Below are 57,671 nucleotides of genomic sequence, written 5' to 3'. Positions count from 1 at the left end.
TAGTTTCTGTTGGCAATGAAAAAGGAAATTCAACTTTAATGAAATGATCAGATATATGGAAAATATTTTTGTCGTATGCTTTTAAAATTCTGCTCATCCCTGAACCTAACTGTTCTACAAGACCAACATCTTTGAATACGCGCATTAATTCACGATTCCGCGGCATACTGCTGCAACTGAAAAAGTCATCTTCACTTTGACCGGCTATTAGTCCGCCATAAGATGTAAAAACCATTTTGTCATTGAAAATTTCAAAAACAGGTGGTATTTCTTTCGAAAAATCTGAATGTACAATTGTATTTATCACAGCTTCACGTAGTGGAATAGGTTCAACCAAATTTTTCTCTATTCTTTTGGTATTTGTTACTTTGGCTCGCGTAATATTTTCGACTTTCAATTTTTCCAGCACTTGATGTGTGGCTTTAATTAAAGAACAGTATCCATATTCTTCGTTTTCAACTAAATCAACTTTATCAGTTCCAGCATATTTTGCTACCTTAATGGATACACCATTTTCATCAGCTAACAGATATGCGACATAATTGTATTTGCCATCAGGTGTCAATAGCTCAAGTGAATTTGCAAACTTTTCATTCAGCTCCAACCCCCGTTCTTGATAATATATTTTTAACTGTGCAAAAGTAAGATCTTGTCGAGGAGAAATAATATTTCTTAGAGTATTGTGAATTCGTTTGCTGTACAAGTCATCAATCATTGCAGTTGACATGGGCTGTGAGGAAGTTCCCATTCGTGTGAAGCACCCGTTTGGGGACATTCCTTGTTTCCTTACATAATAAGGTTTTTCCAGACCACTGGAAATTAGAATTTTTATTACGGGAATATTATCTATTTCTTCAATTACAATGTCGAATAAGCCTAAAGTTGAGGGAAGAATATTATTTTTGATGCGGTCGGCAATTTTTAACTGCGTAGAATCAATATCGGACAACATGAGTGGTTTTCCATTATCGTCGATACCAATGTATAAAATACCGCCTTCTCTATTGTTTAAAAAGGCTACCACCTCTTTTTCAAGTTTGTCATTTAACTCAGCCTTAAATTCTATACGATTGCTTTCTTGGAGCATAATATGTTCCTTTCATTAAAATATCATAAAAGATTATTTACATAAGTTTTTTAGTTCGTCTATAGACTCCCTTAGGGATTGCAGCTTAGTGATAATTTCAGGATTATTATTTAAATCCCAGATGCTAATTGAGCCAGTTGCATTTAGAAAGATATTTTCCATTTCATTTAAGGCGGTATAAAGTTCTTTTTTTAAACGATTAGAGGTATCACTATTGGTTATATTCGCTTTGACTTTTGTGATATAATTTGTATCGTTTGAGTATAAGCCTCTTTCGACACGTATAATATCTTTAGAATCTACTAATTGATTGATGGCCCCTGTTATTTGATTCCGTGTAACGTCTTTGTCACTCTTTTGGGTTATATAATCTTTAAAGTCAGATGGAGTATACATTCCAGGTTTCTTTACACAATCTTTAATTAAAAATTTTATTTCAGCCGTTGACATTTTCATTTTGTAATTTCTCCAATTTCATTATTTACGTTAATTCATTAAAAACATTAATTAGCTTTCAATACTATAGCATGATTTTATACGTTTCTCAAGATGTTTATTTCAAAAGGGTAAAGTGTTATTTAGACACAGTGCGCCCCACCCAACCCGCCGGTTCGGGTATTCGGTTTCGGAGGCGATGGGTTTGGCGCCTGCGATGAGATACGCTTTTAATTTTTCTCCATATAAAAAAGGATCATTCCCGCGGAGGATGCCCCATTCCATCATAAGAGCTGCGCTTCCGGAAACGAACGGGGTGGCGAACGATGTTCCGGTGAAGGAGGCGTAGCCGCCGCCAGTGCGCGGAGCGGGAATGTTGACGCCGGGGGCGGCAAGGTCGGGTTTGATTTCGTGGAGGAGGCGGGTGTAGCCGCGGCCGGAGAAGCTGGCGTAGGAAGAGAGGCGGGGGTCGTAGGCACCGACGGTGATGCAGGAGCGGGCGGTGGAGGGGATGGTGAGCGTGGTGTCGGTGGAAGGAGAGAAGAAGCGGGTCTGCGTACCGAGGGCATTGCCGCCGGGGAGCCAGAGGTCGAAAGAACCCGAGATGAGGCGGCCGGGGGTGAGGAGTAAGGTCCAGATGCCGCTTTCGACGGAAAGCTGGTTTCCTGCGCCCTGAAACGTCAGATAGATTTCCTGTGCCTGGCTGTAGGGGGAGGGCATGCCATAAAATAGAAGAAGTTCCGTCGGGCCGAGCGTCAGACGGGCGGTGCCGAGGACGGGAGAGAGCGCGCCGGAGCGGATGCCGCCGGGGGAAATCAGTTCGATGGAAATTTCATCCCCGTAAACTTTCCAGATCTGAAGACTGAACGAAGATTCATAAGCGCCGACTTGAAATTCAATAGAAACGGCATTATGGTTTGTTTTTAAATTCCCTGCATAATGTCGTCCCGCGTCCCCTTCATTTCCAGCCCCAACACAGATCACGTTCTGCCCCAGATTCGATACCGCATTGAGATACGTTTCGATCAGCGATCCCCCGCTGTGCGACCCGTAATTATTTCCGAAACTCAGGTTAATGACAAGCGGCCGCTCCACCAGCAGTGCATACCGTACACAGAAATCCACCGCCTGTAAAAGCTGCGATGTCCGCGGCAGATCTGCAGGGTCAGGATTCCCAAGTTTCACAACAACGAGCGTCGCCTCTGGTGCCACACCCCGCATCGCCCCATCCGCCGAGGAACGTCCATTTCCCGCCGCAATCCCGAGCACTGCCGTCCCGTGCCCCGTCACATCGCGGGACGGTACGAGCGAAAACCGTTCCTCAGGCGTAGAAGATGCGAGGGCCTCGTTGATCTGCCGCCGTGTATATACCGACCCAAGCGCATATCCCATCGGCGGATTCCCGGGAATTGTCTGGTCCCACAAAAGAGCAATTCTGCTTGTCCCGTCGGCCGAGCGGAAATCCGGGTGCGCATAATCTACGCCTGAATCAATACAAGCGAGCAGCACCCCGTCCCCGTACAATCCCGAAATTCCTTCCTGCACCGGCGTAATACACGAAACACTCCGCGCAAACGCATCCGCAAAAAACAGGAGCTTCGGTTTTTCCAGATATGTAATCTGCGGCAGCCCCGTCACATAATCCATCAGAGACTCCGGCACCAGCAGAATCGCATACTGGAACAGCAGCAGTGTCACGCGTACCCCCTGCTCTTCCAGAAATGCCAGATTCCCCTGATACTGCACAATTACTTCCCATGTCCGCTCGGCCGCGTTGTAGCCTGCCGCAAGCTCCGGCACGCGCCGTCGTTCGACTTCCGTCGCAGCAAGCGCAAGGTTTAACAGGTTTTCCCTTTTTTGGTCAATCATCACAAAAACTCCGCGCAAAATGTTGTTAAAATCTATTCCGCTTTTCCGGGAAATATGATATAATCGCCATCGTACAATAGGGTACAGATCTGCTTTTTGGAGTGCGTCGAAAAACGGTTTTGCGATGCCGCCTGGCGGGTCTTTACTATTTTACGCGAAATGCTTTTTTTGCATTGAAGGGAGAGAACATGAAAATAATCATTGTGGGATGCGGAAAAGTCGGAACCGCACTGACCGCCCAGTTGAGTCGTGAGGACAACAACGTGACGATCATCGACACAGACAGTATTGTCGTCCGCAACGTCTCCAATACTTACGACGTTATGGGAATCGTAGGAAACGGAGCAAGTTACCAGGTGCTTCAGGAAGCCGACATCGAGCATGCGGACCTGATGATCGCGGTAACGAAAAGTGATGAAATGAACCTGCTTTGCTGTGTCATTGCCAAACAGGCGGCAGACTGCCACACCATCGCAAGAGTTCGAAACCCGATGTATCGGGAGGAGAGAGAATTTATCCGTCGGAAACTGGGTCTGTCCATGATCATCAACCCGGAGCACGCGGCCGCCATGGAGATGGCAAGACTGCTGCGTTTCCCGTCTGCGATCGAGATCGACAGCTTTTCCCGAGGAAGAATCGAAATGCTGCGCTTCAAAGTGCCGGAGACATCGAAAATTGTCCGCATGTCACTGCGCGAACTTGCCGGAGCACTTCAGTACAGCATGCTGGTCTGCGCGGTTGAGCGGAACGGAGAGGTTCACATTCCGGATGGAAATTTTGTGATTCAGGCGAAGGACAGCCTTTCGATTATCACCACACCGCAGAACGCAGAGAACCTGTTCAAGAAAATCGGCGTTCATACGAACAAGGTACGCAACACGATGATCGTCGGCGGCGGCGAGATTACGTATTATCTTGCAAAATCACTGGCGAATATGAATGTGGATGTCAAGATTATCGAGAAGAACAAAGACCGCTGCGAAGTTTTAAGCGAGACGCTGCCGGATGCCACCGTTATTTACGGAGACGGAAGCGACCAGGAGCTCTTAAAAGAGGAGCGCATCCAGGATATGGATTCCTTTGTGGCCTGCACCGATATGGATGAGGAGAACATTATCCTGTCGCTGTACGCAAAAGAGAAAGTATCTTCAAAAGTTGTAACAAAGATCAACCATCTGGAGTTCAACGATGTCATCCACAGTCTGAACCTGGACAGCCTGATCTATCCGAAACATATTACTGCCGAATACATTCTGCAGTACGTCCGCGCGATGAAAAATTCCATCGGAAGCAACGTCGAGACGCTGTATAAGCTGATGGAGGATCGTGTCGAGGCCCTTGAATTTATCGTGAACCAGAACTGCCGTCTGATCGGCATCCGTCTGCAGGAAATGAAGACGCGGCCGAACCTTCTGGTAGCAGCCATCACCCGCCAGGGAAAAGTCATTATCCCGGGTGGACAGGATTCCTTTGAAGCAGGAGATTCCGTTATCATCGTAACGACGGAGACGGGTCTGCAGGACATCCACGAGATTCTGGCAGAGTAGTGGGGGTCGCAGATTATGAACTATAAGATGATTCGTTTTGTCATCAGCTGGGTGCTGAAAGTCGAAGGACTCCTGATGATGCTGCCAGCGCTGGTGGGTGCGCTGTACCAGGAAAAGGCAGGATTTGCCTATCTTATCTGGGGGGCAATCTGCATTGCGGCAGGCTTTGCACTCTGCTTCAAAAAGCCGGCCAATATGGAAATTTATTCCAGAGACGGCTTTGTGTGCGTTTCCCTAAGCTGGGTTGTCCTTGGTGTTTTCGGCGCAGTACCATTTGTGATAACGAAAGAAATACCGTTTTATATCAATGCTCTGTTTGAAATCGTATCCGGTTTCACAACGACAGGAGCCAGCATTTTAAATGATGTGGAGGCACTTTCCCACGCCAGCCTGTTCTGGAGAAGCTTCTCCCACTGGATCGGCGGTATGGGTGTTCTCGTGTTCATCCTGGCGCTTCTTCCGATGAAGGGCGGCTCTGTCATGAACCTGATGAAGGCGGAGAGCCCGGGACCGACCGTCTCGAAATTCGTGCCGAGAGTGCGCGGAACCGCCAAAATTCTGTATCAGATTTACCTTGGCATGACCATCCTTACCACCGTGGCGCTGCTGATTTCCGGAGCAAAGGTATTTGACTCCGTTACGCTTGCCATGGGTGCTGCCGGAACGGGAGGATTTGCCGTATTAAACAGCGGCTGTGCAGCGTATACCCCGGCACAGCAGTGGATTTTAACCGTTGCCATGATCGCGTTTGGCGTCAACTTTAACTTTTATTACCTGCTGCTCTGTAAAAAAGGAAAGGCAGCCATTGCTTCCCAGGAGGTAAAAGCGTATTTTCTGATCATCCTTCTGGCAGGAGGCGTGATTACCTGGAATACATATCCGATGTATCATTCCCTTGGTGAGACTGTGCGGACCGCCTTTTTCCAGGTCGGCTCCATCATCACCACAACGGGTTACTCCACGACAGACTTTAACCTCTGGCCGGAGCTTTCAAAATGCATTCTGGTCATGCTGATGTTCATCGGAGCGTGTGCCGGTTCGACCGGCGGCGGAATCAAGGTTTCGCGAATCCTGATTCTGCTGAAAACCGTGAAAAAAGAACTCGGTTCGATCGTACATCCGCGGAGCATCAAGCGCATCCGCTTCGATGATCACCCGGTAGAGCACGAGGTTCTGCGGGCGATCAACGTATTTTTGATTGTCTATCTGGTGATCTACTGCTTCTCGATGCTGATCATCAGTGTGGACGGATTTTCCTTCGAGACAAACTTCACGGCAGTTGCCGCGACACTGAACAACATCGGACCTGGTCTCGACCAGGTAGGTCCGACCAGCAACTTTTTCGGATACAGCCCGGTTGCAAAACTGGTGCTGATCTTTGATATGCTGGCAGGCCGTCTTGAGCTGTTCCCGATGCTGATCCTTTTCTATCCTTCTACCTGGAAGAAGAGAGGCTGAAAAAGAGAAACTACTAGAAAAGCCCGGAAATTTTTTCCGGGGGCAAGCAGAAAGGAAGGAACTTATGAGTAACTGGGAAAAGAACGTAAGAAAAGTTGTGCCGTATGTACCGGGCGAGCAGCCGCATGAGGCCGACATGATCAAGCTGAACACGAACGAGAACCCGTATCCGCCGTCACCTGCCGCTGCAGAGGCACTGAAAAAAGTGGCCGAAGAGGATACGCTCCGTCTCTACCCGGACCCGACCGCGGCCGATCTGGTGCAGGCGATCGCGGATGTCTATCACGTAAGCCCGAAGCAGGTGTTCGTCGGTGTCGGTTCGGACGATGTTCTGGCGATGTCTTTTATGACGTATTTTAACTCCGACAAACCGATTCTTTTCCCGGATATCACGTATTCCTTCTATGATGTCTGGGCAGAGGAGTTCCGCATTCCGTACGAGCAGATTCCGCTCGATGAGAATTTCTGCATTGTGCCGGAGCAGTATTTTGCAGAGAACCATCCAAACGGCGGAATCGTATTCCCGAACCCGAATGCGCCGACCGGTGTGGAGCTTTCGCTTTCTGCGATCGAGTCTGTTCTGCAGCACAACCCGGATGTGGTTGTGATCGTGGATGAGGCGTATGTGGATTTCGGAGCTGCCACCGCACAGCCGCTGCTGGAAAAATACGAGAATCTGCTGGTGGTACAGACGACATCCAAATCCCGTTCCCTTGCCGGCATGCGCATCGGCTATGCGATCGGAAATGAGAAGATGATTTCGTATCTGAACGATGTGAAATATTCGTTCAACTCTTACACCATGAACCAGACCACGATTGTCGTCGGAGCCGCAGCGATCCGCGATGAGGAATATTTCCGTGAAACCGTGAAAAAAGTGGTGGAAACGAGAGAGTGGTCGAAAGAGGAGCTGAAAAAACTGGGATTCTCTTTCGAGGATTCCAAATCAAACTTTATTTTTGCGACACACAGAAGCGTACCAGCGAAAGAGCTGTTTGCGGCGCTTCGCGAGCGCCACATTTACGTGCGCTACTTTGACAAACCGCGCATTGATAATTATCTGCGTATCACCATTGGTACGAGAGAAGAAATGCAGACGCTGTTTGATTTCCTGAAAGAGTATTTGAATGGAAGATAACACAGACAGCAATATAGTATAGGCAAAGGGGGACTGCCGTCGTACAAAGGAACTGTACGGCGGCTGTTTTAGAAGGTATTTGGGTATGAAAAAAGTAAATAACGAAGAAGTAAAAGTAAATCAGATTACCGAGGGTGTCATCTGGCAGCAGATTCTGATTTTCTTCCTGCCGATTCTGTTCGGAACGTTTTTCCAGCAGCTCTACAACACGGCAGATGCGATGATCGTCGGTCATTTCCTCGGCAAAGAAGCACTGGCAGCCGTCGGCGGAACGACGGGTACGCTGATTAACCTGCTGGTCGGATTTTTTGTTGGTCTCTCCAGCGGTGCAACCGTTGTTATTTCGCAGCATTACGGTGCAAACAAAGAGGATAAAGTGCAGTGGGCGGTTCATACATCCGTTGCCTTTTCTATCCTCGGCGGTATTGTGCTGACGGTGGTCGGCATCGGCTGTTCCAAGTGGATGCTCGGCATGATGAACACACCGGATGACGTTGTGAACCATGCGCTCATTTACATGCGCATCTATTTCCTCGGAACGGTTGGAAACCTGCTCTACAACATGGGCTCCGGTATCCTGCGTGCGGTCGGCGATTCGAAACGGCCGCTGCTGTATCTGATCATCTGCTGTCTGACGAACATTGTGCTTGACTTTCTGTTCGTTGTCGGCATCAAGATGGGCGTTATGGGTGCGGCGCTGGCGACGATTCTCTCACAGCTTGTCAGTGCACTTCTCGTGCTTGGCTCGCTGATGCGGACGAAAGATATTTACCGTCTCCATCTGCGGAAAATCCGCATTGACTGGATTATGCTGAAGCGGATCATCCGCATCGGTTTTCCGGCAGGTGTACAGTCGATTCTGTATTCCGTATCGAACGTTATTATTCAGTCAGCGGTCAACACCTTAGGAACCAACAACGTGGCTGCGTGGGCGGCTTACGGAAAAGTGGACGGCCTCTTCTGGATGATGATCAACGCGCTCGGTATCGCGGCCACGACCTTTGTCGGACAGAACTACGGCGCGAAAAAGATGGACCGTGTCCACCACGGCGTGCGCACCAGTATGATCATGGCAGTTCTGATGACTGGTGTCATGGTTGTGTTTATGTGGTTTGTCGGCGATATTCTGATTTCGCTCTTTACGACGGACGCAGCCGTGCGTGAAATCTGCCACGGACTGATCCATTTCCTGGTACCGACGTTCTTTACGTATATTTCGATCGAGATCCTCTCCGGCGCACTCCGCGGCGTCGGCGATGCCTGGATTCCGATGTTTATCACCGGCATCGGCATCTGCGGTGTGCGTATCGTGTGGATGACAGCGGTTCTGCCGCATTTCCATTCCTTAAAAGGAGCGGCGTTCTGCTATCCGCTGTCCTGGGTGATCACGACGATTGCATATTTTATTTATTATCTGTGCTTCAGCCAGCTGAGCAAACGCAAAGAATTAAAAAACATCTGATCGTTTTTTCAAATAGTTTTCACAAAGCCGTAGTATAGTGGTATAATGAAACGAAATACGAATGAGAAAACAGGGGGAAACGTAAGATGGTAAGTGAAAAAGTAACGATTGTCAATCCGTCAGGTCTGCATCTTTTAAATGCGGTAAATTTGTCAAACAGCGTAAGCCGGTACAAATCTGCCATTTCGTTTGCCTATGAAAAAAATGGGATGCAGGGAACGGTGAATTTAAAGAGCATTTTAAGCATCGTTGCCGCTGGAATCAAGCAGGGAGAAACGATTGAGATCTGCAGCAGCGGAGAGGATGAGGAAGAAGCACTTCAGGCGGCAGTTACCGCAATTAAGAGCGGACTGGGTGAGCCGCTGGAGTGAGAAAGATAAGAAAATAAAATAGAAATTTATAGAAAGAGAAAGACCTCGCCATGAAAAGCGGGGTCTTTCTCTTTTGGGATGTCTTACTGTCTTGCAGCACACGCAGCGACTGCGTTCTCGAAAATATCAAGTCCTGCGGCGAGCTGCTCATCGGTCATAACGAGCGGAGCCAGGAAACGGATGACGTTGTTGTATGTTCCGGCGCCCTCGACCATCAGGCCGTGCTGTACGCATTCCTGGATGATGGCAGAAGTCAGTGCTGCTGCCGGCTCTTTCGTTGCTTTGCTGGTGACAAACTCGATGCCGACCATACCGCCGAGGCCTCTGACATCGCCGACACACTCATATTTTTCTTTCATGGAGAGATAGCGCTCGGTCACTTTCTTTCCGATCTCAACGGAACGGTCTGCCAGATGATCGCGCTCCATAATTTCGATGGTCTTTAAGGCAGCCGCGCAGGCCAGCGGGTTGCCGCAGAAGGTACCGCCGATCGTTCCAGGAGCCGGAGCTTCCATGATTTCATCTCTTGCAACAATGGCAGAAAGCGGAACACCGGCTGCGATGGATTTTGCGGTTGCGATGATATCCGGCTGTACGCCGACCTCTTTCCAGTATTCCGATGCGAACATTTTTCCGGTCCGGCAGAAGCCTGACTGCACTTCATCGGCGATCAGCAGAATGCCGTTCTCATCGCAGATCTGGCGGACTGCCTTGATCCACTCCAGCGGAGCCGGGATAAATCCGCCCTCGCCCTGCAGCGGCTCAACGATCATGGCTGCGATGGTATTGGCTGGTGCGCACTGCTCAAAGACGGCTTTGATCGAATCAATATAGTAATCGCACTGTGCCTCCTCTGGCATTCCGGCCGGGTTGCGGTAGTAGTACGGGAACTGCGCACGGTAAACGCCGTCCGGGAATGGTCCCATATCAACAGCGTATGCTTTCTTGGAAGTCATCGACATAGTAAGAAGCGTTCTTCCATGGAAAGCGCCGGAAAAAACGATGATGTTCGGACGTTTCGTGAACGCCTTTGCAATTTTAACGGCATTCTCATCGGCCTCAGCGCCGCTGTTTGCAAAATATGCTTTCTTGTGATCACCTTTCACCGGTGCGATGCTGGAAAGCTTTTCGGCCAGAGAAACGTAACCCTCATGTGTGACAACGTTGAACATGCCGTGGAAATATTTATCCGCCTGTGCTTTGACAGCCTCAACAACTTCCGGCTGGGAAAATCCGATATTTAAAACACCGACACCTCCGATCCAGTCAAGGAAACGGTTTCCATCGACATCCTCGATCATGGCTCCCTCGCCTTTTTCAATGACAACCGGGTAAGCGCAGCGGATGGATGAAGGGACAGCGGCAGCACGGCGCTCGATGATTGCTTTGGCTTTCGGACCAGGCAGCGTTTCGGTTTTGATTTCCGGTAAAGATGTTCTTAACATAATAGATTCCTCCTCGTTTATATCAAGTGTGTTTGTTGTCTTTGGTTTTTACAAGCATGATTATGACGGAAAACGGGGGAGGATTCCATAGGTGGAACATACAAGAATTGCTGGAGTGTTTGTGCTGATGGCATAAGAGAAGTGGGACGAACGGTTGACAGGAGGGACAAGAGGGAATTATACTGGAGAAAATTGTGAGATGAGAACAATGCGACAGGAGAAAAACGAGCGATGGCAATTCAATTAAAGAACGTTTACGAGCAGACAAAAACAAAATACCGCCTGGAATTAGCCGCAGGAGAGGATGGGCTGGACGGAATTTTCAACTGGGTCTATATTTCGGAGGATTTGAACACGGCGGATTTCCTGCAGGGCGGTGAGCTGGTGATTACGACGGGAGTCAGCAGCGTTGGGGATCCGGCGTGGCTGTACCGGTTTATCGAGACGATGATCGCGCACCAGACGAGCGGGCTGATTGTCAATACGGGAAAGTACGTCCAGAAAGAGGACATCACCGATGAAATCCGCGCGCTCTGCGGCCGGGAACACTTTCCGCTGTTTCTGATGCCGTGGGAGGTGCACATTTACGACATCACGCGCGATTACTACAACCGCATTTTCGAGGAGACGACGGAGAGCCACGAAATTTCGCAGGCATTTTTGAGCGTGCTGTACCGAGACGGCGATTATGCGAAGAGCATCCACACGCTGGAAAACAACGGATACGAGATCGCCGGGAAATACTGCGTGGCGGTTGCTGAGTTTGCACGCGGCGCGGAGCAGGAGGCCCTTGCGGCAAACGGCATGGCGCGGCTGCGGTATGAGATTGGAAAATACAGAAATGAAAGCGGTCTGGCATTTACAATGCTCGAGACGAAACGGAATCTGCTTTTCATCTGGAAAATGGACGACGCGGAGCGGATCGGGGAGGCAATGGAAGAGCTGCTTGGAAAGGTCCGCCAGGTCGGTGCGCGCTCGTACGGCGGAGAAGTGGCAAAAGATTTCTGCATTGTTGGAATCGGCGGAACGGCCGTTTCGCTCGCCCAGTTAAAAGCCAGCCACGCGCAGGCTGTGGCTGCCGCCGCGATGGCAAAGTATCAGGGGGAAGAGCTGTATCCGTATGAGAAGATGGGATTTTTCAAACTGCTGCTCGCGATCGAGGACAAAAAGATTCTAAAAGACTATGAAAAAGAACAGCTCGGCGAAGTCCTCGCGTACGACAAGGCGCACGGCAGTGACTACACCGAAACCCTGTACCAGTTTCTGCTGCACCAGGGCAGCATCCAGGCCGCGGCCGCCGCAATGTTCTGCCATCGGAATACCGTCAACTACCGCATGAAGGTTCTGCGCGAATTCCTGAACCGCGATCTTGAGGACACGCGGACTCAGTTCGAGCTGATGACAGCATTCCAGATCCGGGAGTATCTGCGGATTATGGGAGAAAAATAAAAGAACAGGAAAAGAAAAACACTTCCACGGATGGATCGGTAAAATCTGTGGAAGTGTTTTTCACGTTAATCAAAAGGACAGAAAATCAGAATAACTCTTTGTAGATGTTCCGAACCGTCTCTTCATCGAGTGTCGTATAGTTATTTGCCATCAGCCGTCCCTGCTTTGTCATGACGGTGTGCGTGAATGCGTCGATATCCGCCTCTGTCATGCCGTATTCATGCAGTGCTTTTTTCGGAATCAGATGATTCAGCAGGTCTTCCAAATTTTCATAAACGCAGTCCGGAGTGCATCCGAGCAGATAGGCGAGGTGGTCGTTCAGCTCGGTGATGGTGCCTTCCGGCTTAAGGCGCAGATATGTCTTGTAGACCCCGGTAAACATTGCATAATTTGCCTCTCCATGCGGTACATGGTACGCGGCGCCGAGCGGATAACTCATCGCGTGGACTGCAGCACAGCCTGCATTACCAAAGGCAATCCCTGCGTAAGTGCTGGCGGTCAGCATATCACCGATCACATCCACGCGGGACTCCGGGCCGTGTTCTACGATGTACTGATAGCATTCCAGAATAATCGTCATCGCTTTTTTCGAATACATGCGGGTGAACGCGCTGGCTTTCGGGGAGGTGAACGACTCGATCGAGTGAATCAGCGCATCAATCGAGCTCGTCGCAAAGAAGCGCAGCGGCAGTCCCTTCAAAAGTTCCGGGATCAGAACAGCTTTATCGGCAAAGAGGGCATCGTCGGCAAGACCGAGTTTTGTGTTTTTTGCAGTCAGTTCCAGAATCGAGATATTTGTGACCTCACTTCCGGTTCCACAGGTCGTTGGGACGAGAATCAGCTCTTTCTCTTTCTGGATTTCCAGCTTGCGGTCATAGAGATCGACGACAGGGGAAATGTTTTTTAATGCAAAGAGTTTGGCAACATCGAGAATGGTGCCGCCGCCGACCGCAATGACACGCTGGTAAGAGACGCCCTGCAGGTCGCGGTAGATGCCTTCCACCATCAGATCCGTCGGTTCGCCGGAGCCGTATTTACGGTAGAAAACAGGAATGGCGCCTTTGTCGTGCTGTCTGAAAAATTTATCATACAGAGATTCGCTGATCAAAAGCAGATCTCCTTTTCCAATATGCAGGTCTGCACAAAATTCCTTTGTGGTATCATATTGCCGGATTTCCGGTACGAGTCGAAAAGAATGCATTGTAAATACCTCCATGTTTTATGAAATGTTCCGCCTGCACAAACGGCAGGGGAGAAAATATCGTGATTCTTCAGTACACAGCCATTATATCAGAACTTCTGGCGGAAGTATCCGTAAAATGAGGACAAAAGCCGGAACGAATTTTAGGCTCCGCGCACAAGCCCTGTTTTCCAAACAGGGGGTATAAAGCCGGAAAAAATGACCACACTCTGAATAAAACAAAAAATGCAAAAAGGAGTGCAGAAAAAATGGCAAAGCAGAAGAAAATTGATCTGGAAAATATGACGGATGAAGAAAAAATGAAATACGAAATCGCAGGAGAACTGGGGCTTTTAGACCGTGTGCTGAACGATGGCTGGCGGTCGCTCACCGCGAAAGAGACGGGACGGATTGGAGGTCTTGTGACACGGCGTAAGCGGAAGATGGCTGCGGAAGAGCAGAAAGAAGCAGGAGAAAAATAACCGGTTCCTTTTTAATCCGTGTCTATTGGAATATCAGAATAAAAGGTTTATACTAAATGTATGGGGCCGCAAAAGGTCAATAAAAATTCCAAAAGACAGGAGAATGGGGAAATGGCAAAACTAGTATGTAACTTTATTTCTTACGCGTTAAAAAGAACCGTGGATATCACGGTGATTCTTCCGAGCGTAACGATTCCGGAAGCAATGCAGCTTCCACTGCCGGGAAAGGAGAACCCGGTGCCGCCGACACATGAGGTGAAAGAAAAATATCCGGTGCTGTACTTGCTGCACGGCATGGGAAACAATCACGCACAGTGGACAGGCTATACGAACGTGGAGCTGTTTGCAGAAGAGAGAAACATGGCAGTTGTGATGATTTCGGGGGAAAACAAATTCTATCATGATTCTCTGGACGGCGAGCCGTTCTTTGATTTCGTATCCAAAGAGGTTCCGGAATTCGTGACCAATTACTTCCCGGTTTCCGCAGAGCCGGAGCACAGCTACATTGCAGGCTTATCGATGGGTGGCTACGGAGCACTGCTGCACGGCCTTTCCAATCCGGAACGGTTCGCAGCGATTGGTGCCTTCTCCGGCGCCGTCATGCCGGTGGGAGATCCGGAAAAAGTGGAAGGCTTGGTCGATGGTCCGCTGGATGTGAAATGGCTCGTGAAAAAAGCCATTGCGGAAGGAAAGAAAATTCCGCCGCTGTATATCACCTGCGGAGAAAACGATATGCTGTATCAGATTAATACAGAATTTAAGGATTATCTGAAAGAAAACGGAGTGGATGTCACCTGGGTATCCGTACCGGGATACACCCATGAGTGGAGATTCTGGAACCTGGCTGTTGAGGAGTTCCTAAAATGGATTCCGAGAACCGACGGCTATGCGGCTGTCGAAAAGCGGCAGATCTGATCCAATCGGATCGGGCAGGAAGTAAAACGGTTTGAAAAGATCCTTGAAAGGACAGGAAAAGGCGCTGCTGTGCGGAAATACACAGCGGCGCCTTTTTAAATGAATGTAACTTTTTTTTCGTACAGCTTTATAATTCTGCCGACAAAAATGGCCGACAGAATGGTGCCGATGCCGATTCCATAAATCGGAGTGTGGTTCAGAAGACACAGCAAAACAGTGATCAGAACCAGAGAAATATCAAATCCATTTTTGGTACTGGAAAAAGGCAGGGAAAAAACTTCGGAAATCGTTTTTACAATGCCGTCCGTCGGTGTTAAAATCAAATCCGTTTTCACGCAGAGAAAGACACCCATTGCGGTTGCGAACATTCCGGCAAAATAGAGAAGCAGCATAATACCGACAGGAAATCCGAGTTCCGGAATGATAAAATCATAGAAGTCCGTCAGCCAGCCAAAAGCAAAGGACAGCGGAATTTCCAGAAGAAACGCAAGGCGGATCTTCCGGGTCAGAATACATTGGGCTGCTACAAAGAGCAGATAGCAGATAATCGAAGCTGTTCCCAGGGAAATATGGTAGATCTGGGAGATGGAATACATCACGGAGCTGAACGCTGCGACACCAAGGCCGAAGCGGATATTCAGAACAACCATAGCGGCAATCAGGTTCAGGCCGGCAAAATATAAAAGATATCGTTTCATGACATTATCCTTTCTTAGGTACATACAAATGGTGCGGAGGCACTCCCTCTCGGGACAGTCTCCACACCATTTTCTGCGGTACGCGGGGAGCGGGATTATGCTTTCTTCTGTGCAGCCATCCACTCCAGAATCGGAGTTTCTTTTCCATCTGTCATGACCGGTTTTCCGTCGTAATCGAGAACACATTCGTCGTTCAGCATCGGAATCCAGGACCAGTGGCCGATGTATTCGAACGGGGTGCCGTCTGCTTTTTTCTGAGTTCCGGTGTGATCGAGCACGTTGTCCCAGAAGGTAAAGTGTGCGTTTGGGTTGACTTTTGCAAGACGCTCGTAGGTCGGAACGACGTAGTCAGCCGGAACGACAACCGGGTCAGTCTTTGCGTGGGTGAACCAGATCGGAAGATCTTTGAGCTTCTGGATATCTTCATCGGAGATGAATGCATCTGCTAAAGCCTCGCAGACCGGATAAGCAGCAGCGTAGCGGGATGGGTTGAAGATGATCTGTTTCATTGTCATAAATCCGCCGTTGGAGCAGCCGCCGATGTAGATGCGGGAGCGGTCGATCTGCGGATGAGCATCCACGAAAGCACCGATCAGAGCATCCAGAACTTCGGTATATTTGGAGGAGCCGTCCTTGGTATATTCGCCGGTTCCGTCATCCATCCACATAGTCGGAGCCTGCGGTGCGAGCAGATAGGTTTTGCCGCCGAAGATGTTCTGTACTTTCGGGGAAATCAGATTGACTACCTTGTTTCCAATCGCCGCGATCGGAGGCTCTGCGCCGCCTTCACCTGCGCCGTGCAGCCAGATGATCAGCGGGATTTTCTCATCCGCATCCATTTCCGGCTCGTAATAAACGTAAGAAAGCGGGATCTGCGGATCTTCATAACGGTCTTCTTTCAGCCATTCACCGTAGATCACGCGGTTGCCGCCGTCCACGTCGAAGGACTGCGGAGCCACAGCGCCGCCGTCTGCCGCGATTTCAGATGTCTGTGTTACATCGTAAGCAACATTGACAAAGACATTAAAATTGCCGTTGAATTTAATGATGGAGCCGATTCCTTCCATAATAAAGCACGGCAGCTCCAGCGTCAGGCAGGTGCCGTCCTCGCACGGTGCGCCGGTTTTGTCGGAAACGTAAACATTCGAAACGCGGCGTGTGCCGTCCATCGAGTCATCCGGCTTGTCGCCCATGAAATTCGGCCAGACAAAATCCTCGCCCTCGGTGGAAGTACGGGTCACATGAACCGTAAACTGTTCCGGTGATGGAGCTGCGCCTTTCATGCTTCTGCCGTAATCGAGAATCACTTTCGAGATATGCGGACCGAAATCGAAAACTTCGGTGATGGTATAGTAAGTTCCATTCATTTGTAAAAACCCTCCTTACGAATTGTATGTACTCTTGAATGGACAGAAAAGGCGGTATTGGGTATGGTAAGTTCTTTTCTGTCCGATAATACCAGTTTACTACAGAGATTCCAAAAGAAAAAGCACAAATCAGAGATAAATTTGCACGGAAGTGCTTTTTCTGCGATTTTATTTTCAGATCAGAAGAAACCTGAACAGAACAGAAAACGCAGAAAAGTGTCAGAAAACAGCAGAATCGTTGTTTTCCACATTTGGACGGTATGGAATAATGAAACCATACAAGCAAAAGGGAGGTTTTACGAAATGATCACAAAACTGGAGGAGATTCCTGTAACAAAAGAGAGCTATCCGTTTGCCAGCGCGGAGCGGTATCTGAAACTGTCGGGGCGCGGCTATGCGGAGAAGGAATATTATATGTATGGAACGGCCAATGTCTATGAGACTGCCGATGAGCGCGGCGGCGTCCGCGTGCGCACTGCCGATGCGCCGTACACAAACCGTATCATCGTCCGCGCGCCGCAGGATGCGGCAAAATGCAGCGGAAACGTTGTGGTCGAAATTATCAACCCAACGAGTTTCATGGAGATCGACCGCATGTGGATTCTTGGCTGGAAAAAATTTGTGCGGGACGGAGATATCTATGTGGGAATCACAAGCAAACCAAATACCATCGCCAAAATGGTCGAGTTTGATGAAAAACGATACGGCCGTCTTTCCTGGGCCAACCCGACGCCGGATGTACCGTTTCCGGAGAAACTGCAGGCAGTCGGCGGACTCGGCGATCTGAATCATGATTATGAGACCGGTCTTTTCTGGGACATGCTGACCGATCTGGCATGGTTGCTGCGCGGTGAGGAAGAGCAGAATCCGATTCGGGAATACAAGAGAGAATATATCTATTTGACAGGCTGGTCACAGTCTGGATCGTATCTGTTCCGCTATTTGAACAGCTTTGCTTACCGCCCGGATGCCGCACGCGGCGCAAACGTATTTGACGGTTATCTTTCCGGCGGCGGGGTTCATTCCCTTGGGATTCCGGTCAATCAGTATGAGTCTATGACTCCGTATCACTACAGCCTGACCCGCGTGGAGAAAGCGCGCGAGCCGTTTATCGCCGTGCAGACCGAGAGTGAAAACGGAAGAATGGAAGCATGGCGCATTGCCCAGGCGGACAGCGATGATCCGGAGTTCCTGTTCCGCCAGTATGAGGTGACGGGTGCAAGCCATGACACTTCCTACAGCTATGTGGACTATTACCAGAACGATCCTGACCTGGTGCGGATCAACCATCTGCCGTTCTACATGGGAAAAAATGAGGAAGGAAACGATTATCCATCCCAGATCCTCTTTGCGGCAGCGTTCCGCAACCTGTTCACCTGGGTGAGAACGGGAGCAGCACCGGCACACTGCGAGAGGATTGCGGTTGACAGTGACGGCGAGAACAAAAAAGATGCATTCGGAAACAGCATCGGCGGACTTCGTACCTGCCTGATCGACTACCCGACCGGACGGTACAGCAGCACGAGTGATATTGAAAAAGGCCAGAGCTTTCTGGATCCGGAATCGGAAAAAGAAGGACTGTTCGGCTATCAGCAGGCATTTTCGGCATCTCTTCTGAAAGAGCTGTACGGCACGCTGGAACATTACCGGAAATTAGCGGAGAGGAATACGAAAGAACAGGTATCAAAAGGCTTTGTATGCCGGGAGGATGCAGAAGAGCTGGTTGAAATTGCAGTAGAACTTGCGAAAAAACGAGGACTGGAATAGAAAAAACAGATTCGCGGAGCGTGCCCGAAAGAAAAGCCGGGCGCGCTCTGCGCAGATAAGGAGAAGATAAAATGGGGATGAAAACAGAACAGTGGAGACAAATTGTTTTATCATGGGAAAGCAGAAAAACATATGACAATCCATTCCTCGACGTTTCAATCCGGGGTGTTTTTACAGGACCGTCGGGAAGAAAAATCAGAAGAGAAGCGTACTGGGACGGCGGAAATACTTATCGGATTGCCTTTGCACCGACGGAAACCGGCATCTGGAAGTACACGCTGGAAGCGCCGGAGGAGACCGGGCTTTCCGGCACAGAGGGAAGCATCGAATGTGTGCCATATGAAGGAGAACTGGAAATTTACCGCCACGGCTTTTTAAAAGTACACCCGTCCGGCCGCTATCTGACGTATGCAGATGGAACGCCGTTTTTCTGGCTCGGCGATACGCACTGGGAATTTGCTTTCGGCGAGCGCTGGGATGAGTCGAACCATCCGCAGATGACGAGTATGTTCCGCGGCATGGCGGACCGCAGGAAGGAACAGGGCTATAACGTCTACCAGACGAACCTTCGAAGCGACAGCTGGCGGGAGCAGAAGAGCCGTTACTGGGAGACAGATGCCGCGGATGATGTGCCGAATGTGACATTTTATCAGAACGAGCTCGACCGGCGCATGCAGTATCTTGCGGATCTCGGCTTCGTCAACGCGCTCGGCTTTGCGTGGTCTGGATCAATTGAACATGGTGTGGAGCATCAGAAACATCTGGCGCGCTACATCATCGCCCGTTACGGTGCACTGCCGATCGTATGGACACTGGCAGGTGAAGTGGCAGGCTACTTCCCGGGCGAGCCGCGCGAGCGTGCGATTAAGGGCTGGCGCGAAGTCGCGAAGTACGTGGAAGAGATGGATGGCTACGGAACACTGCAGACTGCGCACTATACAAACGAGCGCCCGTTTGCAGATTACTATTATGACGAATCCTGGTTTGACTTTGTGTTAAATCAGGCCGGCCACGGCGATTTTCCGATCAATCCGTTCTGGTACCGTTCCTATCGGAAAGAACATGGAACAAAGCCGTTTATCGAGGGAGAGTCTCTGTACGAATATTGCTCCACCCTGGAAGAAAACGGAACCCGTCTCTGTACGGATACCATGCTGCGGCGCGTGGCATACATGGCAGTCCAGACCGGCGGCTGCGGCTACACATACGGCGCACAGGGCATCTGGGATAATATCTGGGAGGTCAGTGACATCAATCCGGACTTTAATGCATTCAACAAATTCGGTATCACCTGGGCCAAAGCTATTGACGGACCGGGCGGCGCACAGATGGGATATCTGAAGCGTTTCTATGAAGAGCATCACTTCGAGGAAATGGTGCCGTACGATCCGGAAACAGCGGAAGAGAGCATCAGTCCGTTTGCCAACAAGCTCGCGGCTGCCACCATCAGCCAGGATAAGACGAGAGCACTGATTTACTACGGAGAGATGGACGGCATGAGTACACCGATCGCAGGCCTCTGTGACGGAATCTATGCAATTTCCTGGTTTGATCCGAGAACCGGGCAGACAGAAAAAGCAGAAAACCAAGTGGAAGTACGTGGGGAATCGTGCGTTATGCCAAAGAAACCGGCGGCTGGCGACTGGATGCTGATAGCAGAATGCATAGAAAAAGCCGAAAAGTGACAAAAAACTATACAAAGTGCGGAGAGAAACCGCAGAAAAGTGCAAATTCATCGCAGAATTGTTCTTTTTTGGAGGTGGGAAAGCCGATATAATAAGATCATCAAATGAGTCACGGCCGAAACTCAAAACGAAACAGAGAAACAAAACAAAAAGATAAAAAAGCGAGGATGAAAAATGAAGAAGAAAGTAGCAGCGATTTTTATGGCGTCCATGATGGCACTTTCCCTGGCTGCCTGCGGAAGCAGCGGTGGAAGCTCTGATTCCGGAAAAACAGATTCTGGAGATAAGAGTGCAGCAAGCACAGCAGATACCGGAAGCGGAGAAGTAGAGAAAATTATCGTAAGCTTCCCGACCTGGACCGGCGCTCCGGCAGATACTGAGAAAGTACAGGAAGCGATCAATGACATCACAAGAGATAAGATCGGCGTTGAAATTGAGCTTTCCATCACCGACTTTGGTTCCTTTAACCAGAACACAACACTGGCACTTTCTGCAAATGAGGAAATTGATGTTCTGGCGTGCGTAGGTTTCCCATATGCAACCGGAATCCAGCAGGGATATCTCTCCGATCTGGAAGAAAATGATCTGCTTGCAACGTACGGACCGGACATTGCAGATGCAGTAGGACAGCAGAATATTGATGCCTGCCGTGTCGGCGGAGTTCTGTACGGACTCCCAAGCAACCGTGATATTGCACAGGGACGTGGATGTGCCGCAATCGCAACTGAGTATCTGGATGGAATCGGATACGAAGTAAATAGTGATGATGAGATTGTAAAAATCAGCCTGGATGAGTTAAATGATATTTATGCAAAACTGCATGAGGCATATCCGGACAAAGAAGTTTATCGTCCAACGACAGGTTCCATGTCACAGTTCTCCAATGTAGACTCTCTTGGCGGCAATGTATTCGGTGTTCTTCTCGACTATGGCCAGAACCTCGACGTTGTCAACCTCTTTGAGAGTGATTTCTACAAAGATTACTGCGCAAGACTGTATGATTATAACCAGAAAGGCTACATCAGTGCTGACGCATCAACAGATACCACAGCAGTCGGCGAGCTGGTAAAAGCCGGAACCCTGATGAGCTATACCACAGGCGGAAAACCTGGCATCAAAGCACAGGAGTCAACCCTGACTGGACGCGATATGACGATTTTCCAGACCCTGGATGACTATATCAGTTCCACTTCCGTGGCAGGTATGCCTTGGACCATTCCGATCTCTGCACAGCACAAAGAAGCAGCCATGAAATTCCTGAACGAGTGCTACACCAATGCCGATGTTGCAAACCTTCTGGCATGGGGCATCGAGGGAACACACTATAAAATTGGCGATGACGGACTTGCTACTTACGCAGACGGCGTAGACGCATCCAGCTCCGGATGGAACCACTCCATGGGATGGATGATGCCGAACCAGTTCCTGACCCACGTATGGGAAGGAAATGATCCGGATCTGTGGACAGAGATGAAGAATTTCAACGACAATGCAAAAGTTTCCAAAGCAAGCGGCTTCTCCTTTGACAGCACGAACGTAGCAAACGAGATCACAGCAGTACAGAACGTATACAATGAGTATCAGACCAGCGTAGAGTACGGCTTTGTAGATCCGGAGACCGGAATTGCCGAGATGAACGATAAGATGATGACAGCAGGACTTCAGAAGATTATCGATGAGAAAAAAGCTCAGCTCGAAGCATGGGAAGCAAACAAATAAAGTTTAAAAATTAGTATGAAAGATGACTGCGCCGTCCGAAAAAAACAGGACGGCGCAGGTTGTAAGAAGAGAAAAATCTGTCGAAACCGGAACGCTTCAGGGCCGGCTGCGGCTGAGAAAAAAAGGAGAATGAAAACATGGCAAGAGTGAAAAGTCAGAAGAGCCAGAAAAGACGAAAAACATTTGTACGCTTTCTGCCGATCTATATTCTGATGCTGCCGGGCCTCATTTATCTGTTTATCAACAATTACATGCCTCTGCCGGGCCTTGTAATTGCATTCAAACAGTACAATGCCGGAAAAGGCATCTATGGAAGTCCATGGGTTGGACTGAAAAACTTTGAATATCTGTTTACAACAAGCGATGCCTTTATTATCACACGAAATACGATTCTCTATAATGTGGCATTCATTGTGATCAACACCACACTGGCAATCGCAGTTGCCATTATCTTAAGTGAGCTGGAAGGCAAACGGAAAAAAGTTTACCAGAGTGCGATTCTTCTTCCGAACCTTCTTTCTACCGTTATCATCGGATATCTCGTTTTCGCCTTCTTCAGTGTAGAAAACGGATTCGTCAACAATACGATTTTAAAAGCACTTGGAAAAGAACCAGTGAGCTGGTACTCAGAGCCGAAATACTGGCCGTTCATCCTGATTTTCGTCAGCGCATGGAAGTCCGTCGGCTACAACTGTATCGTCTATCTGGCAACTTTGATGGGCTTTGACAAGTCCTTCTATGAGTCAGCAAAAATCGACGGTGCGACAAGATGGCAGCAGATCAAATACATTACCCTGCCGCTTCTGCGCCCGACCATCATCATGCTGACCATGATGGCAATCGGAAGAATTTTCTACTCCGATTTCGGTCTGTTCTATCAGGTTCCAATGAACCAGGGAGCTCTGTATTCCACAACCAACACGATTGATACCTACGTATACCGCGGACTGCTTCAGATGGGTAATGTTTCTATGTCTGCCGCAGCCGGTGTTTACCAGTCAATCGTAGGATTTATTCTGGTACTTGGCGCAAACCTGCTGGTACGTAAAATTGACCGCGACAGCGCGCTGATCTAGGAGGAACGGTATGAAAACAAGAGAAGATAAAATTTATAATTTTTTTGGTCATCTGGTTATGACAATCCTGACACTGCTCGCGATCATTCCGATTCTGCTGATGTTCATTTCCTCACTGACCGACAATGCAACCCTTTTACAGAATGGCTACTCCTTCCTGCCGAAAAAATGGAGTACCTACGCTTATGAGTGGGTTTTCACATCCAGCAGTTCCATGGTGCTCAAAGCTTACGGAATGTCCTTTATCCTGACTGCAACCGGTGTTATCTGCAGCCTTGCACTGACGACCTGTCTGGCATACGGACTTTCGAAAAAAGGTCTGCCGGGACGAAATGTTCTGACCTTCCTGGTATTCTTTACGATGCTGTTCAACGGAGGTCTTGTACCAACATACATCAACTATACAACGATCTTCCATGTAAAAGATACCTTCTTCGGACTTCTGGTTCCGTCCCTGATGATGAACGCATTCAACGTTCTTCTGATGAAGAGCTACTTCGTTACCGGCGTGCCGGATGAGATTCTCGAAGCAGCCTACATCGACGGCGCAAATGAGTTCCAGACCATGTGGAAAATCGCGATTCCGCTTTCCAAACCAATTATCACTACAGTTGCCATGTTCTCCGGTATTGCTTATTGGAACGACTGGAACAACGGTTATATTTATCTGACAAAGAGAACGGATCTCTACAGTATCCAGAACCTGCTGAACCGTCTGATGCAGAACATTCAGGCGCTGACTCAGAATGCGAACAGTGTACAGAATGCAGGCGAAGGTCTCTCCCAGATCCCTTCCGGAACGGTTCGTATGGCGATGGCAGCACTTGGTATTCTGCCGATCATCATCATCTATCCGTTCATTCAGAAAAACTTTGTAAAAGGTATTACCCTTGGAGGCGTTAAAGGCTGATTAAAAAGGAAAGGTTTCTGCTGAACAAACAAATAAAGAAGAGAAAAATCCCGGAACAGTGAAGAGCTGCTCCGGGATTTTTTTGGATAGAAAATTTTGATGTAATGAAGGATTTATTTTCGGAATTCTCTCGGTGTCATCCCGGTGGATTTTTTGAATTGGCGGGAAAAATAGGAGATATTCTGGAAGCCGCAGGTAAGTGCAATATCACGAATGCTCATTTCGCCTTTCGCAAGAAGCTCTTTGGAACGGGCAATTCTGCGGTCGATGATATAGTTGATCAGAGAAGTGCCGGTATCTTTCTTGAACAGATGAGACAGATAATCTGCATTCAGATAAACCATAGATGCGAGGCTGTCCCGGTCGAGTTCTTCATCCAGATGGGTTTCAATATATTTTTTGACCGTTTCTACTGCGTTGTCGCGGGAGGTATTCTGTTCCTGAAAAGCAGTAAAAGTGGTAAGACTTTCGGAGATCCAGTCTTTCAAGGCAGAGAAAGAGACAAAAGTCTGTTCCGGGGAAGAAACCGTAATGTTTGCGCGGCAGGCAGCGGCTTCCGGGGAATCGCTCTGCATGTGGCGGAAGAAGAGCTGGAGCAGCTGATAATAAAAATCTGTCAGGGAATCGCGGTTCACAGAATCAGAATTTTTCATCTGATTCAGATAAGCCTGGAATTCAATAAAAAGCTGATCGGTGCGCCCGGAAAGCAGAAGATCGGACCAGCGCTCGGAGGGAATCCTGTGTGTTTCAGAAACGGGCGATGTTCCGAGAGAAAAATCGAAGACATAATTTTCCTTGGATACATTCTTTTTCGCGTAGTTCTGCATGCGCAGGAGAGCCGGGCGGAGCTGTTCTGGAAGACAGGAATCCGCAAAAACATAAAAATTGACAGAAAACGGAAAATGCGGTACGAAATCTGTCTGTGCCTGGCGGCATCGGCCGACAAGCTGATTCTGTGTCCGTCCGACAGAAGGGAGGAGAAGAAGATAAAATCCGGTCGCAATCCGAATCGTCAGAGGCAATTCTTCCGGGAGAAAAAAATATTCCCGTACAATATTTTTTAAAGCAAATTCATAGAGACTCCGGTTGTCCAGCGGAGAAAATGAGTTTCCCTGTCCAAGCTGGATCAGGAGAGGAAAATAGGACTTCAGAATCAGGGTTTCATCAAGGCGGCGCAGATACAATTCCCGGGAAAGTTCCGAAGGCGCAGAACTGATGCTGTCCGAAAGAAGATCCAGGAAAAACTGTTCGGCAAGCGGCAGTTCGCTCTCTTTCCAGTAATGGGCATGCAGCGTGTTTAGGCGGTCGTCTTCCTGCTTCTTTCGCAGCTCCATTCCTTTCTGCAGAGCTTCGACTAAATTCTGATCGTCGATTGGTTTTAAGAGATAATCACTGCTGGAAAGTTTCATAGCACGGGAAATATACTCGAATTTTGCATAGGCAGTCAGAAAGATACAAACCGTATCGAATCCAGACTGTCGGATTTTGTCGAGAAGTTCCAGGCCAGAGCCGCCTGGCATTTCAATATCGCAGATCATCAGATCAATGGTATGGGCGGAAAAGATTTCCAGAGCCTGTTCCTGATTGTAGGCTTTTAAGATCTGATCAAAAGAGGGACAGAGCTTCTGGACTTTGAGAGAGATACTCTCGACGGTATAATATTCATCATCGACAATTAAAAGATTCATGGTAAAAGTCTCCTTGTTGTACAGTAAATATCAACTGCAGTTTTTTACAGCAGTCAGGAAATTGGAAAAAACGGAACGTATGGAAATTCCATATCAATCTGTGCACCGGCATTTTCACGATTGCCAAAGGTAAAGAAGGAATCCGGAAAAATAGGCCGCATCCGCAGGATGACATTGACAATGCCGATGTGCTCTGTTTCTTCTGCAACGTAAGTTTCCAGATCATCCAGAAGAGCCAGCATATCGGGACTGAATCCTTTTCCGGAATCCCAGAGGCAGATGTGCAGATAAGTGCAATTATTTTTGAAAACCGGCAGAACTTCTATATGAATTTCCAATGTTTTCCCCATGACAACTTCATATTTCACAGTGTTTTCCACGAAAGTAAGAAGGAGAAGCGGAACGACGGTGGCATCTTCATACTGTGGATCACAGGCGATAAACAGCTTTAAGGCATCTGGATAACGAATAGAAGAAAGATCTATGTAATTGCGCACAAGCTTCAGCTCTTCCGAAAAGGCAATTGTCTGGCCGGAAGAAAGGGTATAGCGGAGATGGGAGCTTAAGTCACGGATCATTTTCTGTGCCAGTTCCGGCTGATTCATGTCAGTCAGCTGATAAACCGTATTCAGACAGTTGATCATAAAATGCGGTGTAATCTGCTGCTTAAGATAGAGCGCTTCCAGCTTTTGGCGCGCCAGCTGTTTTTCATAGACATCAATTTTCAGATTCTTAATTTCAGAAACCATTTCGTTAAAGGTATCTGTCATATTCTGGAATTCATTGAGCTGATGGCTTTCTGTGATACGTATATCAAAGTTTCCTGAACGAAGCTGTTCCAGTGCGCGTGTCAGTCTGGAAACAGGATGCAGCACCCATCGATGAAGAGAGGTGAAAAGGGAAAACCAGATCATGAGCAGAAACAGTGCAACAACAAGAGCAATGGAATAAAAGTCGGCACGGCTTCGGGCATACTCTGTATTCGAAAGAAATAAGGAGAGCGAAATGGAAGTATGCTCGAGAGGCTGCGAAATGGCCAGCCAGGAAGTATCATCAAATTCACAGGAAAGGTAAGGACCGCTGGTATTTTTCGGGTTCAGAAAAAAACTGGTGGAAGGTGTGCGCAGAACCATAGTTCCATCAGTAAAATACAGACGGGAATCAGACTCTCCGCTTCGGATCAGCGTATCGAGAAGTGTATCTATGGATACGTATGCACCAAGTTTGTAACCAGAAAGATTTAAGACTCGAACCAGACAATAGTGGCCATTGATCTCGTGAACAAACCAGGATCTGAGATCAACATCTTCGTTTTCCAGTATCTCACGGACTGTGCTGCGTATGGCAGGGCTGGGATTATAGGAAGTATCGTACATGACCAGCTCTTTTTCGGGTTCTGCATAACAGAAAAAACCATCCGCCGTATAGGATGGAAGTGCAGATTCAAAATCCTCCCGGATCCGGTAAAGCGTGGGATACCAGGAAGAGGATTTTGGCGGCGTTGCCTTTAATGAAATCAGATTTTTATTGTTCATTGCAAAGGTATAAAGGTAGGTTTCTGTCCGCTCCAGATCTTCGTCAAGATGCTTCTGATACAGAACAAGAGTATCCTCTGTGTTGCTGTGCATCCGGTCGAGCAGAAGCTGAAACGCTGCCATATTGTTATAGAGCACAAGCGCACAGAACAGGACAAACATACAGCATAAAAGAAGAGAAAGCCGTGCCCGCAGCGAATGGAAGCGGGAATGAGAAGTTTGTTTTATCATGATACAGAAAAGTCCTTTCCTTTTATTTAAACGATTCAACAGAGAAAGAGAATCCTGAAAAGCTGTGATTAGTTTACAATAGAATGGAAAAAGCGTCAATAAATGAAAGAGAAAAGAAAGGGGAAAACAGCAGAATAAACAAAATATGGATTGAAAAATTGTTGAATAATTAGAAACAAATTTGTTGACTATTCAGTTTAAATTCAGTAAGATTAAATTAAAGATTTACGCGGTATTGCCAGGCAAAGCAGGAAAAACGGGAAGAGCAGCCGCAGAATTTACGGGAAAGAAAAATGTATGGGAAAGGTGGAAAAATACATGATTTTAAATGAAGTAAAAAATGCAAAACGATATGGGATTGTTGAACTTACGGTAAACGGCCCGGCAGAAGGAAATCCATTTCAGGAGCAATGGATCCGCGGTATCATGGAAGGCCAGGCAGAAACGAAAAAAGCAGAAGGTTTCTATAATGGAAACGGCGTCTATAAAATCCGTTTTATGCCTTCTTACGAGGGAACATACGATATCAGCCTGACAACAAGCTGGGGCGATGAGGCGAAAGTAACGGTGGAAGTCGGTGCAGCCGATGAGAACTGCCACGGTCCGGTCCGCGTAGCGAACACCTACCATTTTGCCTACGATGACGGAAAAGAATTCTACCCATGCGGCACGACCTGCTATGTGTGGGAGCTGCAGAGTGAGGAGACACAGGAGAAGACATACGAAAGTCTTGCGACATCTCCGTTTAACAAGATCCGTTTCTGTGTATTCCCGAAACATTATGTCTACAACTTAAAAGAGCCGGCTCAGTATCCGTTTGAGATCCGCGAAAATTCTCCGTGGTCTCCGTCGGATTTTGAAACAGAGAAACTCGAGAAAGCACCGCGCAACATGTTCGGCGGCATCGATGCGATGATTGAGAACCCGGACGAAGTGTGGAATTATACCCGCCCGAATCCTTCCTATTTTGAGCATATTGAAAATACGATCGCACGCCTTGGCACCATGGGAATCCAGGCGGATCTGATTCTGTTCCATCCATACGACCGCTGGGGCTATTCCCGCATGAATCTGGAACAGCAGAACTTCTATTTAAAATATGTAGTCAACCGTTTCAGCGCATATCACAATGTCTGGTGGGCGATGGCGAATGAGTTTGACCTGTTCCGCTGGAAACCGGTATCCGAGTGGGAGTCCAATGCAGAGACTGTATGCCGCCAGGATCCGTACCGCCATCTGCGTTCGATCCACAACTGCATGACGATGTACGATCATTCCAAGGGATGGATCACCCACTGCAGCCTGCAGAGAATTGACCTGTACCGCACCGCAGAGAATGTGGAGATCTGGCGTCCGCAGTATGGAAAACCGTGCGTACTCGATGAGATTGCATATGAAGGAAACCTTCCGTTTGGATGGGGAAATATCAGCGGAGAAGAGATGACACGCCGGTTCTGGGAGGCTTATACCCGCGGAGGATACGGCCAGCACGGCGAGACGTATGAAAATGAGAACGGTGTGATCTGGTGGTCGCACGGCGGAGAATTAAAGGGCAGCAGCCCGGCTCGTATTCAGTTCCTGCTGGATATTATGGAAGAAAACGGAGGCTATATGGAGCCGCTCCCGGCATTCTTCGATGAGACCTGCTGCACCAACAGCGCAAGTCATCCGAGAAAAGACTGTATTATGTACTATTTTGGAGCCAACCGCCCATGCCGCCGTCCATTCCACATGCCGGAAGGACAGGAGTTTGATGTCGAAGTCATTGACACCTGGAATATGACTATCACACCGGCAGGACGCCACAGCGGAGAATTCACGATCGACATGCCGTCAAGACCGTATATGGCGGTGAGATTGGTGAAAGTGAAATAAAATATAGAACAGAAATCTTGAAAACCAATTCTGACTATGATATATTTGTCGCAGGCAAAGCGAAGCTAAAAGGTTTCAACGAAGAATTCCCTGGGGATGGCAGTTTCCGGGGAATTCTTTTTGAAAAAATTATATTTTGATCTTGACAATCAGCACCGAGTATGTTATCATATCACCTGTATCACGCCGAAGACAGCAGGTGCCGCAAGGCGTAAGTTTCAAACGCCTGCCGAGGAGAAGTTACACAAGGTTCATGTTATGGAATTTTGAGATCTCTTCGCCAATCTTCGCGAAGAGCTTTTTTTATACTTCCAAAGCGTAGGTACGAAATACTACAAGGAGGTGCAATCATGGCAATCAATGCAAAAATCGATCTGAAGAAGCCGGTCCTGGAAGAGATCAGCGCACAGGTAGAAGGCGCACAGTGCGTGCTGCTGGTAAACTACAGCGGATTAACCGTAGCTCAGGATACTCAGCTGCGTAAAGAGTTAAGAGAAGCAGGCGTTCATTACAAAGTATACAAAAATACAATGATGAAACGTGCATTCGCTGGCACTGCTTTCGAGTCTCTTACAAAAGACCTGGATGGCACAAACGCTATTGCAATCAGCAAAGACGATGCAACAGCTCCGGCAAGAATCATCGCTAAATTTGCAAAAACCGCTCCGAAACTGGAGATGGTTTCTGGTGTTGTAGAAGGAAACTACTACGACAAAGCTGGAATGGAAGCACTGGCAAACGTTCCGTCAAGAGAAGAACTTCTTGGCAAACTGCTTGGAAGCATCCAGTCCCCGATCGCAAACCTGGCTCGCGTCCTCAACCAGATCGCAGAGTCCAAAGGCGGCGCAGCAGAGGCTTAAGCCTCGATTTGGCAGCGTGAAACACGCAGCCTGAGAACATTATTTAGAAAATATCCAAGGAGGAAAATAAAATGGCAAAGTTAACAACCGCAGAGTTTATTGACGCTATCAAAGAGTTATCTGTATTAGAGTTAAACGATCTTGTAAAAGCATGTGAGGAAGAGTTCGGCGTATCTGCAGCAGCAGGCGTTGTAGTTGCAGCAGCAGGCGGAGACGCAGCAGCAGCTGAGGAGAAAGACGAGTTCGACGTAGAGCTGACAGAGGTTGGCCCGAACAAAGTTAAAGTTATCAAAGTTGTACGTGAAGCTACAGGACTTGGCCTGAAAGAAGCTAAAGAAGTAGTTGACGGTGCTCCGAAAGTCCTCAAAGAGGGTGCTTCCAAAGCAGAAGCTGAAGAGCTCAAAACTAAACTTGAGGCTGAAGGCGCTAAAGTTACTCTTAAATAATTTAAGCGTAAATCAGAATCAAAATTTGACGCACGGCGGGGATTCCTGCCGTGCGTTTTTTGTATAAAATAATGGAAGCGGGAGGGACGAGAAATGCAGGTACATTCTGTTCTGGAATCTTTACAGCAGGGGATTTTGATCTGTGATCAGCACAGCCGGATTGTGTTCTTTAATCAGGTCTACGGTGATTTTATCGGCGTTCCGCTTGAAACCGCCAAAGGCCATAAAATCACCGAGTATCGCAAATCTGCGATTGCTCCGGAAGTCATCGAAAGCGGTATCCCGGTCGAGGGAATGGTACGGAGAGAAGGCACGCAGGAATACTTTGCAAGCGTCTATCCGATCTGGGAGGAAAATCACATCCGCGGGAGCATCTCGATTGTGACGAGCCTTGTGCAGTTTGAAAAACGGGAGGCAGAGGCCCACATGACGCTGGAAGAGCGGGTGCGCCGGTTCGAGCGGCAGGAAATTCAGAACGCGCTGCTGCTGTACGGTAATGATATGGAAGGCAAGCGGAAAGCGGCAAAAGAGCTGGGGATTTCGCTTGCGACGTTATATAATAAAATGAAAGAGTGAGACAGAATGCGGTTGAAATATCGGAATCTTTCGGAAGAGGGAGTGCGATTTCTAAAATTTTAGAAATTACACTCCCTTTTGTAGTATCTGCCGCGGCCCTGCGCTACAATGACCTCAGATCAAAGAAAGCGAGGCCATTGAACATGAAAAAAATCAGAATCGGAAGCGGCGCAGGCTACGCGGGAGACCGTATTGAGCCGGCCGTGGAACTGATGGAAAAAGGAAATCTGGACTACATTATTTTCGAGTGCCTGGCGGAGCGCACCGTTGCGATCGGACAGCAGGACAAAGAGAAAGATCCGTCGAAGGGATACAATCAGCTGCTCGACTACCGCATGGAGAAAATTCTCCCGCTGATGGCAGAAAAAAATGTAAAAGTCATCACAAATATGGGTGCGGCGAATCCAAAAGCGGCAGTAGAACGCACGTGTGAAATCGCAGAGCGCTTAGGGGTCACCGGGCTGAAAATTGCATGCGTGACCGGAGACGATATCACGAATGAACTGGAAAAATATGAAAATGAAAAAGTTTTGGAGGACGGCACACTCTTAAAAGAGAAAAAAGATGTCCTGATTTCCGCAAACGTCTATATGGGCGCAGAGGGCATCACAAAAGCACTGGAAGAGGGGGCTGATCTTGTCATCACCGGCCGTGTTTCCGATCCGGCGCTGACGATCGGACCGCTGGTGCATGAGTTCGGATGGAACATCAACGACAATCCGGATCAGATGGGCCAGGCGGTACTGGCAGGCCATCTGCTGGAATGTGCGGGACAGGTGACAGGCGGCTATTTCGCCGATCCGGGCTACAAGGATGTGCCGGATCTGTGGAAACTCGGGTTCCCGCTCATCGAGATCGACGAGACAGGTGCATTTACCGTGACAAAAGTCGAGGGAAGCGGCGGACTCGTGAGTGTAGATACATGCAAAGAGCAGATGATCTACGAAATCCACAACCCGAAAGCTTACCTGACCCCGGATGCGACAGCCGATTTTTCGCAGGTGACCTTCCATCAGATCGGGGAAAATCAGGTGCGCGCCGAGCATGCCACAACCCATGGAAGACCGGAGACCCTGAAAGTGAGCGTCGGCTACAAAGACTGCTTCATCGGCGAGGGCGATATTTCCTACGGCGGAAGCAACTGTATGGCACGCGCCGGGCTGGCGGCAGAGATTCTGGAAAAACGGATTGCGCTGACCGGCATCGAGCTGGAAGAGTACCGCACCGACTTTATCGGATGTAATTCCCTGTACCGCGACGCGATTTCCAAAGAGATCAGCAGCGGAACCCCGTGTGAGGTGCGTCTCCGTGCCGCAGGAAGAACGAAAGACCGGAAAAATGCCGTTCTGCTGGCAAATGAGGTCGAAGCTCTCTACACCAACGGCCCTGCCGGAGGCGGCGGAGCGGTAAAAAGGGTATCGGAGGTTGTCTCCGTCTGCTCGATTTTTGTGCCGCGCAACGCAGTAGAAGCAAACGTTACATTCCGGGAGGTGTAAGGCGATGAAATTAAAAGAGATTGCACATGCAAGAACAGGCGATAAAGGCGAGATCTCCAATATTTCGGTGATCCCATACGATGAAAAGGACTATGAAATGCTGAAAGAAAAAGTGACAGAAGCGCGTGTCGCAGAATACTTCCGCGAGATCTGCCACGGAAAAGTAACCCGCTACGAGCTGGACGGCATCCATGCACTGAACTTCGTCCTCGACAAAACCCTGGGCGGCGGCGTTACAAGATCGCTGGCATTGGATAAACATGGAAAGACACTCGGCATGGCACTGCTGGAAATGGAGGTATAGGGCGATGGCAGAAGATTTTATGACGGCTGCGGTAAAACGCGTGGAGGAACAGTTTGCGAAGAGCGGCGTTTCCGAAAGCTGTGCAGCATTTGAAAGAAAAGAAAACCAGATTGCGATGCGTGACGGCGTGAAGCTTCACACGATCTATTATTTTCCAAAGGAGGATGGCAATGCTGAACAGAAAAAATACCCAGTCATCCTGACCCGCACCTGCTATCCGGGCAACGACCGCATCCATCGTGCCTACGGCGAGGGACTGGCGCACAGAGGATACGTGTATGTGTACCAGTACTGCCGCGGCCGGGAGCAGTCGGAAGGAAAATGGGAGCCGAACATCAACGAGCGGAACGACGGCATTGACACGATGAACTACCTTGTAGAACAGCCATGGTGTGAGATCTTAGGCTACTGGGGCCATTCCTACACAAGCATGACCGGCTGGGCTTTTGCGGATGCCGCGGAGGGAAAGGTCGCGGCAATGTTCCTCGAAGACTATGGAACCGACCGCTTTACCTCAGCCTACGAAAAAGGCTGCTTCCGCCACGACATCCTGACCGCATGGTCGATGGAAAATGCAGAAAAACCAGTGTCCGCCGATTACCGCGAAAGCTGCCGCTATCTGCCGCAGATCGAGGTGGACGAGGCGCTGTGGGGACAGAAAGTGCCGTCCTACCGTGAATACATCACAAGCCCGAACCCGGACGATGCGCTCTGGCAGACAGGCTGGTGGAAACAGCTGCGGGAAATCCCATCGAAAACGAAAGTTCCGATCTATCTTTTAAGCGGCTGGTACGATCATCACCACGGAAGCAGCATGAAAACGTGGGAGCGGCTGAACGAGGAGACGAAACAGCACAGCTGGCTGGAAATCGGCGCCTGGAACCACTTCTTCCAGATCTGCCTCGAAGACAAAGAAGTACTGCATCCGCAGAATGAAGAGATTCCGAAGATGCTGGAGTGGTTTGAATTAACGTTAAAACGGAAAGAAATTCCGACGCAGAGAATCCGTGCTTATGAGATCGGAGCGGACAGGTGGATTGACACCGTTTCGGATGAACTGGGAGAAGAAGGAACTGCTGAAAGCATGACGCTGTATCTGGATGAGAAAACACTGCGGACAGACGCGCCGGAACAGGGAAAAACGAGAAACTACACATTTGACCCGGCCGACCCGGTTGAGAGCATCGGAGGAGAAGCACTTCTGCATACGATGCCGCAGATCGGCAGCCATCTCCAGCCGGAACCGGATTACCGTGAGGATGTCCTGAGTTTTGTGTCAGAACCGCTGGAAGAAACTTTCACACTGAATGGAAAAGCCTCCGTCCGCCTGTTTGTGGAAAGCGACTGCGAGGATACGGCATTCACAGCAAAAATCATGGAAGTAACGCCGGAAGGAAAAGCTTACAACATCCGTTCTTCGATTACAACGCTGGAACAGGGAAAGACAGAAGCCGGAACTTATGAACCGGGCAGCACGGCAGAAGTACAGATCGACATGTGGAATATTGTATACACGATCCCGAAAGGCTCCCGCATCCGTGTGGATATTTCTTCTTCCGATTTCCCACAGTATCACGTCCACAGCAATCAGAAAGGCCTGTGGTCGGAGCAGACGGAAAATAAAATTGCCCATCAGACAATCCATATGGGCGGCGCGCACGCATCCTGTGTCATTCTGCCAGGGATGAAAAAACAGTGAAACACATGCTGCTTTACCGGGGTAAGGCAGACGCCGGGAAAAATTAAAAAAGAAAAAGTAGCACAATCCATTCTTTTGTGATATAGTGAAAACACAAGAGGTTTTGCGGTAAACCTAAACCGCGGTCCGCGTCACGAAAAACAAAAGAACAGGAGAGAAAGCGATGGAAAAAAAGTGGTGGCATCAAACGGTTGGATACCAGATCTATCCAAAGAGTTTTCAGGATACAAACGGAGACGGCATCGGCGATCTGAAAGGCGTGATGCAGCATCTCGATCAGATTGAAAAGCTGGGTGCCAATGTGATCTGGCTCTGCCCGGTGTTTGCGTCCCCGATGGTGGACAACGGATACGACATTTCCGATTACATGGACATTGACCCGTCATTCGGTACGATGGAGGATATGAAGGAACTGATCGTGGAGGCGAAAAAACGCGGCATCCGCATTCTGATGGACCTTGTGGTGAATCATTCTTCTGATCAGCACGCCTGGTTCCAGGCAGCACTGAAAGACCCGTTTGGAAAGTACGGCAGATACTATGTATTTCAGGAAGGAAAAGACGGAAAAGAGCCGAACAACTGGCGCTCCATTTTCGGCGGCAGTGCATGGGAGAAAGTGCCGGGATATGAGAACCTGTATTACCTTCACATCTTCACGAAAGAGCAGCCGGACCTCAACTGGGAGAACCCGGAGCTGCGCGAAGAGATTTATGAGATGATCTTAAAATGGATGGATCTGGGCCTCGGCGGTTTCCGTCTCGATGCGATCAGCCATCTGAAAAAGAATTACCAGTACACCAACCTCCCGCCGGACGGACCGGACGAGTACAATCTGGCATTCGAGTATTTCAACAACGTCGACGGCCTTGCCGACATCCTGCGGGAAATGAAGGAGCGCACCTTTGCACCGACGGACGCGCTGACGATCGGAGAGTACGACCAGATGGCACCGGAGGACGTGGAAGACGTGATCGGAGAGAATGGAAACTTCTCGTCGGTCTTCGATTTCTGCCACACCTTCGACAACGTGCGCGATCCGAAGTGGGGCAGTACGGTAAAGTTGTTTGATGATTACCGCGATCAGCTCTTTGCGGCACAGAAAATCGTGGACGGCCGCGGCATGCTCTGCAATTTCCTCGAGAATCACGATAAGCCGCGCTGCATCGACCGTTTCCTGATGCCGGAAGACCAGAACCGTTACAGTGAAAAAATGCTTCCAGTCACCAACTGCTTCCTGCCGGGTATTGTCTTTTTATACCAGGGACAGGAACTCGGTATGCGCGACGATCCAAAACAGTCGATCCGCGAATTTGTCGACAAACCGACCTTCGCGATCTACGACCGCCTGATCGCCGAGGGAAAAACCGATGCGGAAGCGCTCGAGCAGATCAACCGCGAAAGCCGTGAGCACAGCAGGACCCCGATGCAGTGGGATGCATCTGCCGAGGCTGGCTTTACGACAGGTACACCGTGGTTCCCGGTGAATCAAAACTACACAGAACTGAACTACGAAGCTGAGGAAAATGATCCCGATTCGCTGCTCTGGTTCTACCGTAACATGGTGGCAGTAAGAAGACGCAAAGATTTAGAAGAAACGTTCCTCTATGGTAAGCTGATCCCGGAATACGAGACGGAAAGCGGCGTTCTGGCGTACCGCAGAAAGGATGAAAAGAACAATATTTTGATCCTCACCACTTCCCTTGCGGATGGAAGTTCACTGCCGTTTGCCGATACGATTGAAGAGGTTCTGCTGAACAACTACGATACGTGCGAGACAGAAAACGGAACCATCCGCCTGAAACCGTATCAGTGTCTGGTGCTGAAAGTAAACAAATAAATGATAAAAGAAAACTGCGGTACTGCGGGAAAAGATTCTCTGCAGAACCGCAGCTTTTTTGACGGCAGTGAATCAAAATCTTCCCTTGACATCCTCCCTGGAAAACGTAAAAATAGAATTAAAATGTATGGGAAAACAAAAGGGGAAGGGTATGGAAAAACAGGAGAAAAAAACAGAACAGGAAGAAATCTTAAGAAAAAGTCCGGAACCGCTTCCTGGGTTTCAGTTTCGGATTTACCGGGCAGAGGATAAAAGACAGCTGTGGACCGCAGACTTTGAACTGCTCTTTCTTTTAAAAGGCAGCGGAAGGGTCAGCTACGAGGATGGGGCGGTGTATCAGATTCAGGAGAAAGCGCTTTTCAATGTAAACGGGTTTCAGATCTGTTCGATCGACCTGGACGACGCAGGAATTCTGCTGTCCCTGAAAATGAGTGCGGATGCAATTGCGTCGGTTCATATCGAGTTTTTAAAATATGAGATCAATTGCCGCTCCTTCCTGTTTGCGGAAGAACAGCAGGAGCAGTTCGATGTGATCAGAAGCGATCTGGCAAGGGTTTTTCAGGAGGCATATAAGAATAATCTGACGCAGCCAGTCAACGCGAGAAGCCGGGTAACGGCACTGCTCGAGGATCTTGTGAAATATTTTGCCGATGGCGAAAAAGTCAAGCATTCCCAGAGCGGCCGCGAACGGATTCAGATGGCATCGGACTACATTCTGCAGCACTACAAAGAAGAGATCACACTGGAAGATCTGGCGGATCATATTTATCTGAGCCGGACGTATATCTCACGGAGCTTCCCCAGGTATTTTGGTGTTTCGTTTCTGGAATACGTGACGCAGGTGCGTCTGGCACACGCGATTCTTGAGATGCACGGCGATGCGACGCTGACCGAAATCGCCTACAACAACGGATTTTCCAATGAAAATATGATGATCCGCGCATTCCGCAAATACCGCGGCATGACACCGGGAGAGTACAGGAAGAATATGATTCAGACCGCCTCGGCGGAAGAAGAAAAAAGCGGCGGGAGGATCAAATATTTCGACCGGACAGCAGAGGACTATGAGAAAGACCAGGATGCGTACCGGGCTCTTTTACAGTATGCGGCGCGGCGGGAAGCAGAAATTGATGCAGAAAAAGAAAACTCGGTTCTGATTTCAGCGGCACTTGGCGGAAGAAAACAAAGGATTGCAGGATACTGGAGACGTGTCATCAATGGCGGTTATGCAAGATCTGTTCTGGATGCGCGCGTGCAGGAAGAACTGGAACAGGCCATGCGGGATATTGGGTATGAATTTATCCGCATCAAGGGCGTACTGAATGACGATATGTGTGTGCTGCGGCGGGATATGAAAGGAGAAATCCGGATCGGATATCACTATATCGATGAGGTTCTTGACTTCATTCTTTCGATTGGAGCAAAGCCCATGATAGAATTCGGCCAGGTTCCGGAACTGCTGGCAGACCGGCCGGCTCAGCTGACCATGCGTCCGGCGCAGGATGCTGCGCCGAAGAATCTGGAAGCGTGGAGAAGTCTGCTCGGCGGAATTATGGATCATCTGCGTGACCGTTATGGCGTAGAACGGATGCGCAACTGGATCTGGGTTCCGTGGGTCAATCCCAATGGCTTCGAAATCTGCGAGATGGACAGATATGTAAAAATTTATCAGATTTCTTATCAGGAAATCAAAAGAATCTGTCCGGATTTTCTGACCTGTCTTTCTCATGGAACGTGCATGGAAAATGTGATGGAAGAAATGCTGTTGAAAATGAAGGAGGCGTGCTGCTTACCGGAAATTTACGGGGCACGCTGCTTTAGTACCGTTATGCCGTGGGAAGAACAGGAGGATCTGAACCTGATTGTAAATAATGACAGCTACGATTTTGCAGTGAGCGGGGATATAGACCATCTGCAGCATTATCTTCGGAAAATACGAAAGAAGCTGCAGAAGATGGAGCTGCAGGGAATGACGCTGATTGTTGATGAGTGCAGCAACAATGTATGGCAGAGAGACCTGTGCAATGATACGTGTTATAAGGCGGCGTGGCTGTTTAAAAATATGCTGGAAAATGAAAAAGAGGCAAACGGAATTGGGTACTTTTCTATCAATGACCGTCTGGATGAAGTATTTCCGGCGCGGGATCCGTTCCACGGCGGATTTGGCATGTTCACATGTGACGGCATTCCAAAAGCAGTTTACGGTGCGGCAAAGCTTCTCGGAAAGATGGGAACGCGCCTTGTGGCAGCGGGAAAAGGATATTTCATCAGCACGGAAGAAAAAGAAGAACGGGTTCAGATTTATCTGTACAATTATGTCCACTACGATATGCTGTACCGCCACCGCCATGTGGTCAATATTTCCCGGACCGATCGATATCAGGTGTTCCAGACAGGCGAAAACCTGACCTTTTCCGTACAGCTCCAGAAAGTGCCGCAGGGAGAATACCGTCTGCAGTGTTATAAAATTACGCGGGAGCAGGGCAGTCCGTACGACCGCTGGGCGGCGATGGGAGCGCCGGAGGTGCTGACCGCAGAGGAAAAAGAGATCGTGTGCCACAGCGCCGATCCGGAGTACCGTGTCTGGCGGCAGACGGTGGGAGAAGAGCAGATTTTAAGACTTCAGGAGCATCTGAACATACATGAAGTCGCCTGTATAGAAATTATTTGCCTGAATCATCATCAATAATTGCACTTAAAAAAGAAAAACAAGAGAAAATTAAGCGGGAAAAGACAAGAAAACGGGAAACAGCGTGCGGAAACTGAGTAGAAAACAGAAGAAAAACTTCCTATACTGAGAAACAGAGCAAAGGCCGTGAGTACATTGTACGGCCCAAAAAGAGGGCGGAAGAGAGGAGAAGGCTCATCCGTATCTCAAAAACGTATGGGAGAAAAAAACAATGGCAGCAAAAGAACAAGCTTCGGCAAAGCAGGGCTTTACCGAAAAGATCAGCACGAAAGAAAAGGTCTGTTACGGATTTGGAGATCTGGCGAGCAACCTGATTCTCGTGCTGACATCCACGTATGTAGCGTATTTCTACACCGACGCACTGGGATTAAACGCAGCAATCATCGGAAGTATCATGATGTTTTCCCGTTTCGCAGACGGCATCACGGACATGCTGATGGGCTATGTCATGGACCGCGTCAAAACGAAATACGGAAAGGCAAGGCCATGGCTTTTGTGGCTGGCAATACCGATTGCAGTAGCCTGTGTACTCGTATTTCTGGTACCGAACACCGGAACGGTTGGAAAGTATATTTATGTAACGATTACATATAACCTTGTTACTACTTTCCTTTACACCATGATCAACATCCCTTACGGCGCGCTGACATCCTTGATGAGCCGTGACCAGGGACAGAGAACCGTTATCAATGTATTCCGTATGTTTATGGCACAGTGCGGATCCCTTGCAATCAACGCATGTACCCTTCCGCTGGTCAACAAAATGGGCGGCAGCAGCGATCAGAAGAGCTGGATTATCGTATCTGCCATCTATGCAGTGATCGCAGCAGTTTTGTTTTTACTTTGTTTCAAAAACACGAAAGAACGTGTTACCGTATCTTCCGAGCAGAAAGAAGAAGTCAATTTTGTACAGTCTCTGAAACTGATCTTCAAAAACAGCCAGTGGCTGCTGCTCTGCGGTGTCTGGATCACCATGTGCCTTGGCATGGGTGCCAGCGGTGCCGTTGGAACTTACTATGCAAAATATATCCTGCAGAATGAAAACATGGCAGGATTTATCGCATCTGTTTCCATCATTCCAGTGCTGATTATGATGCCGTTCTGTGTACCGCTCAGCCTGAAATATGGAAAACGAAATGTAGCTCTTGTGGGAACCTTTTTCAGCATTGGAGGACAGATTCTGATGGTTATCAACCCGACGAACGCTACCTGGCTTCTGGTATGCTCTCTGATCAAAGGCATTGGATCTGCAACCCTGTCTGGAACGATCTTCGCAATGGTAGCCGATACGATTGAGTACGGCGAGTGGAAAACCGGAACCCGTGTCGAAGGTATGCTGTACTCCACAACAACCTTCGGTGCAAAAGTAGGAAGCGGCCTTGCGAGTGCCGTTGCTCTGTGGGTTATCTCCGCAGCAGGCTACGACGGACTTGCTGCAACCCAGACTGCAAGCGCACTTGCATCCATCAAGGCGCTGTACCTGTGGGTACCGATTCCGTTCTATGCAGTCATGATTCTCTTCTATATATTCTATAAACTGGATAAGATTTATCCGCAGGTTATGGAGGATCTGAGAGCAAGAGAAGCTGCAAAAGCAAAACACTAAGACATGATATTATTTTACAGAAAAGAGGTATTTCAAAATGGGGAAAGTTTTTGATTATGACGGCGTGCCGGTGCTGCATACCACATCCGGTGATTTAAAAGGCTATTTCTATGACGGCGTTTACATTTACAAAGGAATCCCGTATGCATATGCAGACCGTTTCCAGATGCCGGTTCCGTCCAAATGGGACGGCATCAAAGATGCAACGAATTACGGTTTTGTATGCCCGCTCCAGAATCAGGATACACCGAACGGTGAGCTGCTGGTTCCGCACCGCTACTGGCCGCAGGATGAGCACTGCCAGTCCTTAAATATCTGGACCAACAAACTCGATCCGGAAGCCAAAAAGCCGGTTCTTGTATGGTTCCACGGCGGCGGATATGCTGCAGGCTCTTCTATTGAGCAGGTTGCTTATGACGGTGCCAGCATCGCAAAGAGAGGCGATTCCATCCTCGTTTCTGTCAACCACAGACTGAATATCTTGGGATACATGGATCTGTCTCCATTCGGAGAAAAATACAAAAACTCCGCCAATGCGGGCCACGCCGATATGGTAGCTGCCCTGCAGTGGGTACATGACAATATTGCCCTGTTCGGCGGTGATCCGGAGAACGTAACCATCTTCGGCCAGTCCGGCGGCGGAATGAAAGTCATTGATCTGATGCAGATCCCAGCAGCAGACGGCCTCTTCCAGAAAGGCCTTGTGATGAGCGGCGTTATGGAGGGAGATCCTCTCGGTGCAGGAGAAAAAGACGGCACAGAGATCGTTACGGCAATGATGAAAGAACTTGGCTTTACGGATGTGGCACAGCTGGAAACAGTACCGTATCCACAGCTTGCCGCCGCATATGCAAAAGTATCTCCGGCCATCGCACAGAACGGCGGCTACATCGGAGGCGGTCCGAAAAAGGGCGATTACTTCTATGGAAATCCGTTCGATGCAGGTTTCCGCGAGCATGCACACCAGATTCCGATGATGATCGGAACCGTATACGGCGAGTTCGCAGCATTTGCACCGGCAGCTTATGACAAGAATAAACTGACCGAAGAAGAAATTCTGGATACTCTGAAAAAAGTTTACGGAGACAACGCCGAGAATGTTCTGGAAGCTTTCAAAGAAGCATATCCGGAGAAGAACGGTGTGGATGTTCTTAGAATCGACCGTGCAATGCGCGAGCCTACCGTAAAACTTGCCAAACTCTTCGCAAAAGGCGGCGGAAAAGCATACCTCTACAACTTCGCCCTGGAATTCCCGTTCCAGAACGGCAAAGAGGCATGGCACTGCTCCGACATCCCGTATTTCTTCGGCAATACCGATCTCGTAGAAATCTGCGGCATCCCGGATGTCAGCGAGAAGCTGGAAAGAGAAATCTTCGGCGCCCTGCTTGCCTTCGCAAAGAACGGAAATCCGGATCACGAGGGACTCCCGCACTGGCCGGCAGCAGAAGCAGAGTCTGCAGACACCATGGTATTTGATAAAAAGACAGAAGTAAAACATAACTATGACGACAAAGTATTTGCCGAAATCAACAAAGTTCTGAAGCCATGGAGCTTCATGGACATGATGCTGGACAACATTCAGCACTAAACTTTCTCAAAAAGAAAAATTAGAATAAAAAAGGCCGTCAACGGATTTGAAAAACAACAAAAATCCGTTGGCGGCTTTTTCAGAATATTCAACGTTTTCGACCACATCTAAAGTACTATTTTAACAGGGTCTCAGAGGAAAAACCAGTAAAAAATAGATTGTACTGAAAAAAGTACAATCTATTTTGTTGACACCGTTGACAAAACATGGTAACCTAGAAAATGCACTATTATGGCAAGATATGCCTAAAACCTTTTGTTCAGGCATGAGCGGTAATAAATATATTATAACACAAGGGGTGACAACGTCAATGGAGAAAAACAGAATACGTCCGATACCTACCGGAAAAAGTATGCGAATGAGTTACCAGAGACAAAAAGAAGTATTGGAAATGCCCAACTTGATTGAAGTCCAGAAGGATTCCTATGACTGGTTCCTGAGAAGCGGACTCAAAGAAGTCTTTGATGACATTTCACCAATCTCCGACTACGGCGGACGGCTGAGCCTTGAATTCGTAGACTTTACACTGTGTGAAGATGACGTAAAATACTCAATCGAAGAGTGTAAACAGCGTGACGCTACTTATGCGGCACCGTTAAAGGTAAAAGTAAGATTATATAATAAGGAAAAAGACGAGATCACAGAGCACGAAATTTTCATGGGTGATCTGCCGTTGATGACAGCAACAGGAACATTCGTTATCAATGGTGCAGAGCGAGTAATCGTCAGCCAGCTGGTACGTTCCCCTGGTATTTATTACGGCATCGCACATGATAAGCTCGGAAAGAGACTGTTCTCCTGTACCGTAATCCCGAACCGTGGAGCATGGCTGGAGTACGAGACCGATTCCAACGACGTCTTCTATGTCCGCGTAGACCGTACCAGAAAAGTTCCGATCACAGTCCTCATCCGTGCACTTGGAGTAAGCTCCAATGCAGAGATCGTAGAGCTGTTCGGTGAAGAGCCGAAGATTCTTGCAAGCTTCACAAAAGATACTTCCACCAACTATCAGGAAGGTCTTCTCGAGCTGTACAAGAAAATCCGTCCGGGCGAGCCTCTCGCAGTAGAAAATGCAGAGAGCCTCATCATGAGCATGTTCTTTGACCCGCGTCGCTATGACCTGGCAAAGGTAGGCCGTTATAAATTCAACAAGAAACTTGCGCTGCGCAGCCGTATCCGCAACCAGATCCTCGCTGAGGATGTTGTAGATCCGAGCACTGGTGAAATCCTTGCAGAAAAAGGTACCACCGTTACGCTGGAACTCGCAGACAAGATTCAGAACGCAGCAGTACCGTATGTATGGATCCAGACCGAGGAGAGAAACGTAAAAGTTCTTTCCAACTTAATGGTAGATCTGAAAGCATGGGTAGATGTTGATGAAGAAGAGCTTGGCATCAACGAGAAAGTATACTATCCGGTTCTGGAAAAGATCCTGGAGGAGAATACCGATATCGAAGAGATCAAACAGGCCATCAAGCGTGACATCCACGACCTGATTCCGAAGCATATCACAAAAGAAGATATCTTCGCTTCCATCAACTACAACATGCATCTGGAATACGGCGCAGGAAATGCCGATGATATCGACCACCTGGGCAACCGTAGAATCCGTGCCGTAGGCGAGCTGCTTCAGAACCAGTACCGCATCGGTCTGTCCCGTATGGAGCGTGTGGTACGCGAAAGAATGACAACACAGGACATCGACGGAATTTCTCCGCAGTCTCTGATCAACATCAAACCGGTTACAGCTGCAATCAAAGAGTTCTTCGGATCTTCCCAGCTGTCCCAGTTCATGGATCAGAACAACCCGCTTGGAGAGCTGACACATAAGAGACGTCTCTCCGCCCTGGGACCTGGCGGTCTGTCCCGTGACCGTGCCGGATTCGAGGTTCGAGACGTTCACTACTCCCATTACGGAAGAATGTGCCCGATCGAGACTCCTGAGGGACCGAACATCGGTCTTATTAACTCTCTGGCATCGTATGCGCGCATCAACGAGTATGGTTTCGTTGAGGCTCCATACAGAAGAATTGACAAAACAGATCCGAAAAATCCGCGCGTTACCGACGAAGTAGTCTACATGACCGCAGATGAAGAGGATAATTACCACGTAGCACAGGCGAACGAGCCGCTGGATGCAGAAGGACACTTCCTCAACAAGAACGTTTCCGGACGTTACCTGGATGAGACGCAGTCCTACGAGCCGCACATGTTTGATTACATGGACGTGTCTCCGAAGATGGTATTCTCCGTCGCTACGGCGCTGATCCCGTTCCTTCAGAACGACGATGCGAACCGTGCGCTGATGGGATCCAACATGCAGCGTCAGGCCGTACCGCTGATGATCACCGATGCTCCTGTTGTAGGAACCGGTATCGAAGCAAAAGCAGCCGTAGACTCCGGTGTCTGCGTCGTTGCAAAGAAAGCAGGAACCATTTCCTATTCCTGCTCCAACGAGATCCGCATGAACAACGATGACGGAACAAAAGATGTTTACCATCTGACCAAATTCATGCGAAGCAACCAGAGCAACTGCTACAACCAGAAACCGATCGTATTTAAGGGTGACCACGTAGAGGCCGGCGAAGTTATCGCAGACGGTCCGTCTACCTACCAGGGCGAGCTTGCTTTGGGTAAAAACCCGCTGATTGGATTTATGACCTGGGAAGGATATAACTACGAGGACGCCGTACTTCTTAGCGAGCGTCTGGTACAGGATGATGTTTACACTTCCATCCACATTGAGGAGTACGAGGCAGAGGCCCGTGACACCAAGCTTGGACCGGAAGAGATCACAAAAGACGTTCCGGGCGTCGGCGATGAAGCCTTAAAAGACCTGGACGAGCGTGGAATCATCCGCATCGGTGCAGAGGTACGTGCCGGTGATATTCTGGTCGGAAAAGTAACTCCAAAGGGAGAGACCGAGCTGACCGCAGAGGAGCGTCTGCTCCGTGCCATCTTTGGCGAGAAAGCAAGAGAAGTACGTGATACTTCCCTGAAAGTACCGCACGGTGAGTATGGTATCATCGTGGACGCCAAAGTATTTACCCGTGAAAACGGCGACGAACTTTCTCCTGGAGTAAACCAGGCAGTCCGCATCTACATCGCACAGAAGAGAAAGATCTCTGTCGGCGATAAGATGGCCGGCCGTCACGGAAACAAGGGTGTCGTTTCCCGTGTACTTCCTGTAGAGGATATGCCGTTCCTGCCGAACGGACGTCCGCTGGATATCGTGCTGAACCCTCTGGGTGTGCCGTCCCGTATGAACATCGGACAGGTGCTTGAAATCCACCTGAGCCTTGCAGCAGCAGCTCTTGGATTTAACGTTTCCACTCCGATCTTCGACGGTGCAAACGAGAAAGATATTCAGGATACCCTGGAACTGGCAAATGATTATGTAAACATGGAATGGGATGCATTCTCCGAGAAATACAAAGATGTTCTGCTTCCGGAAGTATATCAGTACCTGGAAGAGCACCTGGATCACAGAGAACTGTGGAAGGGCGTTGACATCGCAAGAGACGGTAAGGTACAGCTCCGCGACGGACGTACCGGCGAGCCGTTTGATGGAAGAACCACCATCGGACACATGCATTACCTGAAACTGCATCACCTGGTAGACGATAAGATCCATGCTCGTTCTACCGTCCAATACTCCCTCGTTACACAGCAGCCGCTGGGTGGTAAAGCTCAGTTCGGCGGACAGCGTTTCGGAGAGATGGAGGTTTGGGCTCTTGAGGCGTACGGTGCATCCTACACGCTGCAGGAGATCCTGACTGTGAAGTCCGACGATGTGGTCGGCCGTGTGAAGACATACGAAGCCATCATCAAGGGCGACAATATTCCGGAGCCTGGTATTCCGGAGTCCTTCAAAGTATTGTTGAAAGAGCTGCAGTCCCTGGCACTCGATGTCCGCGTACTGCGTGATGACAATACCGAAGTTGAAATTATGGAATCAGTTGATTACGGTGATACCAATCTGAACCACATCATCGAGGGAGACCGTTACTCCGACAGAGATGACGAGAGATTCAGCGACTATGGATTCTCCAAGAAAGAGTTCGACGGAGAAGAAATGGTAGATGTGGAAGAGGATGAAGAAGAAGACTCTTATCTCGATCTGGATGAAAATTCAGACGATGACATGTAACTTTTAGATCTTCGCTTTGCGAGGAAAGGGGTAATCAAATGCCAGAAACAGCAAAAAAAGAAAACTACCAGATGAGCTTTGATGCCATCAAAATAGGACTTGCCTCCCCGGAGAAAATCCGGGAGTGGTCCCATGGCGAGGTAAAAAAACCGGAGACCATCAACTACAGAACGCTGAAACCGGAAAAAGACGGTCTGTTCTGCGAGAGAATCTTCGGACCAAGCAAAGACTGGGAGTGCCATTGCGGTAAATATAAGAAAATTCGCTACAAAGGCGTTATCTGCGACCGATGCGGCGTAGAAGTAACAAAATCCAGTGTGCGCCGTGAGCGTATGGGACACATTGAGCTGGCAGCTCCGGTATCCCACATCTGGTATTTCAAAGGAATTCCGTCCCGTATGGGACTGATCCTGGATCTGTCTCCGAGAACTCTGGAAAAGGTTCTGTATTTCGCAAACTACATCGTTCTTGATGCAGGCGATACCAAATTACAGTACAAACAGGTTCTGACCGAGAAAGAATACCAGGATGCCAGAGAGGAGTTCGGAAACAGCTTCCGTGCAGGTATGGGTGCGGAATCCATCAAAGAGCTTCTGATGGCAATCGATCTGGAAAAAGAGTCTGCTGAATTAAAGGCAGGTCTTAAAGATTCTACCGGACAGAAGAGAGCCCGCATCATCAAGAGACTTGAGGTTGTTGAGGCATTCCGTGAGTCCGGAAACCGTCCGGAGTGGATGATTCTTGATGCGGTTCCGGTTATTCCGCCGGATCTGCGTCCTATGGTACAGCTTGACGGAGGACGTTTTGCAACATCTGACCTGAATGACCTGTACCGCCGTATCATCAACCGTAACAACCGTCTGAAGAGACTGCTGGAGCTCGGTGCACCGGATATCATCGTGCGCAACGAGAAACGTATGCTCCAGGAGGCAGTTGATGCCCTGATCGACAACGGCCGCCGCGGTCGTCCGGTAACCGGTCCTGGAAACCGTCCGCTGAAATCTCTGTCCGACATGCTGAAAGGTAAATCCGGCCGTTTCCGTCAGAACCTTCTTGGTAAACGTGTTGACTACTCCGGCCGTTCCGTTATCGTCGTAGGACCGGAACTGAAGATTTACCAGTGCGGTCTGCCGAAAGAAATGGCAATCGAGCTGTTCAAACCGTTCGTTATGAAAGAGCTGGTTTCCAACGGTACTGCACACAACATCAAAAATGCAAAGAAAATGGTCGAGAAACTCGAGCCGCAGGTATGGGACGTTCTCGAGGACGTCATCAAAGAGCATCCGGTTATGCTGAACCGTGCTCCTACACTGCATCGTCTGGGTATCCAGGCATTCGAGCCGATTCTGGTAGAAGGTAAAGCAATCAAACTGCATCCGCTGGTTTGTACCGCATTCAACGCCGACTTCGACGGTGACCAGATGGCTGTCCATCTGCCGCTGTCCGTAGAAGCACAGGCAGAGTGCCGCTTCATGCTTCTTTCTCCGAACAACCTGCTGAAACCGTCCGATGGTGGTCCGGTAGCCGTTCCTTCACAGGATATGGTTCTTGGTATCTACTATCTGACTCAGGAGCGTCCGGGTGAGAAGGGCGAGGGAAGCTTCTTCCGCGATATGAACGAAGCCATCCTTGCATACGAGAACGGATACATCACCCTGCAGACCAAGATCACCATCCGCTGCGAGAAAGAGATGGAAGATGGTACTGTAATGCAGCAGAACGTAAGCTCTACCCTCGGAAGATTTCTCTTCAATGAGATTCTGCCGCAGGATCTGGGATACGTAGATCGTACCATCCCGGGCAACGAGCTTGCTCTGGAGGTTGATTTCCTCGTTGCAAAGAAACAGCTGAAACAGATTCTGGAAAAAGTCATCAATACACACGGAGCTACCAAGACCGCAGAGGTTCTGGACTATATCAAGGCAACTGGATATAAATACTCCACCCGTGCAGCCATGACCGTATCCATTTCCGATATGACCGTGCCGCCGCAGAAACCGCAGATGCTGGCTGAAGCACAGGCAACGGTAGACAAGATTACAAGAAACTTCAAACGTGGTCTTATTACAGACGAAGAGCGTTACAAAGAGGTTGTAGATACCTGGAAGAAGACCGACGATGCGCTGACAAAAGCACTGCTCGACGGACTGGATAAATACAACAACATCTTCATGATGGCTGACTCCGGAGCCCGTGGTTCCGATAAGCAGATCAAACAGCTGGCCGGTATGCGAGGACTGATGGCCGATACAACCGGACACACCATCGAGCTGCCGATCAAGTCAAACTTCCGTGAAGGTCTTCAGGTACTGGAATACTTCATGTCTGCGCATGGAGCACGAAAAGGTATGTCCGATACCGCGCTTCGTACCGCCGACTCTGGTTACCTGACCCGTCGTCTGGTAGACGTTTCTCAGGACCTGATCATCCGTGAAATCGACTGTGCCGAGGGCAAGGACGAAATTCCGGGTATGTGGGTCAGCGAGTTCACAGACGGAAAAGAGCAGATCGAGAGTCTGCAGGATCGTATCACAGGACGTTTCTCCTGCGAGACCATCAAAGACAAAGACGGCAACGTCATTGTAAAAGCAAACCATATGATCACCCCGAAACGTGCTGCCCGTGTCATCAAAGACGGCATCAACGAGAACGGTGAGCATTATACAAAAGTAAAAATCCGTACGATTCTTACCTGTCGTTCCGGCAACGGAATCTGCGCAAAATGCTATGGTGCCAACATGGCAACCGGCGAGGCAGTACAGGTTGGTGAGTCTGTCGGAATCATCGCAGCACAGTCCATCGGTGAGCCTGGTACACAGCTTACCATGCGTACCTTCCATACCGGAGGTGTTGCAGGTGGAGATATCACACAGGGTCTTCCTCGTGTCGAGGAGCTTTTCGAGGCAAGAAAGCCGAAAGGACTTGCCATCATCACCGAGATCCCTGGTGTTGCACAGATCAAAGATACCAAGAAAAAACGCGAGATCGTGGTTACCAATCCGGACGACGGCGTATCCAAGACATACCTGATCCCTTACGGATCCCGTATCAAGATCGCGGACGGAACAGTTCTGGAAGCCGGAGACGAGCTGACCGAAGGTTCTGTCAACCCGCACGATATCCTGAAGATCAAAGGCGTACGTGCCGTTCAGGATTACATGCTCCGTGAGGTACAGCGAGTTTACCGTCTGCAGGGTGTAGAAATCAACGATAAGCATATCGAGGTTATCGTCCGCCAGATGCTGAAGAAGATCCGCATCGAGGAAAACGGAGATACCGAATTCCTTCCGGGCGACATGGTAGACTTCCTGGAGTACGACGAGACCAACAAAGCTCTGATCGCAGAAGGCAAAGAGCCGGCAGAAGGAAAACAGGTACTGCTTGGTATCACCAAAGCATCCCTGGCATCCGATTCCTTCCTGTCTGCAGCATCCTTCCAGGAGACCACCAAGGTTCTGACCGATGCCGCTATCAAGGGTAAGGTTGACCACCTTGTAGGTCTGAAAGAGAACGTTATCATCGGTAAACCGATCCCGGCTGGTACCGGTATGAAGTGCTACAGCAACATTCATCTGAATACCGACAGCATGATCGAAGAGGATGAGGACGATCTGATCCTGACTGAAGATCTTGAAGACGACGCTCCGGCAGCTCCGACAGCTGAAGCTCCGGCTGAGAAGCCAGAAGCAGACGAGGAAGAGCCGATGCTCGACTTCGACTTTGAGGAAATGATTCCGTCAAAGGATGATACTGAGGAGTAATCTTCGAGGTTAAAAAGTAAATAAGTAATTTTAAGAAAGCAGAGAATTTCCGGTCCGCCGGGGTCTCTGCTTTCCTTGTATTTTCGGGAGCATTTTGTTACAATGGAGTCAGAAAAGAGGGAAGCCTATGTGGATAAAAAAATTACCTGGCATCGTGGCGAATGCGGCAGTACTGATTCTGGATATGTTTGTGATTCTGATGATTGCGGCGCTGTTTCTTCATCAGAAAACGGCAGGAGAGCGCGTGAAGGAGACGATTACACGCTTTTCCACGACATCGCAGGAGTATTATTCCGAAGGGGAAACATACAGCCAGAAAAGCGACCGGGTGCATACGTATGCGGTGGAGGAAGCATCGAAGTAAAAAGAAAAAGATGAGGTAAACTATGCTCCAGAAGTGGAAAAAAGAAGGAAAAAGGTTCCATCCTGTGGATAAACAGGGAGAAGAAGAGGAAACAACGGAGCTTTCTGTGAAAATACGGGCGGCGAAGTTCCGTGATCTGCCGGTGAGTCTGCGGATTCTGATTGTGAATGTCAGTCTGTTTCTGATTCTGTGCGCCGTATTTTTTATGGCCGGTGCGTATCTGTATGCGCCGCAGGCGGCCGGGCGGAATTATGTGGAAGCGTGCCTCGCGGGCGACTGGAACAGTGCGTATGATGTCTGCCAGTTTCCGGATGGCACATTTCTGACACGGAAGAACTACGTCAATGCGATGACCTGGAAAGCGAAACAGGACGGCTCTGACGGGCAGGAAACGCCGGAGATCAAGAGCTTTTTCATGCGCCGGAAACAGAATCTTGAGACGGGAGAAAACAGAATCTATACGGTGCGGTACACGTTAAAAGGTGTGAGTGATTCCAAGGAAGAGACGCTGGAGATTGCCGCAGGGGACAGCGTGAAGGGTAACTTTAAAGAATGGTATGTCGTGCCGAAAGAAAGCTACGTGACCGATGTCGAGATCACTGTTCCGGTGAATGCTTCGTTCTATCTCAATGGTGTTCTGGTTGGCAGAAAATATTTGAAAGAGACGGCGGATACGGTCAATGTTTATAAAATTCCATATCTTTTCATCGGCGGCCATACGATCGAACTGACCGAAGCGAAGAAAGACCCGTACCGCGAGATCATCCTCGTGGAGGACAACAGCAGCATGGAATTTCTGCCGGATTTAAAACTCAACGACTCCACCGGAAAAGTCATCGCCGACCGCGTGGAAGAATCACTGGACAAGGTATTCACAGCCGCGGTAAATGGAAAAGCGTTCAGCACTATTAAAAACGAATTTTCTGCCGACACCGCCGTACAGGCGAATGCCAAAGAGCAGTACCAGCAGATCTGCGATGCTTATCTGAGCAGCGACACCAACACCGGAATCACCAGTGTAACCATCAGCAGCATCTCCACAACCGTAACCAGCGTAGAAAACCAGATGAAGATCGAGACAGACGTGACTGCCACAATCGAAAGGCGAAACCGTTTCCTGCATTTCTTCCGGAAAACCAAAACAGAGACGATCACCTGGAAAATCGAGTCTGCTGTGATGCTGGAAAACGAAACATGGGTCATGGGAAGCGACTTTCTGAAGGGCGTTGATCTGGGAAAATAAACTGCGAAGTATGAAAAAAGAGTGATTTTGTATCCATTTTTCCAAAGATACAGAGTCACTCTTTCTTTTTTTGACAAAATGTTAAGAAACCATAAACATTAATTTACCAGAAGAGGAAAAATGTAAGAATTTGTTCCTTGCATCTTCGGTGAGATCACGTTATGATAGAAGGTAGAAAAATGTCGAAAAACGTTTTACGTTGCGACGGAAGAAGTTCCGCAAAAAAGAGCGGAACGATGGGGTATAAATAAATCATATGGATAGAAAATCATTAAAACAGAGAAGAAAGCAGATGCGCCGCAGACAGATGATGCAGAAAGTATCACGGATTTCCCTGGGTGTGGTAATCGGCCTTCTTTTTCTTGTGCTTATCTGGAAAATTGCAGGTCCGCAGCTTGCAAAAAAAGGAATTGTATTGAGTAATGACACAGCAGCAAAGACAGTGAGCGAGACGGCTCCGGAGGCGGAGGATGGATCGGGAAATGCTGGTATCCAGAAGCTTGCAGAGACCACACCGCCGAATGAGACGCCGGGATGGCAGTACAGCTCGTCAGGCTGGTGGTATGCGACGGATGCTGCGACATACTACGTCAACGGCTGGGCGGATATCGACGGAAACCAGTATCATTTTGATTCCAACGGCTACATGGCGACCGGCTGGAAGGCGATCGGAGGAAAAGGCTGTTACTTTGATGACCAGGGGGTTTATCAGCCGGACCGAAACGGTTCGATGATGGTAGCTCTGACCTTCGACGACGGCCCTGGCGTTTACACCAGTACACTTCTCGACACGCTGGAGCAGTACGGTGCCAAGGCGACCTTCTTCATGCTCGGCAGCAACGTGGAAAAATACGGTGCGGACGTCATCCCGCGTATGGCGGCGATCGGCTGTGAACTTGGAAACCATTCTTATGCACATCCGAATATGAAAGAACTGAGCACCGACGACGGCCTCGCGCAGTTCCAGATGACCGACGACCTGATCGCCCAGTACAACAACGGACAGGGCGCATCCGTCATCCGTTTCCCATACGGAAACAGCACCGACGATCTGCTTGCGGTGGTCGGCCGTCCGAGCATCATGTGGGACCTTGATACGCGTGACTGGGAGACGAAAAACGTTCAGTCCAATATCAGCGCGGTGCTTGACCAGGTCAGCCCGGGAGACATTATCCTGATGCATGACATCCACGAGGCAACAGTAGAATCGTGTGCGACGATCGTGCCGGAGCTCATCAACCGCGGATACGAACTTGTGACAATTCATACGCTCGCAGCAGCAAACGGCGTGGATCTTGCGGCAGGGCAGACCTACTACGGATTCCACGATGGAACGACAAACGAATAAAAAACAGAATAGAAAAACGACAAAAAACCGCCGGTTCACTTTTCAATCAGAAGTGAACCGGCGGTTCTTATATTTATTGTAAATCTTTATTTCATTGCCGCTCTCTTACGAAGTCTGGAATCCAGCTCTTTCTTACGGATACGTAAGGAAACCGGAGTAACCTCCAGAAGCTCGTCCTTGTCGATGAAGTCCAGAGCCTGCTCCAGGGAAAGAATTCTCGGCGGAGTCAGACGCAGAGCCTCGTCGGAGGAAGAGGTACGGGTGTTGGTCAGGTGTTTCGTCTTGCAGACGTTCAGCTCGATATCCTCGGCTTTACCGTTCTGTCCGATGACCATACCAGCGTAAACCTTCTCGCCAGGTCCGATGAACAGAGTACCGCGCTCCTGTGCGGAGTACAGACCGTAGGTAACGGACTCGCCTGCTTCGAAAGCGATCAGGGAACCCTGTTTGCGGTATTCGATGTCGCCCTTGTACGGTGCGTAATCTTCAAACTCGGTGTTCAGGATACCAGTTCCTTTGGTGGAGGTCATGAAGATTCCGCGGAATCCGATCAGGCCTCGTGCCGGAATTTCGAACTCCAGACGGGTAGAACCATCGCTTGCGCGGCTCATGCCGTGAAGCTCGCCTTTTCGCTCACTGAGGAGCTGGATGACGGTGCCGGAGAACTCGTCCGGAACATCAACGTAAGCGATTTCCATTGGCTCGAGCTTGCGTCCGCGCTCGTCCTCTTTGTAGATAACTTCTGCCTTACTTACGGCGAACTCATATCCCTCACGGCGCATGTTCTCGATCAGAACGGACAGATGCAGCTCACCACGGCCGGAAACCTTGAAGCAGTCTGCAGAATCGGTCTCCTCGACACGGAGGGAAACGTCGGTATTCAGCTCACGCATCAGACGGTCGCGCAGGTGGCGGGAGGTTACATATTTACCTTCTTTACCAGCCAGCGGACTGTCGTTTACGATGAAGTTCATGGAAATGGTCGGCTCGGAGATTTTCTGGAACGGGATAGAAACCGGGTTGTCCAGATCGCCGCAGAGGGTATCTCCGATGTGGATATCCGGGATACCGGAAACAGCAACGATGGAACCGATGCCTGCCTCGGTAACCTCTACTTTTTTCAGTCCGTCAAACTCATACAGCTTGCTGACCTTTACTTTTTTCTTCTTGGTCAGATCGTGGTGGTTGACCAGCATAACGTCCTGGTTCACACGGATCGTTCCGTTTTCTACTTTACCGACACCGATACGGCCAACGTACTCGTTGTAGTCGATGGTGCTGATCAGAAGCTGCATGCCGGCTTCCGGATCTCCAGTCGGAGCCGGGATGTATTTCAGAATCGTCTCGAACAGAGGAGTCATATCCTTCGGAGTATCGTTCAGATCGAGTACTGCATGACCCATCTTTGCGGATGCATACAGGAACGGACAGTCAAGCTGCTCGTCGGATGCGTCGAGGTCCATCAGAAGCTCGAGTACTTCGTCGATGACTTCATCCGGGCGTGCCTCCGGGCGGTCGATCTTGTTGATGCAGACGATAACGGACAGATCCAGTTCAAGTGCTTTTTTCAGCACGAATTTTGTCTGCGGCATAGCGCCCTCAAATGCGTCTACGACCAGGATAACGCCGTCTACCATTTTCAGAACTCGCTCAACCTCGCCGCCGAAGTCCGCATGGCCTGGGGTGTCGATGATGTTGATTTTCGTTCCCTTGTAGTAAACTGCTGTATTTTTGGAAAGAATGGTGATTCCACGCTCACGCTCGATATCGTTCGAGTCCATGACACGTTCCTGAACCTCCTGGTTGGCACGGAAAACGCCGCTCTGTTTCAGAAGCTCGTCTACCAGTGTAGTTTTACCATGATCGACATGGGCGATAATGGCAACGTTTCTTACATCTTCTCTCGTTGTTTTCATTTCTTCATTCCTCTTCCTATGAGTTGACCCTGCCGGGCTCTGCGTTTCAAAATTTCAAGCCGGCCGGGAATGTTTATCACAGCACAAAGGCAGGTGCCTTGCCGTTTCTGTCTCCGCTGGATGCCTGCCTATCTGAACTATTATATCACAGAACAGAGAAAAAAAACAGGGAAGATGTGACATTTTTTGTATTGCAATGGTAGAAAATATAAAGCATGTGGTGCGGTTTTTACAGAAACATATACAAAAAATTGGGCAGAATGCTGATTTGAAAAGAAAGGAAAAAAATCTGGAAAAAAGTGGTTCTGAAAAAGAAATGTGGTACATACATTAGGATTATAGATCAGCAAAGTACCGATCAGAAATAGTGTTAAGCAGGAAAAAGACAAAGGAAGGGGATTTTCATTATGGCAGACAAGATGATTGAAAACAATCAGGTGGTTATCATGGGAGAGATTGTCTCCCCGTTTACCTTCAGCCATCAGGTGTTCGGAGAGGGCTTTTACCTCGTCGATGTGATGGTAAAGCGTTTAAGCGAATCACAGGATATCATTCCGGTGATGGTGTCCGAACGGCTGGTGGACGTATCGCAGGATTATCAGGGCGAGTGGATCTGCATCAGCGGACAGTTCCGGTCCTACAACCGCCACGAGGAGAAGAAGAACCGTCTGGTGCTCTCCGTATTTGCGCGGGAATTAAGCTTCGTGGAGGAAGAAGATGATTCCGTCAAATCCAACCAGATTTACCTCGATGGATACATATGTAAACCGCCGGTCTACCGGAAAACACCTCTGGGAAGAGAGATCGCCGACCTTCTGATCGCCGTCAACCGCCCGTACGGAAAATCGGATTATATCCCGTGCATCTGCTGGGGAAGAAATGCGCGGTATGCCTCCGCATTCGCCGTGGGCGGCCATGTCCTCATCTGGGGACGGATCCAGAGCCGCGAATATATGAAGCGCCTGAGCGAGACGGAAATGGAAAAGCGGACCGCGTATGAGGTTTCGGTGAGCAAGCTGGAATACAGTGAGAATTAAAGCCACGATCCGCTGTTGACAAGAAAATTTAATGATGCTATAGTAAGAGCAGAACTGAAGTGGATAGAGGTCGCATTACTTCAAGAGTACCTTTTCGGATGCCTCAGCAGCAAAAGAAGAAGAGGAAAAGGGAAGGATGCCGAAGGACATCCGGCGCTGAACCGGAATGCTCCTGGGCGCAGGTTGAAAAAATCTGCGACTGTCATCGAGAGATGGAGAGCTATCTGATCATAGATACTGCGTATGTGTGAATTTGGAGGCGATCTTATCGGGGATGAGACGCCTCTTTTTTTGCGGAAAGATAAGATTTCCGCGAAGCCCCTGCTCCGGCGCATGAATTGTTTCTATAGTGATCTGATATGACATACAGGAGGAAAAAAAGAATGTCTATTTTTAAAGGCGCAGCCGTTGCAATTATTACACCGATGACCGAAACACAGGAAGTGAATTACGAGAAACTCGGAGAAATTATCGAGGAGCAGATCGCAGGCGGAACCGACGCGATCGTCATCTGCGGAACAACAGGTGAGGCTTCCACCCTGTCCCACGAGGAGCATCTTGATACCATCAAATATACGGTAGAAAAAGTAAACCACAGAATCCCGGTTATCGCAGGAACCGGCTCCAACAGCACCGAGACAGCCATCTATCTGTCCCAGGAAGCAGAGAAATACGGCGTGGACGGACTTCTTCTCGTTTCTCCGTATTACAATAAAGCAACCCAGAAAGGCCTGATCGCACACTTCTCCGCGATTGCAAACAGCGTCAAAGTGCCGATCATCCTTTACAATATCCAGGGTAGAACCGGCGTGAATATCGCACCGGAAACCATCGCTTACCTGTTCAACAACGTTGAGAATATCGTTGCAGTCAAAGAGGCTTCCGGCAATATCTCCCAGGTAGCAAAAATCATGCAGCTGACCGATGGAAAGATCGACCTGTACTCCGGAAACGACGATCAGGTTGTGCCGATCCTTTCCCTTGGCGGAAGCGGCGTCATCTCTGTTCTTTCCAATGTAGCACCGCGTGAGACCCACGATATGGTACAGAAATTCCTCGACGGCGATGTGGCTGGTGCAAGAGAAATCCAGCTGAGAGCCCTGCCGCTCATCGATGCCCTGTTCTGCGAAGTAAACCCGATTCCGGTAAAAGCAGCGCTGAACCTGATGGGCAAAGAGGTTGGCCCGCTTCGTCTGCCGCTGACCGAGATGGAGCCGCAGAACCAGGAGCGCCTGGCAAAGGCTATGAAAGATTTTGGAATCAAACTGGCTTAAGTTAAGAATACACGAAGTAAAGAAGGAAAAAGACAATGGTTAAAATTATTATGCATGGCTGCAACGGCCATATGGGACAGGTCATCAC

General features: G+C 49.1%; 42 protein-coding genes, 1 riboswitch and 1 other annotated feature (2 of these 44 cut by a window edge). Of the genes, 32 read left to right on the top strand and 10 right to left on the bottom strand.

Annotation, left to right across the window (positions count from 1 at the left end):
* The 3 genes from ACY2VT_RS00540 to ACY2VT_RS00530 all read right to left on the bottom strand — a co-directional run.
* Positions 1-1,087 carry the 5' portion of an RNA-binding domain-containing protein gene (locus ACY2VT_RS00540; protein WP_461878500.1) on the bottom strand. The gene continues 221 nt to the left of window position 1, outside the view, so only the first 1,087 of its 1,308 coding nucleotides appear in the window; its start codon is at positions 1,085-1,087; the stop codon falls past the left edge of the window.
* A 33-nt stretch (positions 1,088-1,120) separates the two neighbouring features.
* Entirely contained in the window at positions 1,121-1,543 is a 423-nt protein-coding gene (locus ACY2VT_RS00535; protein ID WP_461878499.1) for a hypothetical protein, read from the bottom strand.
* A gap of 102 nt (positions 1,544-1,645) precedes the next feature.
* The gene (locus ACY2VT_RS00530) at positions 1,646-3,391 is read right to left on the bottom strand and encodes a S8 family peptidase (protein ID WP_461878498.1); all 1,746 of its coding nucleotides are present in this window, start codon (positions 3,389-3,391) and stop codon (positions 1,646-1,648) included.
* Between the two features lie 173 nt (positions 3,392-3,564).
* Between ACY2VT_RS00530 and trkA the strand changes: the two genes are divergently transcribed.
* The 5 genes from trkA (at position 3,565) to ACY2VT_RS00505 (ending at position 9,367) form a co-directional block, all read left to right on the top strand.
* On the top strand, positions 3,565-4,938 hold the full coding sequence (trkA, locus tag ACY2VT_RS00525; protein WP_461878497.1) for a Trk system potassium transporter TrkA: 1,374 nt from the start codon (positions 3,565-3,567) through the stop codon (positions 4,936-4,938).
* Positions 4,939-4,953: 15 nt separating this feature from the next.
* Entirely contained in the window at positions 4,954-6,396 is a 1,443-nt protein-coding gene (locus ACY2VT_RS00520; RefSeq protein WP_461878496.1) for a TrkH family potassium uptake protein, read from the top strand.
* 64 nt (positions 6,397-6,460) lie between these two features.
* Positions 6,461-7,534, top strand: a complete 1,074-nt coding sequence (gene hisC / locus ACY2VT_RS00515; RefSeq protein WP_461878495.1) for a histidinol-phosphate transaminase — start codon at positions 6,461-6,463, stop codon at positions 7,532-7,534.
* Positions 7,535-7,619: 85 nt separating this feature from the next.
* Positions 7,620-8,996, top strand: a complete 1,377-nt coding sequence (locus ACY2VT_RS00510) for an MATE family efflux transporter (protein WP_461878494.1) — start codon at positions 7,620-7,622, stop codon at positions 8,994-8,996.
* Between the two features lie 86 nt (positions 8,997-9,082).
* Positions 9,083-9,367: an HPr family phosphocarrier protein gene (locus ACY2VT_RS00505; protein ID WP_461878493.1), complete on the top strand. Its 285-nt coding sequence runs from the start codon at positions 9,083-9,085 to the stop codon at positions 9,365-9,367.
* Between the two features lie 83 nt (positions 9,368-9,450).
* On the opposite strand, the gene gabT is transcribed toward ACY2VT_RS00505, so the two are convergent.
* The gene (gene gabT / locus ACY2VT_RS00500; protein ID WP_461878492.1) at positions 9,451-10,812 is read right to left on the bottom strand and encodes a 4-aminobutyrate--2-oxoglutarate transaminase; all 1,362 of its coding nucleotides are present in this window, start codon (positions 10,810-10,812) and stop codon (positions 9,451-9,453) included.
* 231 nt (positions 10,813-11,043) lie between these two features.
* Between gabT and ACY2VT_RS00495 the strand changes: the two genes are divergently transcribed.
* On the top strand, positions 11,044-12,261 hold the full coding sequence (locus ACY2VT_RS00495; RefSeq protein WP_461878491.1) for a PucR family transcriptional regulator ligand-binding domain-containing protein: 1,218 nt from the start codon (positions 11,044-11,046) through the stop codon (positions 12,259-12,261).
* An 85-nt stretch (positions 12,262-12,346) separates the two neighbouring features.
* Here the strand turns inward: ACY2VT_RS00495 and ACY2VT_RS00490 are convergent, their stop codons facing one another.
* Positions 12,347-13,462, bottom strand: coding sequence for a 4-hydroxybutyrate dehydrogenase (locus tag ACY2VT_RS00490; protein WP_461878490.1), 1,116 nt, complete (start codon positions 13,460-13,462; stop codon positions 12,347-12,349).
* Between the two features lie 248 nt (positions 13,463-13,710).
* On the opposite strand from ACY2VT_RS00490, the gene ACY2VT_RS00485 reads away from it, so the two are divergent.
* Together ACY2VT_RS00485 and ACY2VT_RS00480 are read left to right on the top strand one after the other, a co-directional pair.
* Positions 13,711-13,923 carry a small, acid-soluble spore protein, alpha/beta type gene (locus ACY2VT_RS00485; RefSeq protein WP_461878489.1) on the top strand — a complete coding sequence of 71 codons (213 nt, stop codon included), beginning with the start codon at positions 13,711-13,713 and terminating at the stop codon, positions 13,921-13,923.
* A 111-nt stretch (positions 13,924-14,034) separates the two neighbouring features.
* Complete coding sequence (locus ACY2VT_RS00480; protein ID WP_461878488.1) at positions 14,035-14,838, top strand: alpha/beta hydrolase; 804 nt, start codon at positions 14,035-14,037, stop codon at positions 14,836-14,838.
* Positions 14,839-14,933: 95 nt separating this feature from the next.
* Here the strand turns inward: ACY2VT_RS00480 and ACY2VT_RS00475 are convergent, their stop codons facing one another.
* Together ACY2VT_RS00475 and ACY2VT_RS00470 are read right to left on the bottom strand one after the other, a co-directional pair.
* Positions 14,934-15,536 (bottom strand): YczE/YyaS/YitT family protein, encoded by a 603-nt coding sequence (locus ACY2VT_RS00475; RefSeq protein ID WP_461878487.1) that lies wholly within the window; start codon positions 15,534-15,536, stop codon positions 14,934-14,936.
* Between the two features lie 95 nt (positions 15,537-15,631).
* Positions 15,632-16,903: a prolyl oligopeptidase family serine peptidase gene (locus ACY2VT_RS00470; protein WP_461878486.1), complete on the bottom strand. Its 1,272-nt coding sequence runs from the start codon at positions 16,901-16,903 to the stop codon at positions 15,632-15,634.
* Between the two features lie 303 nt (positions 16,904-17,206).
* Between ACY2VT_RS00470 and ACY2VT_RS00465 the strand changes: the two genes are divergently transcribed.
* From ACY2VT_RS00465 to ACY2VT_RS00445, 5 genes are all read left to right on the top strand, one after another.
* Positions 17,207-18,670 (top strand): alpha/beta hydrolase domain-containing protein, encoded by a 1,464-nt coding sequence (locus ACY2VT_RS00465; RefSeq protein WP_461878485.1) that lies wholly within the window; start codon positions 17,207-17,209, stop codon positions 18,668-18,670.
* 71 nt (positions 18,671-18,741) lie between these two features.
* The gene (locus ACY2VT_RS00460) at positions 18,742-20,355 is read left to right on the top strand and encodes an apiosidase-like domain-containing protein (protein ID WP_461878484.1); all 1,614 of its coding nucleotides are present in this window, start codon (positions 18,742-18,744) and stop codon (positions 20,353-20,355) included.
* Between the two features lie 174 nt (positions 20,356-20,529).
* Positions 20,530-22,074 carry an ABC transporter substrate-binding protein gene (locus tag ACY2VT_RS00455; protein WP_461878483.1) on the top strand — a complete coding sequence of 515 codons (1,545 nt, stop codon included), beginning with the start codon at positions 20,530-20,532 and terminating at the stop codon, positions 22,072-22,074.
* 137 nt (positions 22,075-22,211) lie between these two features.
* Positions 22,212-23,150, top strand: coding sequence for an ABC transporter permease (locus tag ACY2VT_RS00450; protein ID WP_461878482.1), 939 nt, complete (start codon positions 22,212-22,214; stop codon positions 23,148-23,150).
* A gap of 10 nt (positions 23,151-23,160) precedes the next feature.
* On the top strand, positions 23,161-24,060 hold the full coding sequence (locus tag ACY2VT_RS00445; protein ID WP_461878481.1) for a carbohydrate ABC transporter permease: 900 nt from the start codon (positions 23,161-23,163) through the stop codon (positions 24,058-24,060).
* Between the two features lie 113 nt (positions 24,061-24,173).
* On the opposite strand, the gene ACY2VT_RS00440 is transcribed toward ACY2VT_RS00445, so the two are convergent.
* On the bottom strand, positions 24,174-25,748 hold the full coding sequence (locus ACY2VT_RS00440) for a response regulator (protein WP_461878480.1): 1,575 nt from the start codon (positions 25,746-25,748) through the stop codon (positions 24,174-24,176).
* 53 nt (positions 25,749-25,801) lie between these two features.
* On the bottom strand, positions 25,802-27,514 hold the full coding sequence (locus tag ACY2VT_RS00435) for a sensor histidine kinase (protein WP_461878479.1): 1,713 nt from the start codon (positions 27,512-27,514) through the stop codon (positions 25,802-25,804).
* Positions 27,515-27,811: 297 nt separating this feature from the next.
* Between ACY2VT_RS00435 and ACY2VT_RS00430 the strand changes: the two genes are divergently transcribed.
* From ACY2VT_RS00430 to ACY2VT_RS00355, 16 genes are all read left to right on the top strand, one after another.
* Entirely contained in the window at positions 27,812-29,389 is a 1,578-nt protein-coding gene (locus ACY2VT_RS00430) for a DUF5605 domain-containing protein (RefSeq protein WP_461878478.1), read from the top strand.
* Between the two features lie 168 nt (positions 29,390-29,557).
* Positions 29,558-29,702: a sequence feature (ribosomal protein L10 leader region), on the top strand.
* Positions 29,703-29,739: 37 nt separating this feature from the next.
* Complete coding sequence (gene rplJ, locus ACY2VT_RS00425) at positions 29,740-30,249, top strand: 50S ribosomal protein L10 (protein ID WP_055227784.1); 510 nt, start codon at positions 29,740-29,742, stop codon at positions 30,247-30,249.
* A gap of 71 nt (positions 30,250-30,320) precedes the next feature.
* On the top strand, positions 30,321-30,695 hold the full coding sequence (gene rplL / locus ACY2VT_RS00420; protein ID WP_461878477.1) for a 50S ribosomal protein L7/L12: 375 nt from the start codon (positions 30,321-30,323) through the stop codon (positions 30,693-30,695).
* 93 nt (positions 30,696-30,788) lie between these two features.
* Entirely contained in the window at positions 30,789-31,271 is a 483-nt protein-coding gene (locus ACY2VT_RS00415; RefSeq protein ID WP_461878476.1) for a helix-turn-helix domain-containing protein, read from the top strand.
* A gap of 143 nt (positions 31,272-31,414) precedes the next feature.
* Entirely contained in the window at positions 31,415-32,767 is a 1,353-nt protein-coding gene (locus ACY2VT_RS00410; RefSeq protein WP_461878475.1) for an acyclic terpene utilization AtuA family protein, read from the top strand.
* 4 nt (positions 32,768-32,771) lie between these two features.
* Positions 32,772-33,071 carry an AtuA-related protein gene (locus tag ACY2VT_RS00405; RefSeq protein ID WP_461878474.1) on the top strand — a complete coding sequence of 100 codons (300 nt, stop codon included), beginning with the start codon at positions 32,772-32,774 and terminating at the stop codon, positions 33,069-33,071.
* Between the two features lie 4 nt (positions 33,072-33,075).
* Complete coding sequence (locus ACY2VT_RS00400; RefSeq protein ID WP_461878473.1) at positions 33,076-34,770, top strand: CocE/NonD family hydrolase; 1,695 nt, start codon at positions 33,076-33,078, stop codon at positions 34,768-34,770.
* A 163-nt stretch (positions 34,771-34,933) separates the two neighbouring features.
* Complete coding sequence (locus tag ACY2VT_RS00395) at positions 34,934-36,607, top strand: alpha-glucosidase (protein WP_461878472.1); 1,674 nt, start codon at positions 34,934-34,936, stop codon at positions 36,605-36,607.
* Positions 36,608-36,734: 127 nt separating this feature from the next.
* Positions 36,735-39,296 carry a GH39 family glycosyl hydrolase gene (locus ACY2VT_RS00390; RefSeq protein ID WP_461878471.1) on the top strand — a complete coding sequence of 854 codons (2,562 nt, stop codon included), beginning with the start codon at positions 36,735-36,737 and terminating at the stop codon, positions 39,294-39,296.
* 211 nt (positions 39,297-39,507) lie between these two features.
* Positions 39,508-40,902, top strand: a complete 1,395-nt coding sequence (locus ACY2VT_RS00385) for an MFS transporter (protein WP_461878470.1) — start codon at positions 39,508-39,510, stop codon at positions 40,900-40,902.
* Positions 40,903-40,939: 37 nt separating this feature from the next.
* Positions 40,940-42,490 carry a carboxylesterase/lipase family protein gene (locus tag ACY2VT_RS00380; protein WP_461878469.1) on the top strand — a complete coding sequence of 517 codons (1,551 nt, stop codon included), beginning with the start codon at positions 40,940-40,942 and terminating at the stop codon, positions 42,488-42,490.
* Positions 42,491-42,800: 310 nt separating this feature from the next.
* Positions 42,801-46,640 (top strand): DNA-directed RNA polymerase subunit beta, encoded by a 3,840-nt coding sequence (gene rpoB / locus ACY2VT_RS00375; protein ID WP_461878468.1) that lies wholly within the window; start codon positions 42,801-42,803, stop codon positions 46,638-46,640.
* Between the two features lie 38 nt (positions 46,641-46,678).
* A complete protein-coding gene (rpoC, locus tag ACY2VT_RS00370) occupies positions 46,679-50,401 on the top strand; it encodes a DNA-directed RNA polymerase subunit beta' (RefSeq protein WP_461878467.1) in 3,723 nt (1,240 codons plus the stop codon).
* Positions 50,402-50,528: 127 nt separating this feature from the next.
* Entirely contained in the window at positions 50,529-50,765 is a 237-nt protein-coding gene (locus ACY2VT_RS00365; RefSeq protein ID WP_461878466.1) for a hypothetical protein, read from the top strand.
* Positions 50,766-50,829: 64 nt separating this feature from the next.
* A complete protein-coding gene (locus ACY2VT_RS00360) occupies positions 50,830-52,008 on the top strand; it encodes a hypothetical protein (RefSeq protein WP_461878465.1) in 1,179 nt (392 codons plus the stop codon).
* Between the two features lie 307 nt (positions 52,009-52,315).
* On the top strand, positions 52,316-53,356 hold the full coding sequence (locus tag ACY2VT_RS00355) for a polysaccharide deacetylase family protein (protein ID WP_461878464.1): 1,041 nt from the start codon (positions 52,316-52,318) through the stop codon (positions 53,354-53,356).
* Positions 53,357-53,442: 86 nt separating this feature from the next.
* On the opposite strand, the gene typA is transcribed toward ACY2VT_RS00355, so the two are convergent.
* A complete protein-coding gene (typA, locus tag ACY2VT_RS00350) occupies positions 53,443-55,272 on the bottom strand; it encodes a translational GTPase TypA (RefSeq protein WP_461878463.1) in 1,830 nt (609 codons plus the stop codon).
* A 407-nt stretch (positions 55,273-55,679) separates the two neighbouring features.
* On the opposite strand from typA, the gene ACY2VT_RS00345 reads away from it, so the two are divergent.
* The 3 genes from ACY2VT_RS00345 to dapB all read left to right on the top strand — a co-directional run.
* The gene (locus ACY2VT_RS00345; RefSeq protein WP_461878462.1) at positions 55,680-56,309 is read left to right on the top strand and encodes a single-stranded DNA-binding protein; all 630 of its coding nucleotides are present in this window, start codon (positions 55,680-55,682) and stop codon (positions 56,307-56,309) included.
* A gap of 56 nt (positions 56,310-56,365) precedes the next feature.
* A riboswitch (Lysine riboswitch) is annotated at positions 56,366-56,540 on the top strand.
* 152 nt (positions 56,541-56,692) lie between these two features.
* Positions 56,693-57,583, top strand: coding sequence for a 4-hydroxy-tetrahydrodipicolinate synthase (dapA, locus tag ACY2VT_RS00340; RefSeq protein ID WP_461878461.1), 891 nt, complete (start codon positions 56,693-56,695; stop codon positions 57,581-57,583).
* A gap of 35 nt (positions 57,584-57,618) precedes the next feature.
* Positions 57,619-57,671, top strand: the 5' end (the start) of a protein-coding gene (gene dapB, locus ACY2VT_RS00335; protein WP_173813579.1) for a 4-hydroxy-tetrahydrodipicolinate reductase. Its footprint extends 709 nt past the window's final position; the window shows 53 of its 762 coding nt (coding positions 1-53); it begins with the start codon at positions 57,619-57,621; the stop codon falls past the right edge of the window.

It is taken from the genome of Fusicatenibacter sp., from assembly GCF_050872605.1.
Classification (GTDB): domain Bacteria; phylum Bacillota; class Clostridia; order Lachnospirales; family Lachnospiraceae; genus Fusicatenibacter.
This window is presented reverse-complemented; position numbering and strand designations above follow the sequence as displayed.

What these genes read in the sequence shown, in the direction of transcription:
- ACY2VT_RS00535 (WP_461878499.1), bottom strand. Translation starts at nt 1,543, where the DNA reads ATGAAAATGTCAACGGCTGAAATAAAATTTTTAATTAAAGATTGTGTA.
- ACY2VT_RS00530 (WP_461878498.1), bottom strand. Translation starts at nt 3,391, where the DNA reads ATGATTGACCAAAAAAGGGAAAACCTGTTAAACCTTGCGCTTGCTGCG.
- ACY2VT_RS00520 (WP_461878496.1), top strand. Translation starts at nt 4,954, where the DNA reads ATGAACTATAAGATGATTCGTTTTGTCATCAGCTGGGTGCTGAAAGTC.
- hisC (WP_461878495.1), top strand. Translation starts at nt 6,461, where the DNA reads ATGAGTAACTGGGAAAAGAACGTAAGAAAAGTTGTGCCGTATGTACCG.
- ACY2VT_RS00510 (WP_461878494.1), top strand. Translation starts at nt 7,620, where the DNA reads ATGAAAAAAGTAAATAACGAAGAAGTAAAAGTAAATCAGATTACCGAG.
- ACY2VT_RS00505 (WP_461878493.1), top strand. Translation starts at nt 9,083, where the DNA reads ATGGTAAGTGAAAAAGTAACGATTGTCAATCCGTCAGGTCTGCATCTT.
- gabT (WP_461878492.1), bottom strand. Translation starts at nt 10,812, where the DNA reads ATGTTAAGAACATCTTTACCGGAAATCAAAACCGAAACGCTGCCTGGT.
- ACY2VT_RS00495 (WP_461878491.1), top strand. Translation starts at nt 11,044, where the DNA reads ATGGCAATTCAATTAAAGAACGTTTACGAGCAGACAAAAACAAAATAC.
- ACY2VT_RS00490 (WP_461878490.1), bottom strand. Translation starts at nt 13,462, where the DNA reads ATGCATTCTTTTCGACTCGTACCGGAAATCCGGCAATATGATACCACA.
- ACY2VT_RS00485 (WP_461878489.1), top strand. Translation starts at nt 13,711, where the DNA reads ATGGCAAAGCAGAAGAAAATTGATCTGGAAAATATGACGGATGAAGAA.
- ACY2VT_RS00480 (WP_461878488.1), top strand. Translation starts at nt 14,035, where the DNA reads ATGGCAAAACTAGTATGTAACTTTATTTCTTACGCGTTAAAAAGAACC.
- ACY2VT_RS00475 (WP_461878487.1), bottom strand. Translation starts at nt 15,536, where the DNA reads ATGAAACGATATCTTTTATATTTTGCCGGCCTGAACCTGATTGCCGCT.
- ACY2VT_RS00470 (WP_461878486.1), bottom strand. Translation starts at nt 16,903, where the DNA reads ATGAATGGAACTTACTATACCATCACCGAAGTTTTCGATTTCGGTCCG.
- ACY2VT_RS00465 (WP_461878485.1), top strand. Translation starts at nt 17,207, where the DNA reads ATGATCACAAAACTGGAGGAGATTCCTGTAACAAAAGAGAGCTATCCG.
- ACY2VT_RS00460 (WP_461878484.1), top strand. Translation starts at nt 18,742, where the DNA reads ATGGGGATGAAAACAGAACAGTGGAGACAAATTGTTTTATCATGGGAA.
- ACY2VT_RS00455 (WP_461878483.1), top strand. Translation starts at nt 20,530, where the DNA reads ATGAAGAAGAAAGTAGCAGCGATTTTTATGGCGTCCATGATGGCACTT.
- ACY2VT_RS00450 (WP_461878482.1), top strand. Translation starts at nt 22,212, where the DNA reads ATGGCAAGAGTGAAAAGTCAGAAGAGCCAGAAAAGACGAAAAACATTT.
- ACY2VT_RS00445 (WP_461878481.1), top strand. Translation starts at nt 23,161, where the DNA reads ATGAAAACAAGAGAAGATAAAATTTATAATTTTTTTGGTCATCTGGTT.
- ACY2VT_RS00440 (WP_461878480.1), bottom strand. Translation starts at nt 25,748, where the DNA reads ATGAATCTTTTAATTGTCGATGATGAATATTATACCGTCGAGAGTATC.
- ACY2VT_RS00435 (WP_461878479.1), bottom strand. Translation starts at nt 27,514, where the DNA reads ATGATAAAACAAACTTCTCATTCCCGCTTCCATTCGCTGCGGGCACGG.
- ACY2VT_RS00430 (WP_461878478.1), top strand. Translation starts at nt 27,812, where the DNA reads ATGGGAAAGGTGGAAAAATACATGATTTTAAATGAAGTAAAAAATGCA.
- rplJ (WP_055227784.1), top strand. Translation starts at nt 29,740, where the DNA reads ATGGCAATCAATGCAAAAATCGATCTGAAGAAGCCGGTCCTGGAAGAG.
- rplL (WP_461878477.1), top strand. Translation starts at nt 30,321, where the DNA reads ATGGCAAAGTTAACAACCGCAGAGTTTATTGACGCTATCAAAGAGTTA.
- ACY2VT_RS00415 (WP_461878476.1), top strand. Translation starts at nt 30,789, where the DNA reads ATGCAGGTACATTCTGTTCTGGAATCTTTACAGCAGGGGATTTTGATC.
- ACY2VT_RS00410 (WP_461878475.1), top strand. Translation starts at nt 31,415, where the DNA reads ATGAAAAAAATCAGAATCGGAAGCGGCGCAGGCTACGCGGGAGACCGT.
- ACY2VT_RS00405 (WP_461878474.1), top strand. Translation starts at nt 32,772, where the DNA reads ATGAAATTAAAAGAGATTGCACATGCAAGAACAGGCGATAAAGGCGAG.
- ACY2VT_RS00400 (WP_461878473.1), top strand. Translation starts at nt 33,076, where the DNA reads ATGGCAGAAGATTTTATGACGGCTGCGGTAAAACGCGTGGAGGAACAG.
- ACY2VT_RS00395 (WP_461878472.1), top strand. Translation starts at nt 34,934, where the DNA reads ATGGAAAAAAAGTGGTGGCATCAAACGGTTGGATACCAGATCTATCCA.
- ACY2VT_RS00390 (WP_461878471.1), top strand. Translation starts at nt 36,735, where the DNA reads ATGGGAAAACAAAAGGGGAAGGGTATGGAAAAACAGGAGAAAAAAACA.
- ACY2VT_RS00385 (WP_461878470.1), top strand. Translation starts at nt 39,508, where the DNA reads ATGGCAGCAAAAGAACAAGCTTCGGCAAAGCAGGGCTTTACCGAAAAG.
- ACY2VT_RS00380 (WP_461878469.1), top strand. Translation starts at nt 40,940, where the DNA reads ATGGGGAAAGTTTTTGATTATGACGGCGTGCCGGTGCTGCATACCACA.
- rpoB (WP_461878468.1), top strand. Translation starts at nt 42,801, where the DNA reads ATGGAGAAAAACAGAATACGTCCGATACCTACCGGAAAAAGTATGCGA.
- rpoC (WP_461878467.1), top strand. Translation starts at nt 46,679, where the DNA reads ATGCCAGAAACAGCAAAAAAAGAAAACTACCAGATGAGCTTTGATGCC.
- ACY2VT_RS00365 (WP_461878466.1), top strand. Translation starts at nt 50,529, where the DNA reads ATGTGGATAAAAAAATTACCTGGCATCGTGGCGAATGCGGCAGTACTG.
- ACY2VT_RS00355 (WP_461878464.1), top strand. Translation starts at nt 52,316, where the DNA reads ATGATGCAGAAAGTATCACGGATTTCCCTGGGTGTGGTAATCGGCCTT.
- typA (WP_461878463.1), bottom strand. Translation starts at nt 55,272, where the DNA reads ATGAAAACAACGAGAGAAGATGTAAGAAACGTTGCCATTATCGCCCAT.
- ACY2VT_RS00345 (WP_461878462.1), top strand. Translation starts at nt 55,680, where the DNA reads ATGGCAGACAAGATGATTGAAAACAATCAGGTGGTTATCATGGGAGAG.
- dapA (WP_461878461.1), top strand. Translation starts at nt 56,693, where the DNA reads ATGTCTATTTTTAAAGGCGCAGCCGTTGCAATTATTACACCGATGACC.